This window comes from Bacillus sp. V3-13 (assembly GCF_002860165.1).
Taxonomy (GTDB): Bacteria; Bacillota; Bacilli; order Bacillales; family Cytobacillaceae; genus Bacillus_BJ.
Genome location: NZ_PGUZ01000069.1, coordinates 1 through 57,475 on the forward strand (window position 1 = coordinate 1; position 57,475 = coordinate 57,475).

The following is a 57,475-nucleotide window of genomic DNA, read 5'->3' on the forward strand; positions in this document are numbered from 1 at the left end:
TCCTTCATCACCTGGATGAAGGACTTTTCCCTGGATCACTTGCCTCCTTTTGTCCTTCATCACCTGGATGAAGGACTTTTCCCTGGATCACTTGCCTCCTTTTGTCCTTCATCACTTGGATGAAGGACTTTTCCCTGGATCACTTGCCTCCTTTTGTCCTTCATCACCTGGATGAAGGACTTTTTGCCTAGCCCAGTAGCCTCCTTTTGTCCTTCACCACTTGGATGAAGGACTTTTCCCTGAATCACTTGCCTCCTTTATCCCAGGTATTAAAAAATGGAATGCTGTTTGCATAAACTTTCCGGCTTATCCTCATGATAATCATGAACCATGATGACGAAGGAGGCAATTAACCAATGAATAGAGACAATCAGGGTCACATGATCCAGTCTGAAGCTGTAAACACACAGCTTAAACAGTTTGAGCAACAAAACCCCGCACATGAGAAAAACAAAAAGGGCAGTACGAACCAGATTCAACCAATGTCAACCGATGATGACATCACACAATAGTGTCAGTACGAGGCCCTTCTGACATCCGTAGGAGGGCCAATAAACCTCCGTTCAGCTATAGAATCCCCCAGAATCCCCGCCTGAATTTTAATCTTAAATCGCGTATAGCCAACCATAAATCATTATTTTTGTATAAAACAGGGAAATTAGTTAGAATAATTATATGAATTTTGAAAATTTTTATTTAGGGAGGAGCAAAGAATGAAAACGCATACAGAGAATATTTCTGCACAACAAGGTTTACCGATCCAGAAAAAATCGATTATCGGTCCTGGCTTAATCGTTGCAGCAACCGGTGTCGGGGCCGGTGATTTAGTAGCTGCTCTCGTTGCAGGTACACAGTACGGACTTGTTTTTTTATGGGCAATTATCATTGGTGCAATTTTAAAATTCGCATTAAATGAAGGGGTTGGCCGCTGGCATTTATTAAGTGGAAAAACCATTTTGACAGGCTGGACACTACTTGGTAAATGGACAACCGGTTATTTTGGTACATATTCAATTATTTGGGGCTTTGTTTACGGTGCAGCTGGCACGTCTTCCTGTGCTTTGGCTATGTCAGCCATGTTCCCTGTTCTGCCATTATGGGCATGGGCTGTAATACACGGAGTCATCGGCTTTGTATTAATATGGTGGGGTGGTTTCAAGGCGTTTGAACATGTTATGAATATATTGATTGCTATCATGTTTATTACCGTCGTAGGATCCGCTCTTCTCGTTATACCCGATCTGAACGGTTTATGGAACACAGCTGTTCCATCGCTCCCTCCCGGCTCGTTATTGTATGCTCTCGGGCTGATTGGCGGCGTTGGAGGTTCGATTACGATGGCTTCGTATGGCTATTGGCTGCAAGAGCATCACTGGAAAGGGCCCTCTTTTTTGAAAATGATGCGCTTTGATTCTGCTATAGCTTATATCGTAACAGCGATTTTCACCATTTCACTGCTTATTCTCGGGGCCGCATTATTATATGGTACAGACAGCACTGTAAACGGTGAGCAAGGCCTCGTTTCGTTTGCTTCAGTTCTTGGAAATGAATTGCATCCTTCGGTCCGCTGGCTGTTTCTTACCGGTTTTTGGTCAGCCTCATTCACCTCAGTTCTTGGTGTATGGAATGGCGTTTCCTATTTATTTGCTGATTTTGTGCGGACGGTGCGCCACACAAATATTAAAGACGAAGATTTAAGCAAAACAAAATCATACCGCTTTTACGTGCTTTGGCTTACTTTCCCGCCAATGCTGTTGCATTTTATCGGAAAGCCAGTCGGCCTGATTATTGTTTACGGGGCCTTAGGGGCATTATTCATGCCTTTTCTGGCGTTTACTCTTCTTTGGCTGCTTAACTCGAAAAAGCATATGAAAAACGAAGCAAGAAATGGCTGGCTCTCAAACGCCGTTTTAGCCTTGTCGATTATTATCTTTGTCGTGTTAGCCATTACGGAACTGCAAAATATTTTCTAAAAGAAACTTCCCGTTTAAAAAGACATTTCCATTGTAATCGGAAATGTCTTTTTTAGATTTTAATTTATTAAAGTCATAAATTGTAAGATTATCTTCTCAAGTGATGACTGAAAACGGCGTTCTCGTTAATCGCCCAAAATTGGGATTTCAGAAGATTTATAACCTAGTACCTTAGTTTCTATATAGTAAAGCGTAGCCGGTAGAATCAAAGGAACGTATAACAAAAGGATAATGAGCAAATAATGAATGCCTGCAATTCCGAAGCCAATAAACAACAATCGCAAAACAGGATACAGAATCAGCCGTGAGCGGTACGGCTGCAATCAAAGACAAAATCATGCACGCTGTCATAGACTGGCGCATCAGCATGAATCCCAACAAGCTGAACGAACTGACCATCAACGGAATTGCAAATAAATAATGACTTCCCGGCATAATGAACTTGGTCCAGACGGTCAGTGCGGCCATGATCAGCATGGCCCCAACAACAATATCTATGACCGACAGCCCCTGGACAAGTTTCTTCAATCGGGAGACGACCTTCAGCTTTCGCAAAATCCAATAGAACAGGAGGCCAAGAATGGAAATGGCCGCTAATGCAATTAGAAGCATGGAAGAAAAGCCATTTAATCCATAGATGGAGTAAGCGATGGAAAATAAGCTTCCATATAAGTACAGCAGAATAGCTGCGGCTACAGTAAAAATCACCCATCGGTTGCTTCTCTGAAGAACGATATCTCCTTTTCTCCAACCATATAAAATAGTCGTAGCACTGAGAAGTAAAGCGATTGCTGCAAGAAAGACGTTCCAGGATACGGGAAAAACGACAAGATCACCAAATACGTTAAAGAACACTTGATTCTGTTGATCCCCCAAAGTAGACAAATCGATAGAACTGAGTGCCTTCGTCATAGATAACACATATTGTCCACTATGCTGAACCGTTGGTAGGTGGACATGCTCCAAATCATCTTCCTTGGAATGGTAAACATGGCCCCCTTCCGCATATGCGAAATTCAATCCGGATATGCCTTCCTCTTTAAACGGACTAAAATCGGTATCGTTAGGCAAATGACGGTATATATCTTCCATAAAAGAAAAAGCGTACGGATTGTTCACATACTCGTTAAATAGTTCAATGGCGCTGCCGTTCGTCCCGCTTGTCTGGAAAAGAATGACGGGCCCTTTGTAACCACGGGCTTCCAGATTTATGACGAAACCGGTGTGTTCGGAGGAATGCTTCTTTAGGTACTCCTTTGCGCCGTAAAGCCCCAATTCCTCCCCGTCCGTGAACAGGAACACCATTGTATTTCTCATCGGCTCGTCTTTTTTCAATACTCGCATCGCTTCCAACATCACGGCCACATTCACTCCGTCGTCATTCGCCCCCGGTCCCTCAGGCACAGAATCATAATGCGCCATTACCATCACCTGTTTGCCCGGTTGTGTACCTTCCATCGTGGCAACAATGTTCTGAATCGGCAGTTTCTTCTTGTCATGCATGACCGTGGATTGCTCAATAACAACTGGGACGTTCATGTCCCTAATGGTATCGGCGATGTATTCTTTTGACTGTTCATGGTAAGCAGAGCCTACAGGTCGCGGTTGCTGTGCAATCTTCTTCAGATGATCATACACTCGTTCTGCAGAAACCTTCCCTGAGGTGTCCTCTTTTGACACAACTTCAACGGATGGTACGGCCCGCATGATTGCCATTATGAGTGAAAAAATAACCAGTATATAGACAATGACAGCCACCGTCCGATAACGATGATTCGCATTTTGCGATTTCATATCCTCATATCCCCTTAGTTTATTGGGTAAACGACATCTTCCTCATTTACCATAACTACAAATGATAGATGGAAGCAAGTTATGATTAGGTTAAGAAAATGTTAAGGAAAATATTGCTTTGGAGGAAAAACGGCTGGCTTTCAAACGCTGTTTTAGCCTAATCCATCGTCATCTTTGTCGTTTTAGCCGTTATGGAAATGCAAAATATTTTCTCAAACGGTTTAAAAAGACATTTCCACAGAACTCGGAAATGTCTTTTTTAGATTTGCTAATTGACTCATAACTCGTATGGATGTGATTACATGGCGAATCGTGCGATGATAATAGTTTACTTGCTGCTTCGCAAAAATCTCAAAATGAACAAGATCAGATTAATGAAATCGAGATAGATACTGATAACAAGTCTAGGGATTTCTTGATCCGAGAATCCCCTCATTTTTATTTTATTAAAGTCATAAATTGTGAACCCTGTAAATATGAGTACACCAAAGCCTGCATAAATCATCTCAGCGGTGCCGGAAAAAGGCATGAAGATTTGCAAGATAGCCAGCCCTATTAATGCAAAAACACTCATGGACAAGAAGCCCCCCAGAAAGCTAAAATCTTCTTTAGTCTTTAGCCCAAATACGGCTAACCCTGCAAACGCAGCTGTTCCCAACAAGATTCCTTTCATCGTCTCCCCTGCACCAATTTCACTCACATAAAAGCTTAATGACGCATATAAAGTCACTCCACTAATGAACATGAATGCATACATGACAGGGTAAGACACCTTTTTTCTCGTAAAAGTAACGATAAGCAATAATACAATTTCACAAATAACCAATGGCAAAAATAAAGCCGCCGGAACAAACTGACCTGTATATACGCCAGCCGCTGCTACTGAAATAGCGATAAAAAAGACACCTAATAATTTGGACATACTGCCCTGCTTGCTTCTTCCTGTATAAGTAAAACTACTGCTCACTATTTTCGCCTCTTCTCCTTCGTTAATTAACAATCTGTGTTTTTCATCAAATCTTTATATATATATACTTAACATGAATCAAGAAAGTTTCGCAATTTCAGCAATCCACACATACATTATCGCCTGAATAAGTCGTTTATTCGTAATTAATAAGTGAACCTGTCGATGATAATGAATGCTATCAGGGCGGTTAAAGCTGCCAACCATGAAAATGCAAGAGCCAGTCCTGAAAGAAACCCGAAGCCTAAAAGTCCTCTTATTCGTTTCTGTGGCCCTCCCCATACGCTCATTAATAGACCACCCAACAGCATTCCAATGCCAAGGCAGGAGACAACCATTCCAAGCACAGTTTCATTTGTAAATGATAATACATAGGGTTGCAGCAAAATTTTATAAAAACCTAACTCAATGCGGTTAAAACAACTCCGATCGCAATAAGCGCAACGCCCAGTCCATTTAACAGACTTATTTATAAATAATCCTTTATAAATGAAAAGATTTGATGCGGTTAATGTCCAATCTTCCTTTAGCTTCCTGAACAGAACAATGATTATATGAATTTCCATTTTTTGAGAAAATTGAAACTTATTCTATCGATCTTTAATAAACTTAATACGCAAAGGCTCAATGATCAGTATTTGGTCTGTTTATAAGTCCCCTGTATCCATAATAAAAGGCAGCTCCACATAAAGTAAAGCCACCTAACAACCATAGATTTATTTTTTTAAATGATAAGGCACTGTCGTCACAACAACATTTCTCCGATACAGCAAGAAGGAGCGGATCAGTAAACTTGATTGGTTATGAAGGATATTGTGCCAGCCCTTCTTAGGAATAAATTGCGGAATGATGACTGTGACCTGATAGTTCGCTTCACTCGCTTTATGTTCAACAATATCAACAAATTTTGTCAACGGCTGAATGATGCTTCTGTAATGAGAATGCAGGGTTACCAATCTAATATCAGGTTGCCATTTCTTCCATTTTTCCGCAAACCTTTTCTCATCTTCCCTTTCAAAAGCAACGTAAACCGCAATAATCTGGTCGGCAGAAAGAGATTTTGCATAGTTTAATGAGTTCTCAACTACATGGGTAATACCGGCCACGGGAACAATGATGACATTTCCTTCAATCGGCACAGCAGGCTCACAAGTTGTAAGCCGAAGCTGGTCTCCCACTGCTTCATAATGATTTCTAATTCTGTGAAAGATATAAATGATCACAGGTATGAAGATGAGCACTGGCCATACCTGTGCAAATTTAGTTAAAAAAAACATGATGGTGACTGTAAAGCTGATCACGGCACCCGTTGAATTAGTAACGAATTTCGCGATCCAACCCTGGGGCTTTTCACGAATCCATTTGACCATCATTCCTGTCTGGGACAATGTAAATGGAATAAACACTCCGACTGCATAAAGCGGGATCAGATGTTCAGTTTGTCCCTTAAAAGCAATAATTAAAATGATAGAAGAAAGTCCAAGAATGATAATTCCGTTGGAGTAGCCCAAGCGGTCTCCTCTGATGGTAAACATTCTTGGGATAAACTTATCCTTGGCAAGATTCACTGCCAGCAAAGGAAAAGCGGAATAGCCAGTATTGGCAGCCAGAATTAATATCAATGCAGTTGTTCCTTGAATGAAGAAATACATGAAATTCCGGCCAAATGTCTCTTCTGCAATTTGTGAAACAACTGTTACCTCTCCACTGGGGACAATGCCATAATAATAAGCTAAATAGACGATTCCCGAAAATAACAAAGCAAGCAAACAGCCCATTGCCATTAACGTTTTAGCAGCATTATCAGGAGCCGGGTCTTTAAAGTTTGGAATCGCGTTGGAAATGGCTTCAACCCCGGTTAAAGCAGAACTACCTGACGCGAATGCCCTAAGGAGGATAAATAAGCTGATCCCCGCTACAGGTGTGCCAATTGGTGTGTGCAAAGCAGGCGAAACTTCCCCTGTAACAATCTTGTAAATACCCACACCAATTAATATCAATAACGCCAACACAAATAAATAAACCGGATAGGCTAAAACTGAAGCCGACTCCGTGACACCTCTTAAGTTCAGTATTGTAATGAACACGACAAACAGAATGGCGATCGCAACATTATGAGAATGCAAGCTCGGGAACGCTGATGTGATCGCATCCGTCCCGGCAGACACACTTACTGCTACGGTTAAAATATAGTCCACTAACAAGGAGCCCCCGGCGATTAACCCGGGATTGACACCAAGGTTTTTCTTTGAGACCACATATGCTCCACCGCCATGGGGATAAGCGAAAATAATTTGCCTGTATGACAAAATCAGTGCCGTTAACAGAATTAATACTCCAATTGCGATAGGAATCGAATACCAAAATGCTGCAGCACCAACTGTAACAAGTACAATCAATATTTGCTCCGGACCGTATGCAACTGATGATAACGCGTCAGAAGAAAGGATCGCCAATGCTTTCGTTTTGTTAAGCTTTTGTTCTCCTAATTCAGTTGATTTTAACGGTCTTCCAATTAAAAGTCTTTTTATAGCAGAAATCACTGATTTTCACCACCGACTAGTTGTAAAAGTATTGTTCCCTGTTATGAATAAAAAATCTCAGACTAAACTAGACTACATTAATAAATAAGAAAACGCCCACAAGCCATAGTTAATAGACCTGTGGGTACCAGTTTTCATGTCTCACAAGCTCCACCTTCCTTCTCATTAACGCTTACGAGGTTAGCTGTCGGATTCGGACCTTGAGTAGCCCTTCCTTTTAAAGGATTCACCCCTTGGATTATGAAACAACCCATAAAAACGGTTCCCCCGCACCGTAAGGTTTCAGCGATTTAGAAATATGAAACTGATGATTATCTTACTCCTGTGTTGCGTAAAAGTAAATAAAAAACTGCAAGATTGTTGTTATGTATGAGATAAATTCATGAGGCAAACAATAATTCATAATATCAATACAGGATAGGAGTAATAAGATGCGTAAGGAGAACGGTCCCCTTTTATCCGATGAATTTTTAGAAGAAGCAGCGAAAGAGATTAATGAGCTATATGGGAGTCCAACAAAGGAACAAAATGAGATGCATGATATTGAATAAAGAACACTTACTGTATACAGCTCCGGAACGTTAAAATGGCAAATAAAAAAATGAGCCTGGAATAATGAGGCTCATTTTTTGTTGCAGAAAATCACACTTCTGCTATCTTCTTCACTTTCTCTCTCACTTCATCAATATTCCGCATTTTATTATCCCAGCATTTTTGGCTTAAATCGACGGGGTATTCTTCCGGATTCAAAGTTCTTCTGTATTCGTCCCAGAGCAGGGAGAGATTTTCGGCTGCGTATTGACGTGACTCCTCCAGGCATGGCAGCTCATAGACAAGCTGCCCGTCTACGAATATATCTTCATGAAGGTCTTTTGCTGTGAAATTGGTGACAAACTTGCTAATGTACGTATGAACGGGATGGAACATTTTCAACCGCTCTTCTGCTTGTGGATTTTCATCTTCCATCGCAATATAATCACCTTCCGATTTCCGGTTCACGTTGTTAATGATCCGATAGACTTTTTTCAAGCCGGGAGTTGTCACTTTTTCCGGGTTGGCGGAAATTTTGATCGAATCGGTCATGTTCCCGTTCTCATCTTCAATCGCTACGAGCTTATAGACAGCTCCTAAAGCGGCCTGGTCATAAGCGGTAATCAGCTTCGTGCCGATTCCCCAGCTGTCAATTTTCGCACCCTGCGCCTTCAAATGCATAATCGTATACTCATCCAGATCGCTTGACGCGACAATCTGAGTTTCGGTAAACCCCGCTTCATCGAGCATTTTCCTCGCTTCCTTGGAAAGGTAAGCAAGGTCGCCGCTGTCAAGGCGGATCGCTTTAAAATTAATTTTATCACCAAGCTCCTTCGCTACTTTAATCGCATTAGGTACGCCGGAGCGAAGCGTATCATATGTATCGACTAAAAATACACAATCTTTATGGGCGCTTGCGTATGTATGGAATGCTTCATATTCGTCCCTGTATGCCTGGACGAGCGCGTGAGCATGGGTTCCTGCGACCGGGATGCCAAACATTTTTCCGGCGCGCACATTGCTTGTTGCCTGGAAACCGGCCAGGTAAGCAGCCCTCGTTCCCCAGACAGCAGCGTCCATTTCCTGCGCCCGCCTTGTGCCAAATTCCATTGCTGTTTGATCGCCGACTACATGCTTCACCCGTGAAGCTTTTGTTGCAATCAAAGTTTGATAGTTGACAATGTTAAGGAGCGCTGTTTCAATCAGCTGGGCTTCGGCAAGCGGTGCATCAACCCGGAGGATCGGTTCATTGCCGAAAACCAGCTCTCCCTCCTTCATGCACCGAATCGTGCCAGTGAAGCGCAAATTTTGCAGAAAATCGAGAAAATCGTGATCATATTCGGCTTCTTCTTTTAAATATTCAAGGTCACTTTCGGTAAACCGGAAGTTTTGTATATATTGAATGACCCGCTCGAGCCCGGCAAAAACAGCATAGCCGTTGCCAAAAGGCAGTTTGCGAAAAAACAGTTCAAATACTGCCTTTCGATTATGCATTTTGTCACGCCAATACGCTTCCGCCATGTTGATTTGGTACAAATCCGTATGAAGCGCCAAACTATCATCGTTATATAGATGTTTCATTCAGTTCCCTCCATTTTCTATAAAACCTTTGCCCCAAGCGAATGTTCAAAATGTCCCAGTGCCCATTTATGCCCGGCTTCATTGAAAGACGCAACCGCATCTTTATAGACGATTATTTTAAAGCCTTTGTTATAAGCGTCAACCGCCGTATGCAGCACGCAAATATCCGTGCAGACCCCGACAAGGTGTACTTCTGTAATGCCGCGCTCACGCAGCTTTATTTCCAGGTCCGTTCCGGCGAAAGCAGAGTATCTCGTTTTATCCATGTAAAGAACATGATCTTTGTGTTTGTGCTCATTATAGACGTTATCCAGCTCCCCGTACAAGTCTCGTCCCTGCGTATTACGTATATTATGGGGCGGATAAAATCTTGTTTCCGGGTGGTATGTATCTCCAAGATTGTGAACATCAATTGCAAACACAACGAAATCGCCGTTTTCAATAAACTCTTTCGTTAAGGAAACAATTTTGTTTTCAATTTCCTGACCTGGCTTGCCACACGTCAGCGCTCCGTCATCCGCAACAAAATCATACGTATAATCAATATTAATAAAAGCTTTCATCGCAGGCTGCACTCTCCCTTAATCAGTTTTATTATTTTCTTTCATATCTAAAAATAGAAACTCAAATCCGATTTGCACCACTGCCTAATATATTCGCTTAGCCTGGTCCCTATCCCTTCAAAAGACTTGATTTTCCTGAATTGAGGACTGAAAATTCATACAATTTCTAACTCTTTAGAGACCGGCAAAAATAAAAAAACAAGGTCATTGTGCATACCTTGTTTTTTACAATCTTTTTATGGCCGGTCATTCGGCCGTATCTGATCAAGCGGCACAAACACTTCAAAATGGCGATAAAGGTTTTCAAACTCTGCCGGTGCTTCTCCGCCGAGCTCTCCATCGAGATTAAGGAGCAGCTTTTCTGCTGAGTGAACTTTAATATGGCTTGCTTTTGTATAAATGACATTCGGATCATTAACATGTTCACCGCGGATCGCCAATGTGGCAACGCGGATAAAATCTGCCAGGTTCGTCTTTTTCAAAATCAGCAGTGTAAACATTCCGTCATTGATCGAAGCATCCGGTGCCAGTTTTTCGAAGCCGCCGACTGAGTTTGTCAGGCCAACAAGAAACAGCATGGCTTCTCCTTCAAAAAGCTTTCCGTCATACTCGATGCTAATGTCGGTAGCGCGAATCGATGGCAGCATTTCCATCCCTTTTAAATAATAAGCAAGCTGGCCCAGCATTGTTTTTAATTTGCTCGGCACTTCGTACGTCAGCTCGGTCAGGCGGCCTCCGCCGGCTATGTTAATGAAGTACTTGTCGTTCATTCTGCCGATATCAACAGGAATCGTATCCCCTTTCACAATAATATCGGCAGCCGCTTCGACATCACGCGGAATATGAAGAGCCCGGGCAAAGTCGTTCGTCGTGCCCATCGGGATAATTCCAAGCTTCGGCCGGTATTCCTGCTCGGCCATTCCGTTAACGACTTCATGAATGGTTCCATCTCCGCCCGCAGCTACAACTAAATCATAGCGGCGTTCGACCGCTATTCGCGCCGCTGCCGTTGCATCACCCTCACCAGTGGTAGCGTGGCATGAAGTCTCATAGCCTGCCGTTTCCAGCTTTTGCAGCACTTCGGCTAAATGTTTTTTAAATAACTCCCGGCCTGAAGTGGGATTATAAATAATTCTTGCACGTTTCATCCTGGATCATCCTATTTTTATGATTATCAAACATAGTCAATTTTGTGGATTCCATCTTTTAACATGATAGCTTAACTGCACTCTGGAAAGCAATGATTTCCTGATCGTTTTTTGGGCACAATTCAAAGAAAATTTTACACCTTTTAAGCTATTTTTGCCAAAGGTTTCCCTCCGGCTGCCGGAAATCCGCAAAAAAGAAAAGCCCTTACAGCTGTAAGAGCTATGGCAAGCTATTGAAACTAACACTGTACGTATTCATAATATCAAGGCGGTGCGTTCCTTCTCCCACTTTGAGAGAAGCGTTTTGCTTCGATTCGGTATATTCCCCAGTTGGCTGACCCTCAGATTCTTGCTTTTTCGGATCGGAAACCTGCCAGTTATGGCCCGTACTGTTAAGCTCCTGGACTCCTATAGCTGTTAAATTGATGTCGCTGTTCTCCTGCAAATGAACGGCTACCGAAGACGCATGATCAATACTCCAATCGTTTTGCAAAGTGCGCGGCTTCATCGTAACCTCATTTTCATTGGCGGCAACCTCCAGCTTTAAGTCGTTTGGAACGAGCAAGGTTACATCCAGTGATGCGTACTGATTAAACGGACCTGCTTCACTTGGCAGACCGTTGACACTTAAATACAAAGAATCTCCTTTTTGCTGGACGGACAGGTAATCCTCGACATCCTCAACCAATACTTCATCTTTACCGAGATAGGCGCGATATGTCCCAAATATCGAAATTTCTCTCTCAGTCGTTCCTTCGATCGTAATCGGGAAATTTTCGGTTTCGACAACAACCCGGTTGATTTCTCCCTCAGCGTTTTGCGAAAAGCCGGGAAGATCCAATGTTTTTTCTTGACGGTTGAGGGTTTCTTCCACCTTTTCGATCAATCCGGTTGAGCTTAAAACCGCAAAACCAATACCTGCTGTTCCCAGTAAGCCGACAAACACGATACTCAGAAAATCATATTTTAAAAATGGTTTCTCCTGCCTGCTGAGAATCAAGAATAAGAGAATTTCAAGGCCGAGGACAATAAGCAGGGCCGGCCACCAGGCCATCATGATATTCATTAAGCCATACCCGAATATGCTCGATACCAATAAAAATATCCCGAGGAACAGAAGCGATGCTCCCATCGAAAAAGTTCCGACACGCCACGTTCTCATTTCTCCACCTGCTTTCTACGTTTAGCATTCAGCAGCAGTCCTGGGCCCCCGCCAGGCAGAAGCACTCCGGCCAACATTTTTCCCACTCTTCCTTTATCGATGATGCTCATTTCGATACCTCCTCTTTAGCCGGTTTGCTCCCGACCAGCAGCCTGATTCCCCCGCCAATCAGCAGAATGCAAACGATGCCTGTTTGGAAATAACGGTCAAACCAATACTGTAAATCAATATCGATCATGTCATAAAGCATTGGTGAAAGAGCCGGAAGTATCATATTCGTCGTCATGTAATATAAGCCAAGCAGGACGAGGCCGATTCCGACCCATTTTTGATGGTTAATGAAATAAGAAATGATCGGAGTATCCTCGATTGGGCCTTCCCCGTAACGGGTTGCTTTTTGCATACCGTCAAAAAAGCTGTAAAACCAGATAATCGGGATCAGAAACAGGAAGATTCCCAGTCGTAAAACATCGAGAATATACATGGAAAACAGGAAGGCTGCCATCAATTGTATGCCGCGACGCTGGTAACCAAGATAAAGATGGCCAGCCCCTGGAAAAATCGATAAAAACGTCGCAATTGCTTTGCTCTTTTTTCCCTCTTCTCTTCTCAATTCAAAGTCTTCCAGAATCGTCCTGTCAATCAGCTCCTCACCCCGTTGTTTTTTATTCAGCTGCTGAATCGCGTCAAAAAAACCATAAATCCAGATGACAGGAGCGATTAATAGAAAAACAAGAAATTCGCTGCGCTGGGTAAGGATGGATACAAACAACACCATCACCCCGAGTCCGAGAAAAGCTGCCAGCAGGGTCAGGCCCCGGTTCATCAATCCGAGCTGGAAATGTCCGACACCCGGCACAAACGAAAGGATAATGGTAAAAAAGCGTTCCGATTCTTCATTAGAACTGAGCTTTTTATTTTCCTCAATTTGAGCAGGCTGTTTATATAGCTTTGACGCTGTAATCGCTGTGTCAATAAAATTCACAATGTAAACCAATAGCCCGGCCAGCGCAAACACAATAAATGATTCATTATAGCTGACGCTCATCATCGCGAAGGCAAACATCGGTAATCCGAAAACAGCCGCAGTGTAAAAAATACCCCTTAGTAATTTGCCTAAATATAAAAGTCCTCCACCGGGGAAAAATGCCAGCAAAAATGCAATGAGAGGATTTTTTTTCATTATTGATTCGCCTCCTTGTTTTTCATGTTAAAAGAATCCAGCCAAGTAAATGTTCTGTCCATAATTCCTTCTGTAATCGAAGGCTGCTTTTCTTGGAGATTTCTGTTTTCGATTGTATCGGTATAGCCCGTAACGGACTGGAATACGCCCGTTCCCATTAACAGCAATGTCATCGCTGCTGCGAGCACAAAATGGAATGCAGCTGTCTGGTAATATCTTGTTGATCGCTTAGGCTGCTTTTCCTGTTGCGATTCCTGTTTGACGACCGCGATCGAGTTCATCACCATATTGATAAAGTCCGTTTCTTTTTCAATCGCTGGCAATGCCGCTTCCTCTTCAGCTAAAGCGAGCATGTATACTTCCAGACACTGGTCGCAGGAGTAGAGATGATTTTCATATGTCCCGCGGGCATCATCGCTAATTTCGTTTTTCAGATATTTTTTCCAGTCTTCTATAGAAAAATGGTTCATGAAAAATCGTCCTCCTTCCAATGTGCTTTCATCCACTGGCGCGCTCTGTATAACTTTGTTTCGATCGTTTTCACCTGGACATGTTGTTCTTCCGCCATTTTTTGATAGCTTTTTTCTTCTATGTAAAAACCATAAATTACGTCCCGATAATTTTCCGGGAGTTCATGAAGCCTTTTCCTGACAAGATCGCGTCTTTCCCTTGTGATGACCTCAACCTCTACGCTGGACGGGTGGCCCGGATTCAAGTCATCAACCAGGTCCATGATATCTTCCCGCCGGCGCACTTGCTTTCTTTTTACATCGATCGCGTGGTTAACGGCAATTCTTGTCATCCATGTTTTAAAGCCCTGATACTCATAGTGGGGGAGAGACAGGTATATTTTCAAAAAAACTTCCTGGGCGGCATCTTCAGCTTCCTTCTGGTCCCTGAGCACAGCAAAGATGGTCCGGAACACATCATTGCGGTATTTTTCAACGAGCAGCCGGAAAGCATGGTCACTGCCTGCCTTGACCTTATCAATCAGAACCCGATCTGTAATCTCTCTCCCCCCCCTTTCTCATTCACACAATAATAGACGAAACCAAAGCGGATCACCCCTACAGCCAAAATAAAAAAAATTTAGGGACAGTTCCGCAGCAGTTTAAAGCAACGCGGAACTGTCCCCTTATTTTACTTTGTCCAATAAAATGTCCATCAGCTCCTGACCTGATACCAATGCTTCGCCGCCACCCTGGGCGAACGCTTCATTGCCTCCGCCTTTTCCAGCGATGATTGGCAGCACATCGGCAATGATCCGCTTGATATTGATTGTCTCCTGTGAGCCCCTTGCACAAACAAGTTGAAGCCGGTGATCATGTTCTGATACCAATAGAACCGTGAGATCATCCTTTTCTGCCGTAAGCAGCCGTGCAAGCTTTTGCAGCTCTTGAATGGTTCTGTTTTCATAAACTTTTGCAATCAGCTTTTCGCTTTCTTCAAGAAGGTCCTTCACTTCAAACCGGAGCAGTGTCTCACGCATTTCCTGCAAGGACTTGTCCTTTTCTGCTCCTGATTCAAGCACCCGCCTGGCAGCCGCAGGCAACTCCTGCTCCGGAGCGTTTAACAGCTGGCTCAATTGGCGGACGGTCTGTTCTTTTTTATGAAGCTGGTTCAGAACACGATTCCCGCAAACAAATTGGATACGAATTCTCTTTCGCTGTCTCTCCCAACCCAAAATCTTGATCGCCGCGACTTCGCCGGTTGCTTTTGGATGAGTCCCGCCACATCCGTTATAGTCAAAATTTTGAATAATGACAAGGCGAATATTTTCAGTTACTGTCGGCTGCTTCCGAAGCGGAAATTGTGAAAGCTCCCTTTCAGTCACCCACTTCGTTTCAATTGGGCGGTTTTCGAGAATAATTTGATTGGCACGCTTTTCTGCTTCGTTTGCCGCTTGTTCTGTCAGTTCTGCAATGTTGAGATCAATCGTCAACAATTCCTTGCCAAGATGAAAGCTGACCGTCTCAAAATCAAACAGTTCTTCAAAGGCAGCTGATAAAATATGCTGGCCGGCGTGCTGCTGCATATGATCGAAGCGCCTTTGCCAATCAATCGCACCTTTGATTTCCTCGTGCAAAGGCAGAGACCCATCAACATAGTGGCGGATTTCACCATCAATCTCTTCGACATTCAAGACAGTTACTCCATCAAGGGTACCCACATCGTGCGGCTGGCCGCCGCCAGTTGGATAAAAAGCTGTTTCTTCAACAACAACAAACCAATTGCCCGCGTCATCCTTTGCCTGCTTCGTGACTCTCGTTGCAAAGGTTCTAATATATGGATCTTGATAATAAAGTTTAGTGGTCATGGGTAGATCGCTCCTTTTCGGTCACAATGAAACAAGAAACTTAAATTCAATGAGCAACGAAATTTATTGACTAAATGTTGAGGAGCATTTTTGAATGCCGTCCCTGTTCAATAGAAACTCATGCTTAAATCTGCATAGCATGGCCGCAGGTAAATAAGGAAATTTTCCTTCATACACAAATCTGTTAATATAGCTTTATAATGTGGTTATGTTTGGCGTATGGGTTAGGGTGAGGCAATTGTCATTAGATAACCCTCCCGAAGTTCGGAAGGGTTCTAACTTATAAAAACGTATGTATCTTGGCTAGGCAGTCGTGTATGATTTCTTCTGGAGCCTGCCCTGTTATTTGGAAATTGCGGGCCCGCCAATCTAAACTTTTCACTTGGTCGGTCAAAATAACCCCAGTTATAGCCAAGCCGTTCGGCAAGGCTACTTCAAAGGGATACCCTTTCACCTGATTTGTGATTGGACAGATCACCGCAAATCCTGTTGCATCATTAAATATTTTTGGAGATAAAACAATTCCAGGTCGACGCCCTGCTTGTTCATGCCCTGATTGAGGATTAAAATTGGCATAAACAAGATCGCCACGTTCAGGTGCTGGCATTAAACTACCTCATTCCCCTCTGTCCCAAATTCGATTTCCTCATGACGATTTTCCGGTGTGATTTGTGCTAAGAGCTCTTCTAATGAATATTTCATTGGTCTTTGTTTTGGAACTAATGTGATAATCTCATCATTCACCACATTTAATTCCATTTCAGAACCTTGTTGGATTGCAATACGTTCAGCAACATCTTTAGGAATGCGGACCGCAAGGCTATTTCCCCACTTTTGAACAACAGTAGCCTGTGTCATAGTTTTCACTCCTTTATTTTTTTTCCAGTCTTCGTATTCCAATTATAACACCTTCATTTCTTAATGTATATACATAGTATATACACATTTGTAAAAAACGATACACATTCGAAGATAATATTTTGCAGTGCTCTTCCTATACCTTATACTCCATCAGCCAGCTTGCTCCGCTTTGAATAAGCTTCACCTTCACAAAACCGCATTTTTCATAGCAACGAATTGCTCTTTTATTATCGACATTCACATCAAGAATAATCCTGTCATAATAGGAAAGAGCCCATTATCATATATGCGATACCTATGCTCCAGAATGTATTCACATCATAACCACTGTTATTATCTCACATTGTTTCACGTTAGAAATTAACATTCACCGATCGTTTTCATCATAGAGAATGCATAACCAAATTATGGTATGATGGACTAATAACGTTACAGAAAGCGAGTTGAGGAAAATGAAACATATCTTATTGATAGTATTCTTAGCTCTGGGATTTACGTTAACTGGTTGTGGTGAAAAACATGTTGAGAATGAAAATGATCTTGCGAATGAACAGCATACTGAGGGGAGTCAAATTCAAGGTTATATTGTTTTTATCAGAGACTCTGAGAGAACTATATTAGTCCGCGATGAGAATTTTAATATACAGGATATCAACTTGCCGCTTAAAGAACTACAAAAAAAATATGAAGACATCATGTTGCTAGTTGTAGAAGAGCGTCCTAATCACATAAAATCCGGTCAGAAGGTTGAAGTGGGGTGGAGCAAAATTTTAGAATCCGATCCACCGCAAGTTGTAGTCACTAGAATCGAAAAAATCGAGAATTAAAATTTTATAGAAATTTTTTCTTAGTTTATGGTAGATATTGGTAATGATAGATAGTATAGTATTATTGTAATATTCAAACAAAGGAGGGAAAAATTTGTGAAAAGATTTTTTGCAACAATGATTGGATTAGTTATATTTAGCGTTACACCACTGGCCAGCTCTGCAAGTACAGCTTTATCAGAAAGCAAACACTCCAAAGAATCCACAGTAAATAGCTCCTACGATTTAGTCTCATCAAAAGGGTACGTCATTAGCTACGAGGAATACAGCAAGGAATTGGGTTCTAGGTCTAATTTCAATTCAAAATCTAAAAAGGGAACAGGTCAAGTTTTGCCTGAACGTAATCTGAAAAAAGACCCAAATAAGCCTACGATTGATACTAAAGAGTGGATTTTAATCAGACAATCCTAACTGAAGCGAAGATGGGGTTTCCACAAACAGATAAAAGTCTGATTCAAATTCGTACGACTGTTTCATTTATAACAAGCATATCAAGAATTTCCACCTTGTATAGCCTATAACTGGCCCGGCAATGCTTTGGGAGAAATAAAAATAATATTTTAGTAAATCTATATTCTCGTCCGGCTGGTAACCATATTCCCGTTTATCATCAGTTGTGGTTTGATAGCATTGCATAAATCCGATTGGTTCTTTTCCAGCCTGAACGATGTGGGGAACGACCGGAATCTCGCCGCGGACGCGCGGCCCATATTTTTCATGAATCATTTCGAGAGTAAACGGATTTTCCACTCCTCCATAAAACTCGAGCACTACCGGTGTTCTGAGCCATCTTGCCATAGCAGGAAAATCTTCAATCTGCATTTTTCTAATTATTATCCTATCCTGAAGCTTCATTACCTTAACCCTGTTTCCTCAATATGCAAATATAACAGGAGTGGCCAATTGCATGGGTTGCTTCTTCTCCATACTGTTTTTCAATTGTACCGGAAAGCTCCAATAATGCTGCCTGTCTTTCAGAATCGTTCATTCCCGCCAGCCATGATACAGATTCGACTCTATCGATCCATTGCTCATTTGAAAATGTGACTGTATAATCGAATTTATAAAAGTCCCTCAGTTCAAAGCTATTTAAGCGCCATTCTTCAAACCACTCGACCGGGAAGCCATTTATTCGCTGATTTGATTGTCCTTTCGAACCGGGCGGTTTTAAACCATCTTTCAAATATTTTTTAATAACCGCAAATGTACTTTCAACAACAGGATGGCCGGATGTAAAACCGGAGTCAGCAACAATGAGTGTCCCTCTTTTTTTAAGAATTCTATTAATCTCTTTTAAAGCAGCCTCCCGATCAAACCAATGCCAGGCGCGCATCACAGTAACAATATCGTATTCACCCTCGCCCAAACCGGTTGCTTCTGCCGTCCCTTTTTTATAGGGTACATTTAAATAATTGTCTTTATTAATGGCAATTGCCTCATTAAGCAGCTCCTCAGACGGGTCAATGCCGATCACATCCGCCTTTCTAAACATTAACTTTCTCGTCAATGTTCCCGAGCCACAGCCGATATCTGCCACTTTCTTGCCTTCAAAACTCACATTGCGCAGCTGCAGGCTCTCAAAAAGGGTGTTCGGAATATCATTGCGGGAGCGAGCATAGCTTTTCGCTACTGTCCCAAAATTAACTTTTTCCATGATTTAACCACCTTATTTTTCTAAATATTAAGAATAACGCTTTTAATAGAGACATTATATGGTAGAATGCTAATGAAAACAATAACGGAGTATGTTAGATTTACTTTTGAGTACGGAAGGAGGCATCGTCATCTATAGAAATATGATAAGTGAAGAAAAAACGTTCATATATACTACAACAAAAAGGATGGCAAACAGATGATTGTGTTATTCGGCATCATTGCCTATTTATTGGGCTCTATTCCAACAGCATTGCTCATCGGCAAATGGTTTTTTAAAATTGACATTCGTGATTACGGCAGCAACAACCCGGGCGCCACCAATACTTTTAGGGTGCTCGGTAAAAAAGCGGCTGTGGTTGTTTTGCTTATCGATGTAGGGAAAGGTGCTGCAGCGGCACTTATCCCAACTTTGTTTGCAGTTGAGGCGGATCCACTTTACATGGGCCTTATCGCGGTCATCGGCCATTGCTTTCCCATTTTTGCCGGGTTTCGGGGCGGCAAAGCGATTGCGACTACGGCAGGTGCACTTCTCGTGGCAAATGCCTGGATGTTTCTCACTGCATATATAGCTTTTTTTCTGACGATTGCAATCACAAAGTATGTATTTTTCGGATCCCTTTCCGTCGGAATTTCCCTGTTTATTTATTCAATCATGGAACGGAATGTCGATCATTCGATTATATTTGCACTTTTTAGTTTATTTCTTTTATTCCTGCACCGCACGAACATTTGCAATTTTATTGATAAAAAAGAACCTAAGATCAATGATAAAAATTTGAGAAATGACCGAATCGACTCATTAGCTAAGAAACAATAAAGAAAGGACAGCTGCTAAAATTAGCGGCTGTCCTTGCCTTATTTAAACAGTTCTATGGCTGCTTTCGTTTCTTTTATAAGCCTGGCAAGCAAGGAAGCGACCGTTTCCCGTTTTGCCATTCTCACTCCCTGGCCAGCCCAGAGAGACATGTATTCTTTATTCTTTAAGGCACCGGCCTGCTTGCGGATTAACCCGGTCAGCTCATTCTGAAGAGGAAACGGCAGCGGTCCTTCACCGGCAGCTTCCATTTCTTCGATAAAAGTGTTGCTGAGCCCTCGCGCAAGCCTTCCGGAAAAAGTTTTCGTCAGGACAGTCTGATCTTCGCTTCCTTCTAAAACCGCCTCTTTATAAACCGGAACTGCACCACTTTCTGCGCACGCGATAAAGGCTGTCCCAAGCTGAACGCCCTTTGCTCCGAGAAGCAGTGCGGCGGCAATCCCCCGGCCATCCATGATGCCGCCTGCTGCGATCACGGGAATTTGAACCGCATCTACAATCTGCGGAACAAGAGCGATGAGCCCGACAATACCCTTATTTTCCTCATCAAATGTTCCTCTATGCCCGCCGGCTTCGCTGCCCTGGGCGACAATGAGATCTGCTCCAGCCTCTTCCCACTCAACTGCTTCTTTCACATTCGTGGCAGTTCCAATCAATATGCCGCCAGTCTTTTTAAACTCTTTTAAAATGGCTTGATCAGGGATGCCAAAAGTAAAGCTGCAAACCGGAACCTTTGCGCGCAACACTTCTTCTACTTGCCCGTTAAAAAGGCCGGGATAATCCTTTGTCAACTCCGGGAACTCTTCATCTATGTGAAGCAGCTCCTTATATTTATTTAAGACTGCCTTCATAGCCTCTACATGAGCGGGGTCTGCATGAAGATTAGCTGGCGGCACAAATAAATTCACTCCAAATGGCTTTGTCGTTGCTTGTTTTATTTGTTCAATATCCTGCCGCATTTGTGACGCCGTCAAATAGCCGGCACCGAGATTCCCAAGTCCGCCCTGGTTGGATGTCTCACTGACGAGTTGAACTGTCGTAATTCCGCCGGCCATTGGCGCCTGAAAGATCGGGTAGGTTATGTCCAGCAGCTCTGTTACAGAATTGTGATGCCATCGCATGTTTTCCAGCTCCTTTGCTTAAGCCCCGGCTAATTTATGGACAATGCTGCGTGCCACCGTTTCCCAAATCTTTTCATCTTCAACATAAGCTTTTGTCAACCGGCCGATCATTCCTTTTTGCTTTTCTTTAAAATCAGGATCTTCCTTGTCAGGCAGCTGGGCTCTTTCTTCATCAACTATTTTTTGAATTTCCGGAGCCCGCGGACCCCAAACTGCTCTTTCTGCTCCATTTTGATCTATGAAAATAAAAATGGGAATCGATCTTGCCGTGCCGTTCGTTAAGTACTGGTCCATCAGTTCAAGATTGCTGTCCCGCAGCAGAAACCTAACTTCGATACCGGCTTCTTCAGCAATTTTTATCAGGATCGGATTATTGAGCATCGCATCACCGCACCAGTCTTCTGTGAGAACAATTGCTCGCAGTTTCTCCGCTTTTACATTGGCAAGCTTCTCTTTTTCCCGGTCCGGAAGCGAAAAACGGGCCATGATCGAGTCCATGCCTTCTCCATTAACCGCCATAGCCTGCCTGTACTGCTCATAGGTTAATCCTTTCTCAAACCATTCTGTTAATGTCATTTTGCTCACTCCTTTGCTTTTTCGAAAAATTGTCATATTTTAATCCACTTATAACCACTATATCGATTTGACAATTTTACCGTCAAACTTCCCGCTTTTAAGGTACAATTTAAGTATGAATCTTCACGAAATATATTGATAAATAAATAGAAATCTTGATACTCGACAAAGGGGTGGTTGGAAGTGAAAAAGAAGTGGCTATGGCGGGGTGGATTCATCCTTCTTGCTTTAGGGATTATGTTTGCCTTTGACCGTTACAAGCTTTACCAGGAAGAAAAACCGCCGCTGCCAATTGTTACTGCTAACGGCACAGAAATCAAGCCCCTGCTCGGTCCCTATCGATGGAACAACCAGGAAGAAAAAAACAAGGACATCACTCCCGGAGATCTTATTCAAGGGAGGAAACCGGTCTTGGTTGCTCCTTTATCTGAATTAAAGATTGAATTTGATGAACAGCCGGAAAACATTACTTATGGCTGGTGGGATCCGTATGGACTTGAAATATATTGGGACGGCTACATGTGGAGCAACGGAACCTTTACCTTCCCGAATCGTCCTGATAGATATACGCAAGCAATCAAGGTAGAATGGGAAAAGGGCGAGGCTACATATATTATTGATGCCGAAGTTGAAAAAAAAGTCTCCTATCAAGAGTTTTTATCCGATCAGAAAGAGATACTGTCTGTTTTACAGGTAGAACCACCGGGAGAAAGTATGTGGGTGAACCTCCCGTACGAACTTGCAAGCGAGACTATGATGAACGGAACCGCCATGAATATGGATGAATTTATTTCCCAATTCCCCGAGCTTCCGCCTCCCCCGAGTCTGCCGGCATATTTTATTTTCGACCAGGAAAAGCTCATTTTTAACACGGCTGATACGAATGCTTTGATTACGTGGCTAAGCGATACCCTGGATATAGAGATTGTAAGTCCCAATTGGTATTCCAAAGAAGAAGGCAAGTTTTCTGTCTTAATGATTTTGGATGAGAATGATGATTCTCCGCAAAGATTACGAGAACATGAGAAAATGGCTGTTGTCAGCGAAATTCATGTTTTGCCCGAGTCACCGTTTGCTGTCGATAAAGATTTTAATAAACCTCTTTATTATATTTTTGATAATAAAGGAATGCTCTTTAATGCCTACACATATGAAGATATGATGATGTTTTTCGAAGAGCAGGCAAGATCTTTTCAGTAAGGATAAGATTAAAAAATACTATATTAATAAATTACTATCGTTTATTAAGACGAAAATGATAAAATATTTAGTATATAAAAATTATTTAATTAATAATTCAAAGGGGGACACCAAATGTCTGATGATGTATTACAATTGATTTCTATCAGCATTTACATGGCCGGCATGTTGTTGATTGGCTGGTATGCATATCGAAAGACAAGCAATTTAACTGATTACATGCTGGGTGGAAGATCGCTTGGCCCTGCTGTTACGGCGTTGAGTGCCGGAGCGGCTGATATGAGCGGCTGGCTGTTGATGGGACTGCCGGGTGCTATTTATTTAGATGGACTGGCGAGCGTTTGGATTGCGATTGGTTTGACGCTGGGCGCCTTCGCAAACTGGCTGTTGGTTGCACCCCGCCTTCGCACTTACACTCAAGTATCCAACAACTCGATTACAATTCCCGGCTTTTTGGAAAACCGTTTTAAAGATCATACACGCCTGCTTAGAATTGTTTCAGGACTTGTTATTCTTATCTTTTTTACTTTTTATGTATCTTCAGGCATGGTTTCCGGAGCAGTATTCTTTCAAAGCTCATTTGACTTAAGCTATTATACAGGTTTGCTTATTGTTGCCGGAGTTACCGTTGCCTACACGCTGTTTGGCGGATTTCTTGCCGTCAGCTATACCGACTTTATCCAGGGGTTAATGATGCTGATCGCATTATTGCTTGTTCCGATCTTTGCCCTCTTTGTAACGGGCGGGCCTGCAGAAACGTTCGAGACCATTCGAATCATCGACCCGGCATTGCTTAATTTTTTTACAGGCACAACTTTTGTTGGGATTATTTCTGCAATGGCGTGGGGACTCGGTTACTTTGGCCAGCCCCATATCATTGTCCGATTTATGGCGATTACGTCCGTTAAGGAAACAAAGAGTGCCCGCAGGATTGGAATGACCTGGATGATCTTCTCCTTGCTCGGTGCTGCATTTACAGCGTTAATCGGAATCGCCTTTTTCCATCAAAATCCAGAATATACACTCGGGAATCCAGAGGCAGTATTTATTCAATTAGGGCAGATATTGTTCCACCCTCTCTTTGCCGGATTTATGCTTGCCGCAGTCCTGGCAGCGATTATGAGCACCGTTTCTTCCCAATTAATTGTTACATCCAGTGCTTTAACCGAAGACATATATAAAGCCTTATTGCGCAAAAATGCTTCAGATAAGGAGCTTGTCTTCTTCGGGCGCATGGCTGTTCTAATCGTATCCATTGTCGCTGCTCTTCTTGCCCTTGAACAAGACAACACCATTTTAGATCTCGTTGCATATGCCTGGGCAGGTTTCGGGGCTTCCTTTGGTCCTGTGATCCTTTTAGCCCTTTTTTGGAGAAGGATGACAAACTGGGGAGCTCTGTTCGGAATGATTGCAGGAGCGGCAACCGTCATTATCTGGTCCCTGGCAGGTTATGGCGAGACACTCTATGAAATCGTCCCGGGATTTCTTGCTAACTTGATCGTATCTGTCATCGTCAGCTTACTAACCTATAAAGATAATGAAGAAATTAACAAAGAGTTTAATGAAAGCGTCAGGATGCTGAAAAGTGAATAATAATGGATGGGAGTTCACCCTGGGCGGGTGAACTCTTTTTCTACTGTTGTAGTTGATCATCATATGTTTTCCAAGCATTTGTTTCAGACGTTCTTTGTCATTAACCTTATGTTTTCCTGGGAAATAATGATTGAATTTGTCGAATGATTCTTAACATTCTTAATTTAGGTCATACTTGTGCTCATTCCCCTCTACTAAAATCACCCTGAATTCTTTTAACAAAACCTGGCTTTATATTCAATTTAGGAAGATTTATGGGTCTATTTATTCATTTCAAAAAAGAATATTTAGTGAAAATAGTTCTATATATTCAAAGTACACTGTATAATCAAATATAGAATGCGGTTTCAAAAAAATACGAGAATTTTATTAAAGTAGTCCATTCAAAATGGCCACTTTTTTAATTTTTCTTCAAATATAGCAGATATTTAAAACATAAATGGGATAAAGGAAGGTATTTTTGTGGCTCGAAAAATAAGTTTTTCTAAAAAAATCTCAGTTAAGTTGTTGCTATTAATTTCTATTATTATTTTCGTAATTGGCAGTTCCATCGGGGTCATCAGCTATACTTTCGCTAAAAAAGAACTGATGAATAGCGGGAAGCTGGATTTAAAGCATTTGGCGGATGGGGTGATTCCAACATTGGAATTGCTCAATGAAGATGTGGAATCAGGCAAGATATCACTTAAACAGGCAAAAGATCAGGCAAGAGAAATTTTAAATGGGCCTAAAATCAACAAAGATGGAAAAAAAGTTTATGATTTTTCAAAGACTCCTTATGTATACAAGAAGGAAGGCTATCTTTTTGCCTATGACTCCAAGGCTCGTGTTGAAATGCACCCTTCTCTGCCAATCGGCGATGATAAGTATGACACGAAAAACAGCACGGGTGAATATGTGATTCGGAATATTTTAAAAGCGGCACAGGCTGAAAGTCTTGAAGATCATTATTATACATATGGATGGACCAATCCCGGAGAAACGAATGAGCGTGAAAAAATGGCTTATATGGTTTATTATGAGCCATGGGATTGGCATATCGGAGTCGGCGCATATACGGACGAGTTTTATGCCGGAATCGAACATTTAAAATTATTAATCTTGATGATTACGGTCGTCATAACAGTAATAAGCCTTGTTGTTTTTCACTTTATTTCCAAGCCAAAAATACGATTGTTGCGTGCTGCTTCTGACGCATCCATGCTCATTGCCAATGGGCAATTGAATATTCCCAAGTTGGCTGAATCTGAAGACGAGATCGGGCAGCTTGGCGTTTCCTTCAACAAAATGGCAGCGGGACTTAAGAGCCAAATGGAAAAATTAAGAGAAACCGGTTCAAGTCTTGTATTAGCGGCAACTGAGCTCTCTGCAGTATCTGAAGAGACAAGCGCGAGCAGTGAGCAAATTGGTGTTGCGATGTCAGAGATTTCAAGAGGTACGGCATCTCAGTCCAGTGATATTGAAGAAACAAGTCGAAGCATTGAGATCCTGACCGGATCGATTGAAAAAATGAATGAACAGCAGCATGCTATAAAAGAAATTATGTTAAGTTCAGAAAAAGCAACGAATAATGGCAAAATGATCGTAAATTCACTTAAACAATCAAACGAGCAATCGATTCAAGCCTCGGATAAGATTAGCATGGGTGTTACAAACCTTTATAATAAAATCCAGGATATTTCGCAAATCACCCAATCCATTGAAGGAATCTCCAAGCAGACGAATTTGCTTGCCTTAAATGCAAGTATTGAAGCCGCAAGAGCCGGAGAGCATGGGAAAGGGTTTGCAGTCGTTGCAGAAGAAGTAAGAAAGCTTGCTGAGGAGTCCAACCAGGCAGCTAAACAGATTCATAATATGATTCTTGGAATCGAACAAGAAACGGAAGCGACTGTTTTAACAATGGCCGAAACGATCCAATTATCGGCTGAGCTGACCGAAGCCGTTTCCAACACAGAATCTGAATTTGCCGGAATCGAATCAGCCGTTCACCAAACAATCGCTGCCATTGAACAGTTAAACAAGGAAATTAATACGATAACCGTGCAAAGTGGCGAAATCGCAGCATCGATTCAAAACGTATCTGCCATTTCCCAGGAGACAGCTGCTTCTACAGAAGAAATTACCGCATCTGTTGATGAACAAATCACGGCTATTTCAAATATTTCAAGGTCAGCCGACAGCCTGACTGCGATAGGCGACCAATTAAATTCGATTGTTAAGAGTTACACGTTCTAAAGTAACAACAACGAAAAAACGCTTAGGGTTTCTAAGCGTTTTTTCATTAGCTTCATTAATGCTTTTGAATTTCCTCAACCAATAGCTTGTTCACCAACGGCGGGTTGGCCTGGCCTTTCGTCGCTTTCATAATTTGCCCGACGAGGAAGCCAATCGCTTTCGCTTTTCCGCTTTTGTAGTCTTCGATTGACTGTGGATTTGCTTCAAGCACTTCATGAATGATTTTGAGAAGCGCGCCTTCATCAGAGATTTGGACGAGCCCTTTCTCTTTCACGATTTTCTCTGCACTTCCGCCTTTTTCAATTAATTCTTTAAACACTTGCTTCGCTATTTTTGATGAAATCGTCCCATTTTCAATCAGCTTAATCATGCCTGCCAATCCTTCAGGAGCCAGTGCTGTTTCCCCCAGCTCTTTTTGCTCGGCATTCAAGTAGGCTGAGACATCACCCATAATCCAGTTCGATGCCTGTTTTGCATCCGCACCGGCATTCACGGTTGCTTCAAAGAAATCAGCCATTTCCTTTGTAACGGTTAAGACAGCGGCATCATAGGCTGGCAAGCCCCATTCCTCGATATAGCGCTTTTTGCGCTGGTCCGGCAATTCAGGGATTTCAGCGCGAATCCGCGCTTTCCACTCGTCATCGATATAAACATCAAGTAAATCCGGTTCAGGGAAATAGCGATAGTCATCCGAACCTTCTTTTACACGCATTAGTATCGTTGTATTTGTTGCTTCATCATAACGGCGGGTTTCCTGCTGAATCTCGCCACCGGAACGAAGCACCTCTTCCTGGCGCTTTTCCTCATACTCCAGTCCTTTTCGGACAAAATTGAATGAGTTTAAATTTTTCAGCTCTGTTTTTGTACCGAATTGTTCCTGGCCGGCAGGACGGAGGGAAATGTTAGCGTCACAGCGCAGTGAGCCTTCTTCCATTTTGCAATCGGAAACACCGGTATATTGGATAATCGACTTTAACTTCTCCAAGTATGCATACGCTTCTTCCGGAGTGCGGATGTCAGGCTCAGAAACGATTTCAATTAATGGTGTACCCTGGCGGTTGAGATCGACCAACGAATAGCCTTGTTCGTGAGTCAATTTCCCGGCATCTTCCTCCAAATGGAGCCGGGTAATGCCGATTTTTTTCTTTTCCCCGTTCACTTCAATCTCAATCCAGCCGTGTTCGCCAATCGGTTTATCAAACTGTGAAATTTGATAGGCTTTCGGATTATCGGGATAAAAATAGTTTTTCCGGTCAAACTTCGTAACCGAAGCAATTTCACAATTCAAAGCCATCGCGGCTTTTATCGCAAATTCGACTGCTTTTTTATTTAACACCGGCAGCACGCCAGGATACCCCAGCTCGACCACGCTTGTGTTCGTGTTTGGTTCAGCACCAAAATGATTCGGGCTCGCTGAAAAAATTTTCGAATCTGTTTTCAATTCCACGTGCACTTCCAGTCCAATCACCGTTTCAAAGTTCATCTTCTCACCCCTTTACAGTTGCGGTTTTTGTTTATGAAATTCGGTTGCCTGTTCGAATGCATGGGCAACCCGGTAGACCGTACTTTCATCAAAATGCTTCCCGATAATTTGCAGCCCGAGCGGCAGACCATTCGCAAAGCCATTCGGAACAGAAATTCCCGGCACCCCTGCAAGGTTAACCGGAATCGTTAAAATATCATTTGCATACATCGTCAGCGGATCATCGATCTTCTCGCCAATTTTAAACGCGGGTGTCGGAGTCGTCGGCCCGATAATGACATCATATTTTTCAAACACATCTTCAAAATCTTTTTTAATCAGCGTCCGAACCTTCTGTGCTTTTTTGTAATAAGCATCATAATATCCGGAGCTTAACGCAAACGTCCCAAGCATAATCCGCCGTTTCACCTCATCACCAAAGCCTTCAGCGCGCGTTTTCTTATAGAGATCGATTAAGTTCTGGGCATCAGGCGTGCGGTAACCGTAACGGACACCGTCAAAACGGGCGAGGTTCGCTGATGCTTCAGAGGAAGACAGCAAATAATAAGTGGCGAGCGCATATTTGGAATGCGGCAGGGAAACCTCTTCCCAGACAGCACCAAGCTTTTCTAGTACCTTTAAAGATTCCAGAACCGATTGGCGTGCTTCTTCACCGACTCCTTCACCAAGATATTCTTTCGGAACGGCAATTTTCAAGCCTTTCACATCGCCCGTTAAAGCTTCAACAAAATTCGGTACATCCATATTCACGGAAGTGGAGTCGTGTGGATCATGGCCTGATATAGCCTGAAGCAAATAAGCATTATCTTCGACCGTGCGCGTAATTGGCCCAATCTGGTCGAGAGAGGAAGCAAATGCAATCAGCCCGAAGCGGGAAACACGGCCATATGTTGGCTTTAAACCAACCACACCGCAGAATGAAGCAGGCTGGCGAATTGAACCGCCTGTATCAGACCCGAGTGAAAACAGAACTTGTCCAGCAGCAACAGAAGCAGCAGAGCCTCCGGAGGAACCGCCTGGTACCGTTTCAAGATTCCATGGGTTTTGCGTTTTATGAAAACCTGAATTTTCATTCGATGATCCCATCGCAAACTCGTCCATATTTAATTTGCCGATCGTGATTGTTCCGGCAGCCTGAAGTTTTTGCGTAACGGTTGCATCATAAATAGGGTCAAAGTTTTCAAGGATTTTGCTTCCGGCTGTGGTGCGCAAGCCTTTCGTGACAATATTGTCCTTTAGGCCAATTGGCATACCGAACAAAGGACCCTTCGATTCCTCTTGACCATCCAACCGTTTTGCTGTAGCACGCGCGTTCTCTTCATCCAGCGTTAAAAATGCATGAACCTTGTCTTCAACAGTTGCTATTCGCTTATAGGATTCATCAACAAGATCCGATACGCTGATCTCTTTTTTATTTAATCGTTCATAAAGCTCTGAAACCTTCTGGTCTAATAAACTCATGTTTCTCCCTCCTTACTCTAAAATCGACGGAACCTTGAACTGCCCCTTTTCGTGCTCAGGTGCATTTTTCAGAACCTCTTCACGCGGCAGCCCCTTTTCCGGCTTGTCCTCTCTCATGACGTTTTTCATATTTAAAACGTGGGCTGTTGGTTCAACACCGTCCGTATTTACTTCATTCAGTTCCTCCGCAAAGGAAATAATCGCATCAAGCTGCTTTGTGAATTTTTCTGCTTCTTCTTCCGTGATTGCCAGTCTTGCCAGGTTTGCAACGTGCTGTACCTGATCCTTAGAAATCCTTGACATACTCGTCACCTCCAAAAATGTTCGAACAGTCACAATAATTATGATCATATCAAAATTTGCTTGAATTAAGCAACAATCGCCCGGCTTTTCCTTATGAAAATATCAATGATTTTTTATTGTTGTAAAGTTTGGCGAAAAAACAAATTACCCATTGGAGCCAGCCTTATTTTATAATGGAAATACAAGATGTGAAGGGGAACAACTGGATCATAAGAAATTTTTAGGAGAGCATACAAGGGGGAGATGGAGTGAAGAAAAATCAGCCTGTCTTGTCGATAAAAAAATCCGCTCTGGAAAAAGCGCTTTTTATATGATTAAAATGTACAGGTTGAAATAAAGCGGGCTTGTCGTGCCGCTTTATTTTTTGAAAACTTTATGAAAGAAAGAAAAAATTCCTCGTTTCTTTTTTGTTGCTGTATCTTCCGGTTTCACTTTTTTCTTAATCTCGATATCTTCTTTATCAATTGCATGGCTGTAGGCGAGAACAAGACCGATCTCTGTATCCTGCTCTTTATTGGTTACAATCGTGTATTCAAGCCTGTATTTCTTGGCAATTTTAATGTATTTGGACAAATCGCCGTAATCCATATCTCCATTTAAGTAAAGATGGGCATTTGGATTTTGCTTCATGAGTGTCTCGGCTTCTTCGTATATTCCCGCTTCCCTAATTTGCTGTTTCGTTAACACTCCTACGATCCGTTCACGAAGCGTTCCCAAAAACTTTCGCCTTTCATCAGGCTTCGTTTCCTTCTGACCGTGTATTCCCTGCTGGATATAATCATCCACACTCGATTTTGCCAAACTGGGCACCTCCCATACCTTAAGGCTACTATTATCTATGCCGCTGCGTCTAAAAAAGTGCTCATTGAAAAGGATTTCCCTATAATGCATAAAAAAACCCCTTCTTCCTTATAAAGAAAAACGAAATTTTTCCGTCTTGCTTTTATAAGGTAAGAAGGGAATGATAGGGAGAAATTAGGTATTAGCTTGCATCAGAAATAGATTACGGTGCTAAAGGGTTTAAGAAGCAGTAAACTGGGCTTCTTCTGTCGATCCTTTTAAAGCGGTTGTCGACGACGTTCCGCCTGTTATGACCATCGACACTTGATCAAAATAGCCTGTTCCAACTTCACGCTGATGCCTTGTTGCTGTATATCCATGTTCTTCACTTGCAAATTCAGCTTCCTGGAGCTCTGAATACGCTGCCATTCCGCGTTCCTTATAACCGCGGGCTAGCTCAAACATGCTGTGGTTCAAGGCATGGAAGCCAGCCAATGTTACAAATTGGAACTTGTAGCCCATTTTTCCAAGCTCGATTTGGAATTGGGCAATCGTTTGATCATCGAGTTTCTTCTTCCAGTTGAAAGATGGTGAGCAATTATAGGCTAACAGCTTACCAGGATATTTCGCATGGATGGCTTCGGCAAATTGTCTTGCTTCCTCAATATTGGGCTCTGATGTTTCGCACCAGATTAAATCTGCGTATGGAGCATAGGCAAGGCCCCGGGCGATTGCCTGTTCCAATCCCGCTTCGACGCGGAAAAATCCTTCCGGAGTGCGCTCACCTGTAATAAACGGCGCATCATATGGATCCACATCGCTCGTAATCAAATCCGCTGCATTCGCATCTGTCCGTGCAACCAATACGGTTGGGACCCCCATCACATCCGCTGCCAGGCGCGCCGCAATTAAATTGCGGATAGCTGTCTGTGTCGGCAATAATACCTTGCCTCCAAGATGTCCGCATTTCTTCTCGGATGACAGCTGGTCCTCAAAATGAACGCCTGCAGCGCCTGCTTCAATCATCCCTTTCATTAATTCGAAGACATTCAATTGGCCGCCAAAGCCTGCTTCTGCATCTGCAACAATTGGTGCAAACCAGTCAATCGAGTTGTCACCTTCAGAATGATGAATTTGGTCGGCTCTTTGCAGCGCCTGGTTAATCCGCTTTACCACGTTCGGTACGCTGTTCGCAGGATACAGGCTTTGATCCGGATACATATGCCCGGAAAGATTGGCATCTGCAGCCACTTGCCACCCGCTTAAATAAATCGCTTTTAGCCCGGCTTTTACTTGTTGGACTGCCTGATTTCCGGTTAAAGCGCCGAGGGCATTCACAAAATCCTCTTGATTGATAAGGTTCCAGAGCTTTTCTGCTCCCCGGCGCGCTAAAGTATGTTCAATATCAATTGAACCGCGCAGCTTGATCACATCCTCTGCCGAGTACGGACGGGTAACCCCCCGCCAGCGTGGATCCAACTCCCAGCTTTCCTGCAACTCTTGCACTCTTTCATCTGTCATCATTTTTTCCTCCTAAAAATGGTCTTATTTAACTATAAAATTACATAACTTTGTAAAGTTATGAAATCAACAACCTGTACTTTGCTTAATTTGTTATAATACAACGAATTTATTCATGTTTGTATTATATAACAGGGATTCGAAAATGCAAACTGTTTTTATGTGATTTTTCAGAATTTTATTTCGACAAATATTTTTATAAACTTTTGTATCAAAATGCTCTGTTTGTGTTCTTTTTGGGAGAAAAATGATAAAATTTGATGGATTGATCGTTGTTTTATTCCAATTATAGGTAATATTTTCTAATAAATTACTTTTATAGATATTTAGTTAGAGTAATTAAGCGAAAAGTAGACGGAATTAAGCGAAAGCGCCTGTGATTTAAGCGAAAAAATCAAGAATTAAGCGAAAATCAGCTTTATTTAAGCGAAACCATTATTTGCAACTCCACAGACACTACTCCAACCAAAAATAAAAAAACCGACCTGAAAAAAAAGCCGGTTTTCGTAAGAGGTGATTTATTTTTTAATAGAAAAATATTTTCTAAGCCAGTCGATCGACAACTGTTCAATTATGGATAAGTGATTCATAAAGCTGTGGCCAGCACCTTCAATGACTGTTAATTGCGATTCAGCTGGCAGCCATTTCATCCCTGCTCGCGAATTCTTTGCCAACAGCTTCTCTTCCCAGTCTTCATCGCCATGGATAATTAAAACCGGACAAGTAATCCGCTTCAAAACCTCTTCCTGGTTAAACTGTTCAAAATCCAGAAGCATCTGTTTTTCGATGATCACGGCCTTTCGGCTGCCTCCATTTTGGTATTCTGTTATATAACCTGTTTCATTGAGTTCCTGTAATTGTAATTTAGAAAAATGTTCATCCCAGTTATATTTGACAGGACCAGTTGATGCACCCGTTAAAATCATGGTTGAGATATTTTCAGGATCAAATGCTTCTAAACAAACTCGGCTGCCAAAGCTGTGCCCATACAAAGCAATCTGTGAATAATCCTGCTCGGTTACAAACTTTATGGCCGATTTCAAATCATCAATTTGTTTTGCGAGTGTCAAGCTGTCATCATCACTTTCACCGCAACCGCTGAAATCAAAAGCGAGAGCATTGTATCCCTGCTCTTGAAATGTATTGGCAAACCGGTCAAAACGGCCTCTGGACGATTTATCTGACGTAAAACCGTGACACATAATAATGACCGCTTTGGAGTCTGCCTCAAAAAAATTCCCGACCAGGTTCAAGCCACGTGAATTTTTAAAACTTACCTTTACAATAATAAACCACCCCTTCGTACTATCGGCAGCCTTTCCTAATCTGATTTAACAAGCTTTCGTAAAACCTTTGCAGATGAGGTTCAATCGATTTAATATTCTCACTGCGAAAACTTCTTTTTCTGGTATTATTACAGGATCGAAATTATTGGATTTAATGCGTTTAATAAACATTTCGCTTCCTGCTTTATTGAAAAATTAAGTTCATTATCTATTTTTCTACATTTTTTTCAAGGACTCCTTTTGTTTCGATGAATAGTCATCAAAAAAATCTCTGTTATGTTTTGAGCATAGAAAAAGGAGTACCTCCCCCAATTCCCGAAAAACTTAAGTCGCGGCCCAAACTTTTGGAAAGTGGAGGAACACTCCCAAAACTTCAAAAGCAATTGTTTATATATGATTCAGACTCTACTAACGATTCGAAGCTATAACTATGAAAAATTTTATCTTTCGAAAGATGTTTATAACCCATATTTTCGCAGCCGCTTATAAAAAGTACTTCTTGGAACATCGAGCAATTTCGCCGCTGCCGTCACATTTCCCTTTGTCCTTTGCAAGGCCTCCAGCATTAAATCTTTTTGAATTTTTTCCCGGACAGTCAGTTCATTTCCTGTTTGACTGCGCGCTTCAAGCTGCGTTGTTGCCGATTCAAATGATGGCTCCATAATCTCCGGGGAAGACATATTATGTAGAAATAGATTATCTTCAGCCGCACCATTTGAAAACAAAATATTTAACCGCTCCAGCACATTCTGTAATTCTCTTATGTTCCCGGGCCATTGGTAATCTTTCAATTTATCAAATAATCTATCTGACAATGGGATATTCCAGTTATGTTTTTGGCAAAGATAGCGGACTAGAAATGGGATATCTTCCTTCCTTTCGCGCAAAGAAGGAACATGAATTGGATAAACATGCAGACGGTAATATAAGTCTTTTCGAAAAGAGCCCTGATTGACAAGCTCAGTAAGATCGCAGTGAGTTGCTGTAATGATGCGGATATCTACCGGAATTTCTTTTCTGCTTCCAATCGGAACGACCTTCCGTTCCTGCAATACACGCAATAATGCCACCTGCATGGCTGGGGGGATTTCGCCGATTTCATCGAGAAAAAGCGTTCCCTTATGAGCCTGTTCAAACTTCCCTTTATAGCCCTTTCGTTTCGCTCCCGTAAAGGCTCCTTCCTCATACCCAAACAATTCACTTTCGATTAAGTCCTTTGGTATCGCTCCGCAATTGAGAGCGACAAAAGGTCCGTCCTTGCGGGGGCTATTTTGGTGGATGGCCTGGGCAATCAACTCTTTCCCGGTACCTGTTTCTCCGGATATATAAACGCTGGCATCTGTGGAGGAAACAAGCTTCACTTGTTTTAATGTGCTTTGAAAAGCCTCACTCCTGCCAATCTCTCCATTAAAATAAAACATTGATGATGAATTTGAACCAATAAATAGTCGACTGTCCGAATTACACGTTCCTTCTGATAAAAACAAACAAGTTCCCGTTACTTCTCTGCCTTCTTTAAAGGAAAGAGCGGTTTCCAAGTCAATTTGATAACCATATCGTAAAAACTGCGAAATGCTCATGCCAATTGATCGCGGTACCTTTTCACGAACCGGTTTGCTCGCTGAAATAATGATGCCGTTTTGGTTGCAAACGACAAACGGGCGGTTCCTGTATGTATCCGACAGTTCAACGGAGCGCTGAAAAAGCGCAAGTTCCCTTTCATAAGATCGCTTGCTAATTTCCCGTTCTATTTCGTAAGTAATCGAAGCCACCATTCCCAACATAAATGGATGTGAATATTCAACAGGGCAGGAAATATCCAATACTCCCATTAACAATCCGTCAGCACTTAAAATTGGTGAGGCTGAACAACTCCATCGATGTGAAGCAATCGAATAATGCTCGGTTCCTTTTATCGTTACAGCCTCTTTCGTCTGTAAAGCCGTTCCGATTGCATTTGTCCCAACTTCTCTTTCAGTCCAGCGAACACCTTCGATAAAATTGATTTTGCGTGCATCTTCAACTATTTTTTCGTTTCCTGAAAGGGATAAGACATATCCATCCGGATCGACTAAAAGCGCCATCATGCCGGATTTCCGGATTGTCTCGTTCATCCTGTCTATATAGGGGGAAGCAATTTCCAGAAGAAGAGAATTTTTTTCTCTTTGAAGGTTCAGTAGATCATTTGTTAAAATATTCTCGCCTTTATATAAGTAAGGATTCACTTTTTCTTTTTTACATCTGTACCAGGATTCCATTACTCTTTTGTTCAAACGGGCTGAATCAAGGACTCCTTCATTAACAAACCGTTTCCAGGTATTTAAATAACAAACAGTTTCCTTCATGCGCTATCCTCCTATTCATATGGCTTGAAGAGTGACACATAGATTTGGGAAAACTAATACCTGTATGATTCAACTGGAAGAGTAATATGGCTTGAGGTTAAATCAATTCCATGGGGAGTTTTCATAATATTATAACAAATTATGTATCCGCTTTCAATAATGCTGTTTTATTGGATAAGTGTTTCATTAAAAACAGCTTCATGCATAGTATGCGTGAAACTGTTTGGGCTATAGGTCACATAAATTCATCAGTTGCTCTCCCTGTGTAACCAACGGGTTATTTTTTTTCTGTAAACTTTGTTTTGTAATAGATATATTCAACTTTCTGCTTGGTGCTCATTAATTGTGATGCTAACACAGCTGTGTAAACAGTTGTTAAAATCAATCCACCTAGTGCAATACTGTATAGCGCATTGCCTTGCTTTTGTCCACTTAGTAAGTTACCTTGGTTCTGCCTTGATTGGTTATTATTGGACACTTCGCTCAAATTCACAACCCCCTTGAAATTCATTCATAAGTTTATTATCCATCACAAAAAGATGAAATATACAAACTTAACTAAAAAGGATTTCACAGGTGCTATGATTCATAAATTTGTAATTTACTGGTTCCCATGGATACTAATTTGGTAAGCGGGAAAGAGATAGTTTCTCATTCACTATCATGAAAATTAAAACTGAAAAAGGGCATACAAAAAGAGACCCAGAAAACACTTTCTAATAAAAGCTGAGCCTCTTGATAGATCATTATAAGAATGAATGTAATTGAGCAAATAAAGGACATTATGCTGCACCCGGAAGCCTTCAGATAATATAAATCTGAGGGATTCCTTGAGCACCAATATGAACGATTATCTTAACTGGATTTTTGTAATGGGATGCAAAATACGGAAAAATCCCTCTGTTCCCCCCCATATAACTCTATTTTTGCAGCCGATTACCGTATAGTATATCTGATGTTAAAAAGACTCCAACAGGAGGCAAAATGTCACTAATAACGGGGGATCCGGTGAGAGTTGTATCGGTGGTAGCAACCCAAGTTCCATACTCGCCTGCTTGTAATGAAGGGGGCTTCATCATAAGACGTCCATTTAAAATATGATGTCGAATTCTAATTGGGGGATCATCATATATCGTTAAGTTACCTAAATATGAAGCATAAGGTGAATCAAATCTTATTTGTTTGGTGCGTTCATCCCAATATCCATTAATCGGAATAGGTCTGCCACGAAAATTAACTGTACCAGTTACCCTGTTTCCGGTAATGGAGTTGATGATCATTGTGCCCCAAACGACCGGTCTGCCAGCTATAGCAGCATGGATACCCCACCGTGATGGGACTGGTATACTAACCGGGATTTCCTGAGCATTTTGCAAAGTTGATCTCTCCTTATATATAAAAAATGAGAAATACATAAATGAGCTGCATTAAAATGATGGAAAAGTAATTTAGATTTTTTTTACTCCCCTGTTGAAACTTGAAACGAACAATAAAGTATATGCATCAAGGGATCAAATGGGGAATATATAAATGTTCTTCTTTAATTTTTTCTGAATTCTGGTGTATTAAAATCGGGTTGGAGGGATTTTTCTTATGGAGAAATTGCAAGCAATTTTAAAGCAAAGCAGATTTATATCTGAAATAATCAAACACGAAAAACCGCTACTGACAGCAGAAGAGGGCTCGGAATTTTTTAGGATTGAAGTTGGGCAAACAGCTCCTTCGCTGATATTAAAAACCGATAAAGGGTTCTTTGCTTTAGTTGTATCCGGAAGTCGTGGAAAAGTTAATTTTGAGAACATAGCCGGTATTTTAGGCTGCAATAAAGTAAAACTAGCATCTCCAAAGGAAGTCCAGAAGGTTACAGGATTTGAAGTAGGAAGTGTGCCTATGGTCGGCCTTGATTTACCTTTTGTGATAGACAAACGACTTTTCCATTATGATTTTATTTACGGAGGCACTGGTCAACCTGCGTTTACATTAAAAATTGAACCACAAGCTTTAAATGAATTAAACCAGGTGGCAGTAACATTCGATTAAATAACATGATTTTTCTGATTATAACTTTTGTACAAACAACTGAATGTGACCTGAAGGATTTTATTATTAAAGCCGTTTTAGCTTAGTGCTGTTTTTGAACTAAAGAGGCAGCATAGTTCAATCACGTTATATTGTGTCCTACCGAATCTGTATTTCTTCCTTTTTTGATTAATAAATTATAAAAAACATCCTCAAGGTTACATTAAAAACAGGGAGGTGATGAATCATGGAACACGAAAAAAATAAGGTCCAAAAAATCAGTGGGCGTAATCCCGATGCAGCTGCCCTTGGCAATCCAGAGGTCGCAGCACAGGTAGAGGTAACAACAAATGAAGATAAAATCCGCAAAGGTGACGATGAGTACGTACCAGCACTCGGAGAAAGCACAAATCAATAATATTTATATAAACATTTTTACTTTCCTGTTTCTGTTCAGGCTGAGAGAGGCTTTACTTCATATAAGGAGTGTAAGCCTTTTTTATTTCAGGAACGGGGCAGGTTAGCAGTTGAAGAAGGACAAACTTGTTAAATACAGAATTATATCTATAAAGAAGAAAGGCAGGGGATTGCTTATGATTAACGGGGAGAACATTTATCTAAGACCGTTAAACCCAGATGATGCTAAAGCAAGCCTAAAATTACAAACGGATAATCGGAATTTCTTTGAAAGGTTTTCAATGATTCGTACGGATGATTTTTATACACTTGAAGCTCAAATAGAATTAATAAAAAGCCAAAACGAAAAGTTTAATAAAGACCTAGAGTATAATTTTGGAATCTTTAAAAATAATGATAAAACCTTAATTGGTACAATTAACCTTTTTCAAGTTCTTCGTGGTTCTCTGCAAAGTGCATTCATCGGTTATTTTTTAGATAAAAATCATAACGGAAATGGCTACACGACAGAAGCTGTTAAATTAATAGTTGATTATGGATTCGATAAGTTGAAATTACATCGAATAGAGGCTGGAGTAATGCCTCACAATATTGCGTCCACACGAGTTCTAGAGAAATCAGGCTTTCATAAAGAAGGAATAGCTAAGCAAAATGTAAAAATAAACGGAAAATGGGAGGATCATCAAGTACTGGCAATCATCAACCCTAAAGATTAAAGGAATTGATTAGACGTTACTAATAAAAGCAGTAAAAAGTAAGAGCAATTTAATTTTAAATTTGATCAATTGACAACCTTTAGGGGCAAAAATATAAATGATACATAGAATGTTATAGAATTTTTAAAAGTGGGTGAATGTATTGAACTATTATTATCCCTACCGGCAAGACTGGTCTTCTGTATTGGAGTATTTAAACTACAGTCTGAACGGCGAACAAATGGTTTGTTCAATGACGACGCAATTATTTCATATTCCTATCACTAAAAATCTGAAAGGAAATGCAGAAATGCATAATCATCTTGTTCCAGCCTCCTATCACCGTGTTACAGCATTAGGCTGCGCAAAACGATTGCAGAGTGGTGAATACCATGAATCCATTATTAAAGCTCTGGTTGCATGTGTTAATAATGGGTTAAAGCAAGACAAGGAAGTAACGAAATGGTTAAGGGTTATGAGGGAAAATGCTCCAAGTGAATATAAAGGGTTTATGGATTCTGTTATCAGCTGGCAGCAGCAAACAGAGCAAAGTTTAGCTTATACCCAGCAGCTGCTAAGGGGAATGGGATTTGATACTGAAACTGAAAACGGAGAGCCAGCTTACTAAATTAAATATTCTTATTGAGCTAAAGGGTGCAAGAGTTGAAAAGAGCAACGTCTAAAGTGTTGCTCTTTCAATGATTAAAAATATTTCTGGTAAAATTCTTTTCTAAGTCTACCGCTTATGCGGAAACCTTTCTGTTACAAAGACCGCTGGATCTTTATCTTCCCGACTATCAATGTAACGTTTAAGCCATATATCGTAACGAATATTAAAGTAAACCTCCCTTTCTTTATCTCTTTTCCCAGTTTTAAGATCGTACTCGATTCTGACAAATAATTTTTTAATTGCTCAGTTGTAAGTGAATCAAGCTTCACGTCACCAAAATAACGGACAAGTAAGTTTATCTAAAGTTGATATGCCTTCAATGGTTGTGGAAAAAATCCCTCAATACGTCTATCTGATTCATATGTTTCCCATGCTTTTGACAATAACACAATACATTCCTCCCATATCCCATAAAAGTGTTTATAAAAAGGAATTATTCCCAGTTTACTCGAAAATAAGAACTTAGATTGATCTTTTCAACGGGGCAGGTTAATACAACAAAAGACTAAAAAACGATGGCTAGATTGATGACGTTAAATTACGGAGGAATGTTTATGTTGTCTGATTTAGAATTGATGGAACAACATGTGAATGTGTTATTTAAACACGATACTGAAAACCGAGTGACAGTCGTGAATGAACCACCATACGATGTTGCACCAAGAATTTTCGTTGGTGGCACTAAATTGGGTAGTGTAGTAAGGTATTCAAATACGCTGGATGCGAGCCTTGTAGAACAGCTAGAACAAGTTATAGGGACAAATCCTGGTGCTCATCTATGGGAAGTAATCAAGGTTTTAAGCATAGACCGTCAGTTAAATAACTTATGGATTGGACCAGCGTATGTGTTTCCTGATGTAAGAGACAGGACTCGTACACAAGCCATACAAGTAACTCATGAAAACAAAGAACTTTTAAAGCCTTATTTTCCATATACATTTGAGGATTTTGAGTATAAGCAACCTTGTTTTGTAATAGTTGAAGATAACATTACTGTTTCGATTTGTTGCAGTGCAAGAAAGTCCACAAAGGCAGACGAAGCAAGTGTATTCACACATGAAGATTACCGTGGAAGAGGATACGGTATAGACGTGACAAATGCCTGGGCAGCAGAGGTACAAAAACAAGGACGAATTGCTCTATATAGCACTTCGTGGGACAATTTTGCATCCCAATCTGTGGCAAGGAAACTAAAATTGCTTCAGTATGGAACAGACATTCATATGAGTTAAAGTAACCGTAAGACGCAAGACTCCTTCTTCAGCTAAACAGGTGCTTTATTTCATTAAGAAGAAGGGCTTTTCTTGTACACTAAAAGGACCGATACTTAAAGAAAGATTATTTAAGCATTGTGTTGAAATATATAGGGAGGGTATCGGAGTGCTTAGGGAACTATGAAACCAAAAGTTATATTGCTTTTATAATTAGGTTGCAATAACTAGCATCTGCAAAGGAAGTCCAGAAAGTGACAGGATTTGAAGTTGGAAGTGTGCCTATGGTCGGTTTTGGTTTACCTTTTGTGATAGCAGATTCCCTAAAGGCAATCAGCATAACGGAAAAAATAATCCACCCCATGCTTTCCGGCTCAAGGGTGGATTATTTTTTGGGTTTTTAAATGACAGAACAGCAAGGATAAGGCTTGTAAACGTACAAGCGAACATTAAGTTTATTAGCCTATTTAACTATGAAAAAATGACTCCTCCATCGATGATAACGGACTGGCCAGTCATATAATCTGAATCCGGCGAGGCCAGAAAGGATACAAACTTAGCTACATCTTCTGGTGTTTCCGGCCTTCCAAGTGTGATTGATTGCGTAAACTGTTTAAATGCTTCTCCTTTTTCAAGATTCATATATTCACCGATTTTTTCATCAATAAGATCCCACATTTGCGTATCGACAATTCCCGGACAATAGGCATTAACCGTAATCCCGAATTGAGCTAATTCTTGAGCTGCTGCCTGTGTTAAGCCTCTGACTGCAAACTTGGTAGCTGAATATATCCCTAATAGGCTGAACCCTTTATAACTCGCAATGCTGGCAGCACTAATAATCTTCCCATGTTTTTGCTTTTTCATCTGTTCAGCAGCAGCCTGCAGACAATAAAGGACACCGTATACATTTATTTCAAATATTTGTTGAAGATCTTCATCTGTCACTTCCAGCAAAGGCTTAATTTGAGCGATTCCTGCATTTGAAACCATTACATCGAGCTGTCCAAAGTGTTTTACTACAGTTTGGACCATATCAAAAACTTGATCCCTTTTGCTAACGTCTGCTTGAATCGAGAAACTTTCCCGGCCTAATTCCTTGATTTCCTTCACAACAGTTTCAGCATTGTCCAAGTCAATGTCGTTAACCACGACATTAAAACCATCTTTGGCAAGCCTTAAGGCTATGGCACGGCCAATTCCCCGACCTGACCCGGTTACCAGCGCCGTTCTCTCATTTGACACCATCAGTATTCCTCCTTTTTTATATCTTCGTTACACATGCACAGGATGGCCAACAGCACTAAGCACGGCTTCATGTACCGCTTCGGATAAGGTCGGATGGGCGGCAATAAGATGCTCCAAAACATCTGTTGTTAATTCCGCGTGAAGCATAAGCGTCCCTTGGCCGATTAATTCTGTAGCATGAGGACCGACAATGGATAAACCAACAATCTCATGATATTGCGGTTCAACCAGCACTTTTACCTTGCCCATCCGTTCACCCGAAATAAGCGCTTTACCGTTTGCAGAGAAGGGAAATACCCCAATTTCAATATCGCCATACTGCTCCCTTGCCTGTTTTTCCGTCAGACCTACACTGGCTATTTCCGGGTGAGTATAAATACAGCGGGGCACAGCCCGGTAATTCGTTTTTGCATCTTGACCGCAGGCATTCAACGCTGCAACCGTCCCTTCGTGAAAAGCGGCATGAGCCAGCTGGATTCCTCCAATCACGTCGCCGCAGGCATATATGGAAGGGATATTGGTTTGCAGTTTTTCATCCACCACAATTCCCTGCTTTGTATAATCAACACCAATATTCTCCAAGCCTAAACCGTTTACTCTTGGTTTTCTTCCAATTGATACAAGTACGCAATCGGGCTGAAATTCATGGATGCCTTCATCATTATCATTCTCTGCCACAACCTTCTTTTTTTCTATATTGATATCCTTCACTGCAGTCGATGTATATATTGCTGCACCTTGACTCTCCAATTCTTTATGTAACACGGAAGAGATATCTTGATCTTCCCCGGGAAGGAGCTGTTCGGCTATCTCGATGATGGTAACCTTCGTTCCCATCCGGCTATAGATGCTTGCGAACTCGCATCCGATCACACCGCCTCCTATGATTAAAAGGGAAGAAGGAATGGATTCGGCATGCATCGCCTGACTGCTGTCGATAATCCACTCTCCATCAAACGGTGCAAACGGCAAGGAAATCGGTTCTGATCCCGAAGCAATAATAACCTGGTTCACTTCGATCTGTTCGCTTTTGTCAAAGTTCTCTATCCTTAATACAGAACTGTTTACAAACGAAGCCTTGCCCTTTATCACTTTTATTTTATTCTTCTTCATTAAGAATTGAATGCCTTGGACAAGTTGAGTAACAATTGCGTTTTTCCTCTGCTGTACTGTATTCCAATCGATCTCTATTGATTGGGATGGCAAACGGACACCAAATGATGCTGCATTTTTGACAAGCTGAAACGTATCAGCACTCTGCAATAAAGATTTCGTCGGCATACATCCTTCGTTTAAACAGGTGCCTCCCAATGGCCCCTGTTCGATCAGGATGACTTCTTTTCCCTGCCGGGCAGCAGTTATCGCCGCGACATACCCGGCAGGGCCTCCCCCTATTACCGTTATCGGCTTCAAAGGATCTTCCCCCTTCTATAAAAGCATCGTCATCGGCTCTTCTAAATAGCGTTTCAATGTTTGTAAAAATGCTGAAGCGGGAGCTCCATCAAGTACGCGATGATCAAAAGTTAAGCTCAGCGGCAAGATGCTTCTTCTTTTTAATTCGTCACCTATATAAACAGGCGTATCAGTGACGGAACCAACACCAAGAATACCTGTTTCCGGCGGATTTAAAATAGGGGTGAAGTGTTCAACACCGTATCCGCCAAGATTGCTTATTGTAAAAGTGGATCCCTGCATTTCCTCACTGGAAAGCCGCCCTTCTCTTGCTCTCCGGGCGAGCTCCTTGCTTGCCTTCGACAATTGCCGTATTGTGCATTTTTCGGCGTGCCGGATAACCGGAACCACCAGGCCCGTTTCCAATGCTACTGCAATCCCAAGATGAACCTCCTCAAAGAGATGAATTTTTTCATCAATATAGGCACTGTTCATTTGTGAATGTTCCTTTAACGAAAGGACGGCTGCCCGCGATAAAAAGTCTGTTAGTGTCAGCTTTTCTCCGCTGTTTTTTTGTATCGCTTCAGAGGCTTGCTTTTGCAGTTTGATAAGTTCTGTTACATCCGCCTTCATCGTAATCGTTAATTGCGCGCTGCTTTGTAAACTATCCTGCATACGCCTTGCGATCACTTTCCGGATTCCCGTGACGTCAACCTGCCGCGAATTTTCAGTGGATTGCTTTGCAGCTTCTTCATTTGTCGAAGCTTCCCGAGTACGGATGCTGTTGATGGCTTCCTGCATATCCTCCTTAGTTATTCTCCCACCGGGTCCTGTACCTGTGATCTTCTCAAGATCCAAATTGGCTGCTTCCGCCAATTTCCGTGCGACCGGTGAAATTTTCACTCTATCACGCGGACTGTCAACCGCTTTTGCTGGCTGTCCGTCATTTTTTTGAATCTGTTTATTCACGGTAGTTTCCTGGCCACTAACTTCATTGAAGATGATCTCTTCACCGGCGTTTCCGATATAACATATAACCGTACCAGGAGGGACACCTTCTCCCTCTGGTACAGCGATTTTTAGAATCGTGCCATCTGCCGGAGATTCAATATCCATTTCTATTTTTTCCGAGTTGATGCTCGCAATGGTTTCTCCGGCCCCAACCGGATCTCCGACTTCTTTATTCCATAGTGACACTGTGCCTTCCTTCATAGCCATTCCCAACTTCGGCATTACCACTTCTACAGCCATTCATGCGCTCTCCTTTCTGTCATAGACCCTTATACACCAAGAGGTTCTCCCAGTAGTTCAGATACCACTTTAATCACTTTCTCCGGTGTAGGTAGATAAATATCTTCCAAAGGCGGTGAAAATGGGACCGGAGTATGCGGTGCAGTTATCCTTTTGATTGGTGCATCAAGCGAATCAAAGCCTTTATCAGCGACCAGTGCGGCTATGTCAGTGGCGATGCTGCATCTCGGATTGGCCTCATCAATCACGATCAATCGATTCGTTTTCGCTACAGAGGAAAGGATTGTTTCCTCATCCAATGGCGACAGGCTTCTAGGGTCTACTATTTCGATTTCGATTCCTTTAGCGGCAATCTGCTCTGCTGCCTGTAGTGCCGTATACACTTGTTTGCCGACCGCCACAATGGTTAAGTCAGTGCCTTGGCGTTTCACTTCGCCTTTCCCGAGCGGAACTGTATAGTACCCTTCCGGCACTTGCCCCTTCGTGTTATACAGTGTTTTATCCTCAAAAAAGATAACAGGGTCGTTGTCCTCAATCGCTGCGAGTAATAAGCCTTTTGCGTCGTAAGGAGTTGACGGAACGACCACTTTCAGGCCCGGGATGCTGGTGAACAGAGCGTATAAGCTTTGTGAGTGCTGGGCGGCTGCCCGGAACCCGGCGCCGTGCATCGTCCGGATTGTAACCGGAACCTGCGCCTTTCCGCCAAACATATAACGGAACTTTGCTCCCTGGTTCATGACCTCATCCAGACAGCTCCCAATGAAATCATTAAACATTAACTCAGCAATCGGACGAAGACCGGTTGATGCGGCTGCCATCGCAGCACCCATATATCCCGCTTCCGCAATCGGCGTATCCAAAATCCGGTCACGCCCAAATTCCTGTACCAACCCTTTTGTGACGCCAAGAACACCTCCCCATGCTTCATCGTCCTGAAGATGGTCGACTTCCGCACCGCCGGCTACGTCCTCGCCCATCAGAATAACGTTTTCGTCCTTTCTCATTGCCAGCTTAATCGCTTCGTTTATCGCTTCTGACATACTGATTTCTCGTGCCATCCTTCATTCCTCCCTTTTATTTTTAATACGATACATAAACATCGGTTAATAAATCGGATGCATCCGGATATGGGCTTTCTTCACTAAACTTCACGGCCTTATCAATCGTTTTTGCAACAGCTTCCTCGAGCGCCTTCAGTTCATTTTCATCCAACAGCTGCTGATTGAGCAGGTATTGCCTGAATTGGATAATGGCATCTTTCTCTTGCATGTGCTCTTTCTTTTCTTGCGTTGTTTTATATTTCTGTGCATCTCCCTCAAAATGTCCGTAATTTCGGTAAGTAACACACTCGATCAATGAAGGGCCTTCGCCTCTCCGGGCTCTTTGAACCGCTTCTTCCGCGGCCTTATAAACAGCCATTACGTCTTTGCCATCGACCTGAACACCCGGAATATTGTAGCCAATCGCCCGGTCTTTAATGGCCTTGCAGCTTGATGCATAATTAAACGGGGTCGCCTCTGCATAGCCATTGTTTTCCGCGACGAAAACAACCGGCAGCTTCCATATCGCAGCAAGATTGATTCCTTCATGGAAAGTACCATGATTATTGGCTCCGTCGCCAAAAAAGCAAACGCTTACATTATTGGTCTTTTTGTATTTAGCCGTTAACGCAGCACCGCACGCAAGCGGAAACCCTCCTCCGACAATCCCGTTCGCCCCCAACATTCCTTTATCCAAATCGGCAATGTGCATGGAACCGCCTTTACCTTTGCAAAGGCCTGTTACCTTTCCATAGATTTCAGCCATCATCCCATTTAAATCGCATTCTTTCGCGATACAATGGCCATGGCCGCGATGGGTGCTTGTGATGCTGTCTTTTTCAGTCAGATGAGCGCAGACACCGACAGCCACAGCTTCCTCCCCGGCATAAAGGTGAACAAAGCCCGGAAGTATTCCCGTTGCAAACAGCTCATGCACCTTGTCTTCAAATTTGCGGATCTCAAGCATCTTTTTGTACATCCATTGTGCCTTCTCCTGAGACAAGACCGTTTCTTTGCTTTTCGTCGTTTCCATTTATAACCCTCCATTCGCAGATTTGATTTCACTATTTTTTAATGCAAATATCGTGCCAACACAGACTAGTGTAAAAGATAGGACATTCATATTTTTTAGGGACAAGAAAAAGAGACAAAATGAGACTGGCGTCTCGTTTTGTCTCTTTTTGTTTTCACGACGATTTAGACGGTTCGATTAAGCCGATAATTTGTTATAAGTAATAAAATCCAATTAAAAAACTCTACCCTTTTCAATAGCTGGGGGATTACAATAAGGTAATGAAACTATCCCATTATGACCATTAATGAATCATAAATGTTAACATCATCACAGGAAGAGGAAGATAAATGGACAAAGGTTTCGTCAATGTCATGGAGGAAATGGTTACAACCATTGTGAATGTGCTGATGCTTGGGCCTGAATACCAGACGTTTTGCAAATGCCAGAAGTGCCGCAACGATATTATTGCTTTGAGCTTAAATAATTTGCCGAATCATTATGTAACAACAGAAGCAGGAAGGAAACAGGTTTTCGAGCAGCTCAATACCCTGGAAAACCGGAAGTGGATCAATAAACGCATCATAAACGCCATTCATGTTGTCAGTAAATATCCGAAGCATGATGAGATGTGAAAGTTACAGACAGGATAGCAAAACGGGTAAGGGGCTCTTGTGTTACACATATAAATCCGCCCGACATACCGCATTAATTTTGCATAAAGCTGACCCCATACCCACGTCAAAAAACCCCATTCATATGGGGTTTTTTGACTGATTTTAATAAAGCAGTATATTTCCTTTATAACACTCCTGAAAACAGCCTCGCAAACGATTCTTTTGTTCTTTCTATATAGCCCCTCTTGTAATAAGCAACGGGACGGATCAGCTCGCTGTCTTCAATATCCTTCTCGTAATGGGCGATCAGGTCCCGGATTGAACTGGTGCCAAATAAAAACACATTCACTTCAAAATTCAAGTGGAAGCTGCGCATGTCCATATTCGCAGTCCCAATCGAAGCAAGGTTGCCATCAACAATGATAATTTTTTGATGCAAAAATCCTTTTTTATACGAATAAACTTCAACGCCGCATCTTAACAGTTCTGAAAAATAAGAGCGCGAAGCATATTGGGTCAGAAAGCTGTCATTAATTTCCGGCACCATCACCCGGACCTCCACACCCTTTACGGCAGCAACCCTGAGTGCGGTTCGAATTGCCTCATTCGGCACAAAATAAGGAGTGGCAATCCAGATTGACTTTGTCGCACTTGCGATCAGCGTGTAGAAAAAGTCACTCATGATCCCTTGCTGTGTATCAGGTCCGCTCGCCACCACCTGCACAGCTCCATCCAATTCTTCTTCCTCAATCGGCTTCGGTTGAGGCCGTTTTTTCAGAACACTTTCTCCGCTGACATACTCCCAATCCAATAAAAAAATCGTATGGAGAGTATAAACGGCGTCTCCCTCCAGCATTAAATGGGTATCCCTCCAGAATCCAATGCTGTCATCTTCACCGAGATATTCCACACCGACATTCAATCCGCCGACAAAGCCAAATTCGCCATCGATCACGACAATTTTCCGATGGTTGCGAAAGTTAAATTTTTGATTAAAAAATCCATATTTTAATGGAGAGAAGGGAAAAGCTTTAATTCCAGCGCTTTTCATTCTGGCAATATCCTCGCCGGACAGGCTCATACTGCCTGCTGCGTCAAAGATAAACAAAACTTCTATCCCTTCCCTGGCTTTTTCTATCAAGATATCGATGATTTCCTTCCCAAGCCGGTCAGACCGGAAAATATAGTATTCGATATGGATATATTTTTTGGCAGCTCTTAGTTTTCTCTTCATCTCCGAAAAAGTTTCCTGGCCATTTTTCAGCACGGTTGTCTGCGAGGCCGTACTAATGGACGTCAGCGACGCTCTGCTCGCATATTTGGCGAAGGCTTGCTGATTGTCCTGCAAAAACGCTAAACTGGGCGCTTTCTCTTTATTCAACAGCTTTAGCCACTCTTCCCTGTCTTTACTCCGCTTATTTTTAAACAAATAACCTTTTAAATATAGCTGTCCTGAATATAAATAAAAGAAATACCCCAACAGGGGGAAGAAGACGAGAACATACATCCACAGCAGCGTATGAGGGGCAGACCGGTTTTCAAGCATTAAAGAGTAGGCACTGATCAAAATGATCACGCCGTATATGATGGCAAAAATAAGCTTTATAAATGATGAGAAGCCACTAAACATCATAATATATAAAGCGGCTGCCAAAATAATCACAAAAAGAAATTCTATTCTCCGTTTAATCATTTGACCATTCTCCACCAAGTCTATTTACCTGCAATATACCCATCAACTCAGCCTGGAGAAACATCGGGCTCTGCTTCTGGAAAAGCAAGACTCTTCACGGAGCTTATTTTTTCAAAAAAAGACCCCTTCCCGGAAAAGAAGGGGGTTGAAATTTAGTACATTTCAGAAGTAGTCTTTGCTTGCATGTGGAGCAGCAAGTAGTCGGGACCGCCTGCTTTAGAGTCGGTACCGGACATGTTGAAGCCTCCGAACGGCTGGTAACCGACAATCGCGCCTGTACAGCCGCGGTTGAAGTACAGGTTTCCAACATGGAAATCCTCACGGGCTTGCTCGATATGTTCGCGGTTCCTGGTGATGACAGCACCGGTTAAGCCATATTCGGTGTTGTTGGCAATCTCAAGGGCATGGTCGAAGTCCTTTGCTTTTGAGAAGCCGATAACCGGTCCGAAGATTTCCTCCTGCATGATCCGCGATTTCGGAGCAAGATCAGCAAAAATCGTCGGCTTGATAAAGAATCCTTTCGAATTGTCTCCTTCACCGCCAGTCATCAATTTGCCTTCCTGTTTGCCAATTTCAATATAGCTCATGATTTTATCAAAGGCAGCCTGGTCAATAACCGGTCCCATATAGTTGTTCTGATCTTCGGGATTGCCGACCGTTAATTCTTTTGTTAATTCAACGGCACGGTTTAATACCTCGTCATAGACATCTTCCACGACAACTGCGCGCGAGCCTGCCGAACATTTTTGGCCGGAGAAGCCAAACGCGGAGGAAACGATCGCTTGTGCCGCCAATTCGAGGTCTGCATCACTGTCGACGACAATCGTATCTTTGCCGCCCATTTCAGCGATTACCCGCTTCAGCCAAATCTGGCCTTCGTTCAGCTTGGAGGCACGTTCAAAAATGCGGAGCCCAACGTCACGGGAACCTGTAAATGAAATAAAACGGGTGTCTTTATGGTCTACCAAATAGTCGCCCACTTCTGCACCGCTGCCCGGAACAAAGTTTAGCACGCCTTTTGGAAGTCCCGCTTCTTCCATCACTTCGACAAATTTAGCTGCGACAACCGGAGTAGCTGATGCAGGTTTTAACAGCACGGTGTTGCCGGAAACAATTGCCGCGACAGTTGTACCGGCCATGATCGCCAGCGGAAAATTCCATGGTGAAATAATGATTCCCACACCAAGCGGAATGTAATCATAACGGTTAAATTCGTTTGGCCGGCTCTGCACCGGCACTCCATTCTTAAGCTTTAAGGCTTGACGGCCGTAAAACTCCAAAAAGTCAATTGCTTCTGCCGTATCGGCATCCGCTTCGCGCCATGGTTTGCCAGCTTCCTTCGTTAACAGGGCAGAAAACTCATGCTTGCGGCGGCGGATAATCGCTGCTGCTTTAAATAATACATCGGCGCGTGTTTCCGCCTTTACTTTTTTCCATGTCTTAAATGCTTCGACGGCCGCCTGCATGGCCTTCTCGGCAAGATCGCGGTTCGCTTTGGAAACGCGCCCGATCACTTCCTCTTTATTTGCTGGATTGTATGAAACAATTTTGTCCTCAGTGGAGATACGCTCTCCGCCAATCAATAAATCGTAATTCTGGCCCAAATATTGTTCGACTGTTTTCAGTCCTTGTAAGTACGCGTTGCGATTGTCTTCATTGGAAAAATCAGTGAATGGCTCGTGTTTATATGGTTGTACCATGTTACCGCCTCCTATGTAGAAACATTTACACACACTTTTAATTTTAACATGCTTCTCTTCCTATCATCAATTTCCAATTGATAAAGATTCACTCTTTTACACTAAAATAAAGCCTCCGGGATGCACGTTTGGCTTTCCGAAGGCTTAATCTTTTTATATCATCGGCCCAGCGGGCACAATTTTATTATTCGTAAATATGGACAAAAGGTTCATCCTGTTCCGCTTTGCGGACGATCAATGCTTCCGGGCCATTTACCGATGTGATGCTCACCTGGACAGAAATGTAGTTCGGGAAGTGTTCCATCACTTTTCCCGTCACATACTGGGTAAATCCAATCCCTTCTGCCTTGCCGTAAAATTGGATCGGGATATCGATTGTTAACTCCTGAAGCTGGCCTCCAGCGTAAAATCCCTCGCCGATTACACCATTGAAATTAGGGAAAAATTCTTCTACATCCTGTTTAAAGTTCTGAAAGGAAGTGAAGTCCTCCCGGTGGTTCACTTCGGCATCTTTTGAGGGAAATAATACATAATCTTCGCTGACTTCCTCCCAGCCGCCGATACTGGAACTGCCACTGGCCACATTCGTATAAGCAAAGAAGTTCCCCGGAACGACCGATGAGCGCGCTTCCTGTTCAAATAAAGCAATGGTGATCGGGACTTCCTTCAGCTCATCAATCCCTCTCAATCTCTTAATCACTTCTTCAGCGATTTTTTTGCCTTCCCTGTCGAGTTCATTGTGGGTGATATCCTCTTCAAAGGTGGCGCCAAATTGCTCTCGTTGATAATAATGGACGGAATTCAGCGCCAGGCCGATCACAACGCCGCCCAAACTGAATGCGTCGCTATTATCCTGCTTAATATAATAATTATGTTCTAAAATATGGGCCAAATAGATCGGGCTTTTTGCGTTCCGCTCTTCAATCGTGCCCTGCTCGTCATCAACCGGATTTAAACCGAGATTTTTCGATTCATCCAGACCCTTTGCTTGCAGCTGCGCAGGCGTTAGTTTTCGGTTCAGCCATGCTGTAACCTGTTCCTTTTTTAAAAACTGGCCTTCCTGAAAAACGTATTTGTTCGGATCAAAGGCGTTTTGGGCAAGCCTCATCAACCCTGTTTCAAACTCATTTATATCGTAACGAGTATTTAGATTATTCACGACTAAACCGCGGGATTCCCCAGGCTCGAACGGCGTTATCATCCGATAATATTCATCCGATATTTTATATTTCGGGATAATTGCCTTCTCTTTTTTTTCATCCGTTTCGTGAACGACTTCCTCTTGCTGTTGAAAATTCGGGGCACAGGCTGTCAGCAGCAAAACAAGAGACAGAGCGGCCATTGAAAGTTTTTTCACAGCATTCCCACCTCTTACTTATTTAATTCTTCAATCAGTTTCTCCTCATCCCATACCGTAATGCCCAGTTCTTGTGCTTTCGCAAGCTTGGACCCGGCATCTTCACCGGCAATAACCAGGTCGGTCTTCTTACTGACGCTCCCGGCAACATTGCCTCCAAGCGCTTCAATCTTCTCTTTTGCTTCGTTCCTTGAAAGCTGCTCAAGCTTGCCGGTAAGCACAATCGTTTTTCCGGCAAAAACAGAATCAGACTGTGACGCTGCGACCGGTTTTGGACCTGTGTAAACGAGGTTGACGCCGGCTTCCTTCAATTCGTTGATTAATTCGCGCACCTCTTCCAGCTCGAAATAGGTAACGACCGCATCCGCCATTTTTTCACCGATCTCGTTAATCGCTGTCAATTCCTCACGGCTGGCTGCGGCAAGCCTGTCTAACGTTTCAAACTCCTGTGCGAGCGTTTTTGCCGCTTTTGAGCCGACATGGCGGATGCCAAGACCGAAGAGCAGCCGTTCAAGCGAATTCCGCTTCGAAGCTTCAATCGCGTTCAGAAGATTGTCGACGGATTTCTCGCCCATCCGCTCCAGTTCAAGAAGCTGATCTCTCGTCAGCTTATATAAATCAGCTACATCGTGAATCAATTCTTCTGAAAACAGTTGACTGACAACACGCTCACCGAGCCCGTCAATATTCATGGCGTTGCGGGAAACAAAATGGATCAGTCCTTCGCGAATTTGCGCAGGGCATTTCGGATTGATACAGCGCAATGCCACTTCGCCATCAAGGCGGACCAGTTCGCTGTTGCACTCAGGACAGTTGTCCGGCATTTTGAAGTCCTGCTCCTCGCCGGTCCGGCGGTCAGCCAGCACATTGACAACCTCGGGAATGATATCTCCGGCTTTTTTAACGACAACATGGTCGCCGATTTTAATATCCTTTTCCCTGATCAAATCTTCATTATGGAGCGTAGCCCTTTGCACAGTCGTCCCTGCTACTCTGACAGGCTCGAGAATCGCGGTCGGGGTAATCACTCCGGTCCGGCCGACCCGCAAATCAATCCGTTTTAAGACCGTGACCACCTCTTCGGCAGGAAATTTGTAGGCAATTGCCCAGCGCGGACTTTTCGCTGTTGTTCCCAGCCGTTCCTGCTGTTCGAGTGAATCTACTTTGATGACAATTCCATCAATATCATACGGAAGGTTGGGGCGCCGTTCGACCCAGCCCTCAACAAACTGGATGACTTCATCGATGTTCGCACAACGTTTCCGTTCTTTATTGGTTTTAAAGCCAAGCCTATCCAATAGATCGAGGCCTTCACTGTGCGAAACGACGCCCGTTTCCCCAACATCGGCAATCCCGTATACGAAGATATCCAAATTTCGCGATCCCGCAATCCGTGGATCGAGTTGCCGAAGCGAACCGGCAGCAGCATTTCTCGGATTGGCAAACAATTCTTCGCCTCGTTCTTCTCTGGCCCGGTTCAACGCTTCAAATGACTTTTTCGGCATAAACACTTCACCGCGGACTTCAAGGGTTGCAGGTTCATTCAACCTTAACGGAATGGATCGGACCGTGCGTAAATTAGCTGTAATATCCTCTCCGGTCGTACCGTCGCCACGGGTAGCCCCGCGAATGAACAAGCCGTCTTCGTAGAGGAGCGAAACAGCCAGCCCGTCGATTTTCAGCTCGCAAACATACGCGACCTCTTCGCCGGCAATCTGGCGGACCCTCCGGTCAAAATCGCGTAAATCCTGTTCATTGAAAGCATTGCCGAGACTGAGCATCTGTGTGCGGTGCTGCACTTTTTCAAACATATCAAGGACCGCACCGCCGACCCGCTGCGAAGGCGAATCAGCTGTTTTTAGCTCTGGAAACTCGGTCTCGAGTTCGACCAATTCACGGAGCAGCTGGTCATACTCCGCGTCCGGTACTGACGGCTGGTCAAGTACATGGTATTCATAATTGTATTGATTTAAAAGATTTTGCAACTCTTTTACGCGGGATTCCGCTTTTTCAAGGTCCATAAATCCAGCCCTTTCATTGATTTGGTGATTTCCCTCGGTCCCGGTTGGCACCTAATGGCGCAAGCACAACTGTTTCGTTCATCCGGCTTCCGTTATCCTTTTTTAATTGGGGCGAATTTTGCCAGTAACCGTTTAATGCCAATCGGGCTTGGGAATGCTATGTCGAGCTCGGTACTCTCCCCTTCGCCCTTCACGCTGACAACGGTTCCGGTTCCCCATTTGCCATGTTCCGCTTTATCTCCAACCTTCCAATCCGCCTGTTCGCCGCCTGTCGAAGTGGTGACCGGGCGCATGACCGGCTGTCTGAACGGCTGTCTTGAAGGTGAAGCAAACGGTGATCCAATTTTTGCTTCCGGCTGGACGCCTTCAAGCAGATCGGCCGGAATTTCTTTTATAAACCGGGAAGGCGGGTTCATATTTGTCCGCCCAAAAAGAGTGCGCATTTGCGCATTGGTTAAAAATAATTCCTGTTCTGCTCTTGTAATTCCTACGTAAGCGAGACGGCGTTCCTCTTCCATTTCAGCCTCTTCCATCAAAGACCGGCTATGCGGAAAGACACCTTCCTCCATGCCGATTAAGAAAACAACCGGGAATTCCAGCCCTTTTGCAGAATGAAGAGTCATCAGCACAACCGCATCTGCTTTTTTTCCGTCATCGTCAAGCCGGTCAATGTCGGCGACGAGCGCGAGGTCAGTTAAAAAAGCAACCAGGCTTTTGTCTTCATTCGTTTCTTCAAAGTTTTTCGTAACAGACATAAATTCATCGAGGTTTTCAAGGCGGCTTTGTGCTTCGATCGATTTCTCAAGCTGAAGCATTTCGCGATAACCTGATTTCTCAAGAATCTCTTCTACCAGCTCGGTAACAGACAAATACTCCTGTTGGCGTGTGTAGTTTTGGATTAAATCGCGAAATTCGGCTGCAGCCTTGGTAATTTTCGGGCTTAAGCCAATCAAGTCCACTGCTTCAAGTGCCTGATACATCGACATATCATGCATCGCTGCAAACTCGGCAATTTTATCCAGTGAGGTGCCACCGATCCCTCTTTTTGGAACGTTGATGACGCGCTGGAGGCTGATGTCGTCATCAGGATTGGCGATCAGGCGCAGGTAGGCAAGCATGTCCTTAATTTCTTTGCGGTCATAGAACTTGATTCCGCCAACGATTGAATAGTCAATCGTCGATTTTAAAAGCACTTCCTCCATGACACGGGATTGGGCATTAGTCCGGTATAAAATTGCAATTTCAGAAGGCTTGCGTTTCCCGCTGTCAATCATCTCTTTAATTTTTCCGGCAACAAATTGCGCTTCTCCCTGTTCACTGTCTGCCCGAAAATAGTAAATTTTATTTCCTTCATCATTTTCCGTCCATAAATTTTTCGGCTTGCGGTTCACGTTTTTTGCAATGACTTCGTTCGCAGCCGACAGAATTTTTTTAGTCGAACGATAGTTTTGCTCGAGCAAAATCACTTTGGCGTCCGGATAGTCTTTTTCGAAGGAAAGAATATTGGCAATGTCCGCTCCGCGCCAACGGTAAATCGACTGGTCGGAATCACCGACACAGCATATATTTTTAAACCGGTCAGCCAAAAGCTTTACCAATGTATATTGTGCTTTATTTGTATCTTGATACTCATCGACATGGATATACTGGAATTTACGCTGATAATATTCCAAAACCTCAGGTACCCGCTTAAACAGGAGGATGGTTTTCATAATCAAGTCATCAAAATCGAGGGCCTGATTTTTCCGCAGCCGTCTTTGGTATTCTTCATAAACATCGCTTACAACCTGCTCATAAAAGCCTCCCGCTGTATTGGAATACTGTTCGGAATCAATCAGTTCGTTTTTCGCACTGCTGATCGAGCCTAAAATCGCACGCGGGTCAAATTTCTTCGGATCGAGATTTTTATCCTTTAAAATCCCTTTAATCACCGATAGCTGATCGGTTGTATCGAGAATCGTAAAATTGCGGTTAAATCCGATCCGGTCGATATCGCGGCGCAAAATCCGCACACACATTGAGTGGAACGTCGAAATCCAGATTTCCTCCGCTGCCCCGCCCATCATGTTTGATATACGGTCCCTCATCTCTCGCGCCGCTTTATTGGTAAAGGTTATCGCGAGAATATTGTAGGGATTCACCCCTTTTTCAACCATTAAATAAGCTATGCGGTGGGTTAACACCCGGGTTTTTCCACTGCCGGCTCCTGCCATGATCAAAAGCGGGCCACTCGTTGCTTTTACAGCATTTTGCTGCTGTGGATTTAATCCAGCTAATAATTTATCAGTTAAAAATTGCATTTTTGCTCACCACCAAACAAACGTTTGTTCTTATTTTACCTTATTTATTATGAAAGAGAAAGCAGGTTTTGCTTTCACCCTTTAACAGCTTTTACAGTTTCCAGTGCTTCGTCAAGATTGTTATAAATGACATTGCCTACGACAATCACATCGGCATGCGCGCCCATTTCCGCGGCTTGCTCGGCTGTCTCAATTCCGCCGCCATAAAACAGGGTTGTGTGTTCAAGCGTATTTCGCACTTTTGCCGTTAATTGAGGATCGCCGTATGACCCGCTATATTCAAGATAGAAAATCGGCAGCCGGAACATTTTCTCCGCCATCATTGCATAGGCGACAACATCATCGTTCGATAGACCCGTGTTTGCTTTTGTCTGCTTCGCCGCTTTGCATTCTGGATTTAAAATGCAATAGCCTTCGACGATGATCTCTTCCCAATTCATGATTTCCCCGTACTCCTTTACAGCCTGATGGTGGAGTTCGGTTATCCATTTAGGGTCGCGGCTATTTAAAACGGTCGGAATAAAGTATAGGTCGAATCCTGGCGTGACTGAATCGATCGTTGATACTTCCAATATGCAAGGAACCGTGTAGCGGCGGATTTTTGCCATCAGGTCAAGGACATTTTCAAGCGTGACGCCATCAGTCCCCCCGACAATGATTGCATCCGTTCCCGATTCGCAAATTTTTTCAAGCGCTTCATCCGTAATCTCTTTATTTGGATCGAGTTTAAACACATGGCGCCACTCGCGGATCTCATACATCTCAGGTTGCCTCCATTCTATCTTCCATTCCATTACACCATTATAGCATTTGTTACAGGCTTGCAAAACGAAAAGCCGAACAGAGAAGAAAGTTAAATAGTGGGTATAATCCTATGAAGGTATAAGCGCTTCCTTCATGCTTGTTATGGAGTGATTTCGGTTAACTTCTAAGGGATTTTAAACAATAAGAAAAACCGGGCGAAAACCATGCCCGGTCCTTTTTTGTTTAGAGGAAATCCGGTAGTTT

55 protein-coding genes and 1 riboswitch are annotated in these 57,475 nt (G+C 42.7%); of the genes, 16 read left to right on the forward strand and 39 right to left on the reverse strand.

Going from position 1 to position 57,475, the window contains the following annotated elements; all coding sequences use genetic code 11:
- The first annotated feature begins 356 nt into the window (after window positions 1-356).
- Both CU633_RS23000 and CU633_RS19680 read left to right on the forward strand, forming a co-directional pair.
- Window positions 357-512 carry a hypothetical protein gene (locus tag CU633_RS23000; protein ID WP_180955041.1) on the forward strand — a complete coding sequence of 52 codons (156 nt, stop codon included), beginning with the start codon at window positions 357-359 and terminating at the stop codon, window positions 510-512.
- 201 nt (window positions 513-713) lie between these two features.
- Window positions 714-1,973: an Nramp family divalent metal transporter gene (locus CU633_RS19680; protein WP_101662259.1), complete on the forward strand. Its 1,260-nt coding sequence runs from the start codon at window positions 714-716 to the stop codon at window positions 1,971-1,973.
- A gap of 171 nt (window positions 1,974-2,144) precedes the next feature.
- Here CU633_RS19680 and CU633_RS19685 read toward each other — a convergent pair whose 3' ends face one another.
- The 4 genes from CU633_RS19685 to CU633_RS19695 all read right to left on the reverse strand — a co-directional run bounded on the left by CU633_RS19685 (window position 2,145) and on the right by CU633_RS19695 (window position 7,277).
- Window positions 2,145-3,767 (reverse strand): M20/M25/M40 family metallo-hydrolase, encoded by a 1,623-nt coding sequence (locus tag CU633_RS19685; RefSeq protein ID WP_101662260.1) that lies wholly within the window; start codon window positions 3,765-3,767, stop codon window positions 2,145-2,147.
- Window positions 3,768-4,095: 328 nt separating this feature from the next.
- Window positions 4,096-4,734 (reverse strand): Bax inhibitor-1/YccA family protein, encoded by a 639-nt coding sequence (locus CU633_RS19690; protein WP_308314804.1) that lies wholly within the window; start codon window positions 4,732-4,734, stop codon window positions 4,096-4,098.
- Between the two features lie 146 nt (window positions 4,735-4,880).
- Window positions 4,881-5,024 (reverse strand): hypothetical protein, encoded by a 144-nt coding sequence (locus CU633_RS23005; RefSeq protein ID WP_180955042.1) that lies wholly within the window; start codon window positions 5,022-5,024, stop codon window positions 4,881-4,883.
- Between the two features lie 426 nt (window positions 5,025-5,450).
- The gene (locus CU633_RS19695; RefSeq protein ID WP_101662261.1) at window positions 5,451-7,277 is read right to left on the reverse strand and encodes an APC family permease; all 1,827 of its coding nucleotides are present in this window, start codon (window positions 7,275-7,277) and stop codon (window positions 5,451-5,453) included.
- Window positions 7,278-7,431: 154 nt separating this feature from the next.
- Window positions 7,432-7,575, reverse strand: a riboswitch (cyclic di-AMP (ydaO/yuaA leader).
- A gap of 133 nt (window positions 7,576-7,708) precedes the next feature.
- On the opposite strand from CU633_RS19695, the gene CU633_RS19700 reads away from it, so the two are divergent.
- The gene (locus tag CU633_RS19700) at window positions 7,709-7,828 is read left to right on the forward strand and encodes a hypothetical protein (RefSeq protein ID WP_101662262.1); all 120 of its coding nucleotides are present in this window, start codon (window positions 7,709-7,711) and stop codon (window positions 7,826-7,828) included.
- A 91-nt stretch (window positions 7,829-7,919) separates the two neighbouring features.
- On the opposite strand, the gene CU633_RS19705 is transcribed toward CU633_RS19700, so the two are convergent.
- The 11 genes from CU633_RS19705 to CU633_RS23570 all read right to left on the reverse strand — a co-directional run bounded on the left by CU633_RS19705 (window position 7,920) and on the right by CU633_RS23570 (window position 16,876).
- A complete protein-coding gene (locus tag CU633_RS19705) occupies window positions 7,920-9,389 on the reverse strand; it encodes a nicotinate phosphoribosyltransferase (RefSeq protein WP_101662263.1) in 1,470 nt (489 codons plus the stop codon).
- A 17-nt stretch (window positions 9,390-9,406) separates the two neighbouring features.
- Complete coding sequence (locus CU633_RS19710; protein WP_101662264.1) at window positions 9,407-9,952, reverse strand: cysteine hydrolase family protein; 546 nt, start codon at window positions 9,950-9,952, stop codon at window positions 9,407-9,409.
- A 236-nt stretch (window positions 9,953-10,188) separates the two neighbouring features.
- On the reverse strand, window positions 10,189-11,100 hold the full coding sequence (locus tag CU633_RS19715) for a diacylglycerol kinase (RefSeq protein WP_101662265.1): 912 nt from the start codon (window positions 11,098-11,100) through the stop codon (window positions 10,189-10,191).
- A 220-nt stretch (window positions 11,101-11,320) separates the two neighbouring features.
- Window positions 11,321-12,262: a hypothetical protein gene (locus CU633_RS19720; RefSeq protein ID WP_101662266.1), complete on the reverse strand. Its 942-nt coding sequence runs from the start codon at window positions 12,260-12,262 to the stop codon at window positions 11,321-11,323.
- A 106-nt stretch (window positions 12,263-12,368) separates the two neighbouring features.
- On the reverse strand, window positions 12,369-13,445 hold the full coding sequence (locus CU633_RS19725; RefSeq protein ID WP_101662267.1) for a hypothetical protein: 1,077 nt from the start codon (window positions 13,443-13,445) through the stop codon (window positions 12,369-12,371).
- Window positions 13,445-13,915: a hypothetical protein gene (locus tag CU633_RS19730; protein ID WP_101662268.1), complete on the reverse strand. Its 471-nt coding sequence runs from the start codon at window positions 13,913-13,915 to the stop codon at window positions 13,445-13,447. The genes CU633_RS19725 and CU633_RS19730 overlap by 1 nt, the downstream gene beginning before the upstream one ends.
- Window positions 13,912-14,454, reverse strand: coding sequence for a sigma-70 family RNA polymerase sigma factor (locus CU633_RS19735; protein WP_101662269.1), 543 nt, complete (start codon window positions 14,452-14,454; stop codon window positions 13,912-13,914). Before CU633_RS19735 ends, CU633_RS19730 begins: the two co-directional genes overlap by 4 nt.
- Before the next feature lie 126 nt (window positions 14,455-14,580).
- Complete coding sequence (locus CU633_RS19740; RefSeq protein WP_101662270.1) at window positions 14,581-15,762, reverse strand: alanyl-tRNA editing protein; 1,182 nt, start codon at window positions 15,760-15,762, stop codon at window positions 14,581-14,583.
- A gap of 280 nt (window positions 15,763-16,042) precedes the next feature.
- Complete coding sequence (locus tag CU633_RS19745) at window positions 16,043-16,369, reverse strand: type II toxin-antitoxin system PemK/MazF family toxin (RefSeq protein ID WP_101662271.1); 327 nt, start codon at window positions 16,367-16,369, stop codon at window positions 16,043-16,045.
- Window positions 16,369-16,620, reverse strand: coding sequence for an AbrB/MazE/SpoVT family DNA-binding domain-containing protein (locus CU633_RS19750; protein ID WP_101662272.1), 252 nt, complete (start codon window positions 16,618-16,620; stop codon window positions 16,369-16,371). Before CU633_RS19750 ends, CU633_RS19745 begins: the two co-directional genes overlap by 1 nt.
- 136 nt (window positions 16,621-16,756) lie before the next feature.
- Entirely contained in the window at window positions 16,757-16,876 is a 120-nt protein-coding gene (locus CU633_RS23570; RefSeq protein ID WP_142383441.1) for an acetyltransferase, read from the reverse strand.
- A gap of 199 nt (window positions 16,877-17,075) precedes the next feature.
- Here CU633_RS23570 and CU633_RS19760 point away from each other — a divergent pair, with 199 nt between their 5' ends.
- Entirely contained in the window at window positions 17,076-17,450 is a 375-nt protein-coding gene (locus tag CU633_RS19760) for a DUF3221 domain-containing protein (protein ID WP_101662273.1), read from the forward strand.
- A gap of 96 nt (window positions 17,451-17,546) precedes the next feature.
- Window positions 17,547-17,861 (forward strand): hypothetical protein, encoded by a 315-nt coding sequence (locus tag CU633_RS19765; protein ID WP_101662274.1) that lies wholly within the window; start codon window positions 17,547-17,549, stop codon window positions 17,859-17,861.
- 66 nt (window positions 17,862-17,927) lie between these two features.
- Here the strand turns inward: CU633_RS19765 and CU633_RS19770 are convergent, their stop codons facing one another.
- Both CU633_RS19770 and CU633_RS19775 read right to left on the reverse strand, forming a co-directional pair.
- Window positions 17,928-18,272 carry a GNAT family N-acetyltransferase gene (locus CU633_RS19770; RefSeq protein ID WP_180955043.1) on the reverse strand — a complete coding sequence of 115 codons (345 nt, stop codon included), beginning with the start codon at window positions 18,270-18,272 and terminating at the stop codon, window positions 17,928-17,930.
- A gap of 37 nt (window positions 18,273-18,309) precedes the next feature.
- On the reverse strand, window positions 18,310-19,104 hold the full coding sequence (locus CU633_RS19775; protein WP_101662276.1) for a class I SAM-dependent methyltransferase: 795 nt from the start codon (window positions 19,102-19,104) through the stop codon (window positions 18,310-18,312).
- A 198-nt stretch (window positions 19,105-19,302) separates the two neighbouring features.
- Here CU633_RS19775 and plsY point away from each other — a divergent pair, with 198 nt between their 5' ends.
- Window positions 19,303-19,923 (forward strand): glycerol-3-phosphate 1-O-acyltransferase PlsY, encoded by a 621-nt coding sequence (gene plsY / locus CU633_RS19780; protein ID WP_101662277.1) that lies wholly within the window; start codon window positions 19,303-19,305, stop codon window positions 19,921-19,923.
- A 38-nt stretch (window positions 19,924-19,961) separates the two neighbouring features.
- Here the strand turns inward: plsY and CU633_RS19785 are convergent, their stop codons facing one another.
- Both CU633_RS19785 and CU633_RS19790 read right to left on the reverse strand, forming a co-directional pair.
- Complete coding sequence (locus CU633_RS19785; protein ID WP_101662278.1) at window positions 19,962-21,041, reverse strand: NAD(P)H-dependent flavin oxidoreductase; 1,080 nt, start codon at window positions 21,039-21,041, stop codon at window positions 19,962-19,964.
- 18 nt (window positions 21,042-21,059) lie between these two features.
- Complete coding sequence (locus tag CU633_RS19790; protein WP_101662279.1) at window positions 21,060-21,617, reverse strand: thioredoxin family protein; 558 nt, start codon at window positions 21,615-21,617, stop codon at window positions 21,060-21,062.
- A 183-nt stretch (window positions 21,618-21,800) separates the two neighbouring features.
- Between CU633_RS19790 and CU633_RS19795 the strand changes: the two genes are divergently transcribed.
- The 3 genes from CU633_RS19795 to CU633_RS19805 all read left to right on the forward strand — a co-directional run bounded on the left by CU633_RS19795 (window position 21,801) and on the right by CU633_RS19805 (window position 26,645).
- Entirely contained in the window at window positions 21,801-22,817 is a 1,017-nt protein-coding gene (locus CU633_RS19795) for a hypothetical protein (RefSeq protein WP_101662280.1), read from the forward strand.
- Between the two features lie 114 nt (window positions 22,818-22,931).
- Window positions 22,932-24,410 carry a sodium/proline symporter PutP gene (putP, locus tag CU633_RS19800; protein ID WP_101662281.1) on the forward strand — a complete coding sequence of 493 codons (1,479 nt, stop codon included), beginning with the start codon at window positions 22,932-22,934 and terminating at the stop codon, window positions 24,408-24,410.
- 588 nt (window positions 24,411-24,998) lie between these two features.
- A complete protein-coding gene (locus tag CU633_RS19805; RefSeq protein WP_374703393.1) occupies window positions 24,999-26,645 on the forward strand; it encodes a methyl-accepting chemotaxis protein in 1,647 nt (548 codons plus the stop codon).
- Window positions 26,646-26,700: 55 nt separating this feature from the next.
- Here CU633_RS19805 and gatB read toward each other — a convergent pair whose 3' ends face one another.
- From gatB to CU633_RS19850, 9 genes are all read right to left on the reverse strand, one after another.
- A complete protein-coding gene (gatB, locus tag CU633_RS19810) occupies window positions 26,701-28,128 on the reverse strand; it encodes an Asp-tRNA(Asn)/Glu-tRNA(Gln) amidotransferase subunit GatB (protein WP_101662283.1) in 1,428 nt (475 codons plus the stop codon).
- Between the two features lie 12 nt (window positions 28,129-28,140).
- Window positions 28,141-29,589 (reverse strand): Asp-tRNA(Asn)/Glu-tRNA(Gln) amidotransferase subunit GatA, encoded by a 1,449-nt coding sequence (gatA, locus tag CU633_RS19815; RefSeq protein WP_101662284.1) that lies wholly within the window; start codon window positions 29,587-29,589, stop codon window positions 28,141-28,143.
- Between the two features lie 12 nt (window positions 29,590-29,601).
- A complete protein-coding gene (gatC, locus tag CU633_RS19820) occupies window positions 29,602-29,892 on the reverse strand; it encodes an Asp-tRNA(Asn)/Glu-tRNA(Gln) amidotransferase subunit GatC (RefSeq protein WP_101662285.1) in 291 nt (96 codons plus the stop codon).
- 357 nt (window positions 29,893-30,249) lie between these two features.
- Window positions 30,250-30,693 (reverse strand): YueI family protein, encoded by a 444-nt coding sequence (locus CU633_RS19825; protein WP_257959115.1) that lies wholly within the window; start codon window positions 30,691-30,693, stop codon window positions 30,250-30,252.
- 219 nt (window positions 30,694-30,912) lie between these two features.
- A complete protein-coding gene (gene aceA, locus CU633_RS19830) occupies window positions 30,913-32,193 on the reverse strand; it encodes an isocitrate lyase (protein ID WP_101662287.1) in 1,281 nt (426 codons plus the stop codon).
- A 518-nt stretch (window positions 32,194-32,711) separates the two neighbouring features.
- Complete coding sequence (locus CU633_RS19835; RefSeq protein ID WP_257959116.1) at window positions 32,712-33,446, reverse strand: alpha/beta hydrolase; 735 nt, start codon at window positions 33,444-33,446, stop codon at window positions 32,712-32,714.
- 491 nt (window positions 33,447-33,937) lie between these two features.
- Entirely contained in the window at window positions 33,938-35,824 is a 1,887-nt protein-coding gene (locus tag CU633_RS19840) for a sigma-54-dependent Fis family transcriptional regulator (protein ID WP_101662289.1), read from the reverse strand.
- Window positions 35,825-36,101: 277 nt separating this feature from the next.
- A complete protein-coding gene (locus CU633_RS19845) occupies window positions 36,102-36,302 on the reverse strand; it encodes a hypothetical protein (protein WP_257959128.1) in 201 nt (66 codons plus the stop codon).
- A 442-nt stretch (window positions 36,303-36,744) separates the two neighbouring features.
- On the reverse strand, window positions 36,745-37,200 hold the full coding sequence (locus CU633_RS19850; RefSeq protein WP_101662291.1) for a hypothetical protein: 456 nt from the start codon (window positions 37,198-37,200) through the stop codon (window positions 36,745-36,747).
- Between the two features lie 217 nt (window positions 37,201-37,417).
- On the opposite strand from CU633_RS19850, the gene CU633_RS19855 reads away from it, so the two are divergent.
- The 6 genes from CU633_RS19855 to CU633_RS23015 all read left to right on the forward strand — a co-directional run bounded on the left by CU633_RS19855 (window position 37,418) and on the right by CU633_RS23015 (window position 41,240).
- A complete protein-coding gene (locus CU633_RS19855; RefSeq protein ID WP_101662292.1) occupies window positions 37,418-37,864 on the forward strand; it encodes an aminoacyl-tRNA deacylase in 447 nt (148 codons plus the stop codon).
- A gap of 226 nt (window positions 37,865-38,090) precedes the next feature.
- Complete coding sequence (locus CU633_RS23010) at window positions 38,091-38,261, forward strand: hypothetical protein (RefSeq protein WP_180955044.1); 171 nt, start codon at window positions 38,091-38,093, stop codon at window positions 38,259-38,261.
- A 175-nt stretch (window positions 38,262-38,436) separates the two neighbouring features.
- Window positions 38,437-38,976 carry a GNAT family N-acetyltransferase gene (locus CU633_RS19860; RefSeq protein WP_101662307.1) on the forward strand — a complete coding sequence of 180 codons (540 nt, stop codon included), beginning with the start codon at window positions 38,437-38,439 and terminating at the stop codon, window positions 38,974-38,976.
- Between the two features lie 142 nt (window positions 38,977-39,118).
- On the forward strand, window positions 39,119-39,583 hold the full coding sequence (locus tag CU633_RS19865; RefSeq protein ID WP_101662293.1) for a hypothetical protein: 465 nt from the start codon (window positions 39,119-39,121) through the stop codon (window positions 39,581-39,583).
- Window positions 39,584-40,179: 596 nt separating this feature from the next.
- Window positions 40,180-40,857 (forward strand): GNAT family N-acetyltransferase, encoded by a 678-nt coding sequence (locus CU633_RS19875; RefSeq protein ID WP_101662294.1) that lies wholly within the window; start codon window positions 40,180-40,182, stop codon window positions 40,855-40,857.
- Between the two features lie 233 nt (window positions 40,858-41,090).
- Window positions 41,091-41,240: a hypothetical protein gene (locus tag CU633_RS23015; RefSeq protein ID WP_180955045.1), complete on the forward strand. Its 150-nt coding sequence runs from the start codon at window positions 41,091-41,093 to the stop codon at window positions 41,238-41,240.
- Window positions 41,241-41,307: 67 nt separating this feature from the next.
- Here CU633_RS23015 and CU633_RS19880 read toward each other — a convergent pair whose 3' ends face one another.
- The 5 genes from CU633_RS19880 to CU633_RS19900 are packed head-to-tail and all read right to left on the reverse strand — an operon-like array spanning window position 41,308 to window position 46,800.
- Entirely contained in the window at window positions 41,308-42,084 is a 777-nt protein-coding gene (locus CU633_RS19880) for an acetoin reductase (RefSeq protein WP_101662295.1), read from the reverse strand.
- A 27-nt stretch (window positions 42,085-42,111) separates the two neighbouring features.
- Complete coding sequence (gene lpdA, locus CU633_RS19885) at window positions 42,112-43,497, reverse strand: dihydrolipoyl dehydrogenase (RefSeq protein WP_101662296.1); 1,386 nt, start codon at window positions 43,495-43,497, stop codon at window positions 42,112-42,114.
- Window positions 43,498-43,512: 15 nt separating this feature from the next.
- A complete protein-coding gene (locus tag CU633_RS19890; RefSeq protein ID WP_101662297.1) occupies window positions 43,513-44,727 on the reverse strand; it encodes a dihydrolipoamide acetyltransferase family protein in 1,215 nt (404 codons plus the stop codon).
- A gap of 29 nt (window positions 44,728-44,756) precedes the next feature.
- On the reverse strand, window positions 44,757-45,785 hold the full coding sequence (locus tag CU633_RS19895) for an alpha-ketoacid dehydrogenase subunit beta (protein ID WP_101662298.1): 1,029 nt from the start codon (window positions 45,783-45,785) through the stop codon (window positions 44,757-44,759).
- A gap of 22 nt (window positions 45,786-45,807) precedes the next feature.
- Window positions 45,808-46,800 (reverse strand): thiamine pyrophosphate-dependent dehydrogenase E1 component subunit alpha, encoded by a 993-nt coding sequence (locus CU633_RS19900; protein WP_101662299.1) that lies wholly within the window; start codon window positions 46,798-46,800, stop codon window positions 45,808-45,810.
- A gap of 329 nt (window positions 46,801-47,129) precedes the next feature.
- Between CU633_RS19900 and CU633_RS19905 the strand changes: the two genes are divergently transcribed.
- Window positions 47,130-47,414, forward strand: a complete 285-nt coding sequence (locus tag CU633_RS19905; protein WP_257959121.1) for a late competence development ComFB family protein — start codon at window positions 47,130-47,132, stop codon at window positions 47,412-47,414.
- Between the two features lie 166 nt (window positions 47,415-47,580).
- Here the strand turns inward: CU633_RS19905 and cls are convergent, their stop codons facing one another.
- The 6 genes from cls to CU633_RS19935 all read right to left on the reverse strand — a co-directional run bounded on the left by cls (window position 47,581) and on the right by CU633_RS19935 (window position 57,228).
- Window positions 47,581-49,089: a cardiolipin synthase gene (cls, locus tag CU633_RS19910; protein WP_101662300.1), complete on the reverse strand. Its 1,509-nt coding sequence runs from the start codon at window positions 49,087-49,089 to the stop codon at window positions 47,581-47,583.
- 152 nt (window positions 49,090-49,241) lie between these two features.
- Window positions 49,242-50,789 (reverse strand): L-glutamate gamma-semialdehyde dehydrogenase, encoded by a 1,548-nt coding sequence (gene pruA / locus CU633_RS19915; protein ID WP_101662301.1) that lies wholly within the window; start codon window positions 50,787-50,789, stop codon window positions 49,242-49,244.
- 184 nt (window positions 50,790-50,973) lie between these two features.
- Entirely contained in the window at window positions 50,974-52,146 is a 1,173-nt protein-coding gene (locus CU633_RS19920; RefSeq protein ID WP_101662302.1) for a CamS family sex pheromone protein, read from the reverse strand.
- A gap of 14 nt (window positions 52,147-52,160) precedes the next feature.
- On the reverse strand, window positions 52,161-54,167 hold the full coding sequence (ligA, locus tag CU633_RS19925) for an NAD-dependent DNA ligase LigA (protein WP_101662303.1): 2,007 nt from the start codon (window positions 54,165-54,167) through the stop codon (window positions 52,161-52,163).
- Between the two features lie 92 nt (window positions 54,168-54,259).
- Window positions 54,260-56,467 (reverse strand): DNA helicase PcrA, encoded by a 2,208-nt coding sequence (gene pcrA, locus CU633_RS19930; RefSeq protein ID WP_101662304.1) that lies wholly within the window; start codon window positions 56,465-56,467, stop codon window positions 54,260-54,262.
- A 74-nt stretch (window positions 56,468-56,541) separates the two neighbouring features.
- A complete protein-coding gene (locus CU633_RS19935) occupies window positions 56,542-57,228 on the reverse strand; it encodes a heptaprenylglyceryl phosphate synthase (RefSeq protein WP_101662305.1) in 687 nt (228 codons plus the stop codon).
- Between the last annotated feature and the right edge of the window lie 247 nt (window positions 57,229-57,475).

Bases quoted from the DNA above. Each gene is read 5' to 3' on its own strand.
- CU633_RS23000 (WP_180955041.1), top strand. From the start codon at position 357: ATGAATAGAGACAATCAGGGTCACATGATCCAGTCTGAAGCTGTAAAC.
- CU633_RS19680 (WP_101662259.1), top strand. From the start codon at position 714: ATGAAAACGCATACAGAGAATATTTCTGCACAACAAGGTTTACCGATC.
- CU633_RS19685 (WP_101662260.1), bottom strand. From the start codon at position 3,767: ATGAAATCGCAAAATGCGAATCATCGTTATCGGACGGTGGCTGTCATT.
- CU633_RS23005 (WP_180955042.1), bottom strand. From the start codon at position 5,024: ATGAGCGTATGGGGAGGGCCACAGAAACGAATAAGAGGACTTTTAGGC.
- CU633_RS19700 (WP_101662262.1), top strand. From the start codon at position 7,709: ATGCGTAAGGAGAACGGTCCCCTTTTATCCGATGAATTTTTAGAAGAA.
- CU633_RS19705 (WP_101662263.1), bottom strand. From the start codon at position 9,389: ATGAAACATCTATATAACGATGATAGTTTGGCGCTTCATACGGATTTG.
- CU633_RS19710 (WP_101662264.1), bottom strand. From the start codon at position 9,952: ATGAAAGCTTTTATTAATATTGATTATACGTATGATTTTGTTGCGGAT.
- CU633_RS19715 (WP_101662265.1), bottom strand. From the start codon at position 11,100: ATGAAACGTGCAAGAATTATTTATAATCCCACTTCAGGCCGGGAGTTA.
- CU633_RS19720 (WP_101662266.1), bottom strand. From the start codon at position 12,262: ATGAGAACGTGGCGTGTCGGAACTTTTTCGATGGGAGCATCGCTTCTG.
- CU633_RS19725 (WP_101662267.1), bottom strand. From the start codon at position 13,445: ATGAAAAAAAATCCTCTCATTGCATTTTTGCTGGCATTTTTCCCCGGT.
- CU633_RS19730 (WP_101662268.1), bottom strand. From the start codon at position 13,915: ATGAACCATTTTTCTATAGAAGACTGGAAAAAATATCTGAAAAACGAA.
- CU633_RS19740 (WP_101662270.1), bottom strand. From the start codon at position 15,762: ATGACCACTAAACTTTATTATCAAGATCCATATATTAGAACCTTTGCA.
- CU633_RS19745 (WP_101662271.1), bottom strand. From the start codon at position 16,369: ATGCCAGCACCTGAACGTGGCGATCTTGTTTATGCCAATTTTAATCCT.
- CU633_RS19750 (WP_101662272.1), bottom strand. From the start codon at position 16,620: ATGACACAGGCTACTGTTGTTCAAAAGTGGGGAAATAGCCTTGCGGTC.
- CU633_RS19760 (WP_101662273.1), top strand. From the start codon at position 17,076: ATGAAACATATCTTATTGATAGTATTCTTAGCTCTGGGATTTACGTTA.
- CU633_RS19770 (WP_180955043.1), bottom strand. From the start codon at position 18,272: ATGCAGATTGAAGATTTTCCTGCTATGGCAAGATGGCTCAGAACACCG.
- CU633_RS19775 (WP_101662276.1), bottom strand. From the start codon at position 19,104: ATGGAAAAAGTTAATTTTGGGACAGTAGCGAAAAGCTATGCTCGCTCC.
- plsY (WP_101662277.1), top strand. From the start codon at position 19,303: ATGATTGTGTTATTCGGCATCATTGCCTATTTATTGGGCTCTATTCCA.
- CU633_RS19785 (WP_101662278.1), bottom strand. From the start codon at position 21,041: ATGCGATGGCATCACAATTCTGTAACAGAGCTGCTGGACATAACCTAC.
- CU633_RS19790 (WP_101662279.1), bottom strand. From the start codon at position 21,617: ATGACATTAACAGAATGGTTTGAGAAAGGATTAACCTATGAGCAGTAC.
- putP (WP_101662281.1), top strand. From the start codon at position 22,932: ATGTCTGATGATGTATTACAATTGATTTCTATCAGCATTTACATGGCC.
- CU633_RS19805 (WP_374703393.1), top strand. From the start codon at position 24,999: ATGAATAGCGGGAAGCTGGATTTAAAGCATTTGGCGGATGGGGTGATT.
- gatB (WP_101662283.1), bottom strand. From the start codon at position 28,128: ATGAACTTTGAAACGGTGATTGGACTGGAAGTGCACGTGGAATTGAAA.
- gatA (WP_101662284.1), bottom strand. From the start codon at position 29,589: ATGAGTTTATTAGACCAGAAGGTTTCAGAGCTTTATGAACGATTAAAT.
- gatC (WP_101662285.1), bottom strand. From the start codon at position 29,892: ATGTCAAGGATTTCTAAGGATCAGGTACAGCACGTTGCAAACCTGGCA.
- aceA (WP_101662287.1), bottom strand. From the start codon at position 32,193: ATGACAGATGAAAGAGTGCAAGAGTTGCAGGAAAGCTGGGAGTTGGAT.
- CU633_RS19840 (WP_101662289.1), bottom strand. From the start codon at position 35,824: ATGAAGGAAACTGTTTGTTATTTAAATACCTGGAAACGGTTTGTTAAT.
- CU633_RS19855 (WP_101662292.1), top strand. From the start codon at position 37,418: ATGGAGAAATTGCAAGCAATTTTAAAGCAAAGCAGATTTATATCTGAA.
- CU633_RS23010 (WP_180955044.1), top strand. From the start codon at position 38,091: ATGGAACACGAAAAAAATAAGGTCCAAAAAATCAGTGGGCGTAATCCC.
- CU633_RS19860 (WP_101662307.1), top strand. From the start codon at position 38,437: ATGATTAACGGGGAGAACATTTATCTAAGACCGTTAAACCCAGATGAT.
- CU633_RS19875 (WP_101662294.1), top strand. From the start codon at position 40,180: ATGTTGTCTGATTTAGAATTGATGGAACAACATGTGAATGTGTTATTT.
- CU633_RS19880 (WP_101662295.1), bottom strand. From the start codon at position 42,084: ATGGTGTCAAATGAGAGAACGGCGCTGGTAACCGGGTCAGGTCGGGGA.
- CU633_RS19890 (WP_101662297.1), bottom strand. From the start codon at position 44,727: ATGGCTGTAGAAGTGGTAATGCCGAAGTTGGGAATGGCTATGAAGGAA.
- CU633_RS19895 (WP_101662298.1), bottom strand. From the start codon at position 45,785: ATGGCACGAGAAATCAGTATGTCAGAAGCGATAAACGAAGCGATTAAG.
- CU633_RS19900 (WP_101662299.1), bottom strand. From the start codon at position 46,800: ATGGAAACGACGAAAAGCAAAGAAACGGTCTTGTCTCAGGAGAAGGCA.
- CU633_RS19905 (WP_257959121.1), top strand. From the start codon at position 47,130: ATGGACAAAGGTTTCGTCAATGTCATGGAGGAAATGGTTACAACCATT.
- cls (WP_101662300.1), bottom strand. From the start codon at position 49,089: ATGATTAAACGGAGAATAGAATTTCTTTTTGTGATTATTTTGGCAGCC.
- pruA (WP_101662301.1), bottom strand. From the start codon at position 50,789: ATGGTACAACCATATAAACACGAGCCATTCACTGATTTTTCCAATGAA.
- ligA (WP_101662303.1), bottom strand. From the start codon at position 54,167: ATGGACCTTGAAAAAGCGGAATCCCGCGTAAAAGAGTTGCAAAATCTT.
- pcrA (WP_101662304.1), bottom strand. From the start codon at position 56,467: ATGCAATTTTTAACTGATAAATTATTAGCTGGATTAAATCCACAGCAG.
- CU633_RS19935 (WP_101662305.1), bottom strand. From the start codon at position 57,228: ATGTATGAGATCCGCGAGTGGCGCCATGTGTTTAAACTCGATCCAAAT.